A 57,671-nucleotide genomic window follows, 5' to 3' on the forward strand; every position below is an offset into this window, starting at 1 on the left:
TTGCAAGGTGGAACAATTGCTTGTTAAATCGGTTATCGGCGACATTAGGAATTTGGAACTGTTAAAAAAGGAAATGACAACCTTTCAACCGAGTATAGTAATTCATATGGCTGCGCAGCCTTTGGTGAGAGAATCGTATAAAAACCCGGCGGATACTTACTCCATTAATGTTATGGGGACAGTAAACTTGTTCGAAGCAGCAAGAAGCACCGAAAGTGTTAAAGCAATACTGAACGTTACTACAGATAAGTGTTACGAAAACAAGGAATGGGTATGGGGCTATAGAGAGAACGAGCCGATGGGGGGTTACGATCCATACTCCAGCAGCAAGGCTTGTTCTGAGTTGATTACTTCATCTTATCGAAATTCTTATTTTAATATTGCCGACTATGAAAAGCACGGGGTTGCCGTTGCCTCCGCAAGAGCCGGAAATGTCATTGGAGGGGGAGACTGGGCGGCTGATCGGTTAATACCGGACTGCCTTAAATCCCTATTGCAAAATGAACCCGTTGTTATCCGAAATCCTCATGCAATTAGACCGTGGCAGCATGTTTTGGAGCCGTTGAGCGGTTATTTGCTTCTTGCACAAAAGTTATATGAAGACGGCCCCCGGTTTGCGGAAGCGTGGAATTTCGGACCGCATAGTGAAGATGCGAAGCCGGTTGAATGGATAGTGCAAAATTTAATTAAACATTGGGGAAAAGATACGTCTTATGTCATTGATAAAACGGATCATCATCATGAAGCCAATTATTTAAAGCTCGATTGGTCCAAAGCTAGTATGAGATTGAACTGGCACCCAAAATGGAGTTTAGAGAATGCATTGTCAAAAATTATAGAATGGGTTCACTCTTATCAACGTCACGACAACGTAAGAAATGTTTGCCTAAGGCAAATAGAAGAATACAGTAATTCATAGATGATTCATACGAAGAAGGAATTTTGCATGAAGAAAGTTTTAGTAACCGGAGCCACCGGTTTTGTTGGCGGGGCGCTGACCAGAAAACTGGTCGAACTCGGGTATGAAGTTCACGTATTTACGCGGCAAAGCTCCAATAAATGGAGGATAGTGGATTTAAACCCTTATATAGTCGAACATGAGGTTGATTTAAGGGATATGGAGGGCTTGAAACGGATAGTTAAAATCATAAAGCCCGAAGTAGTATACCATTTGGCGACCCATGGCGGATATTATTTTCAAAGAAATACTTCGGAAATAATTGAATCGAATTTCATGGGGACCATAAACCTGCTGCTGGCATGCCAGGAAGTCGGGTTTGATTATTTTGTGAATACGGGGAGCTCCTCTGAATACGGCGTTAAAAATAAAGAAATGGCGGAAAATGATTTACTTGTACCATTGGGTGACTATGCGGTGTCAAAAGCAGCAGCCTCCCTATATTGCGAATCGGAGCGTTTACAGAAACAGCTTCCCATTGTAACGTTACGTCTGTTTTCGCCGTACGGCCCCTGGGATGCTCCGTCTCGGTTCATTCCATATGTCATTAAATCGTATTTAGAAGAAACTGCCCCGGAACTATCAACCCCTTTTTCAGTTCGAGATTACATCTATATTGATGACGTTGTCGACGTCTATTTGGAGTTTCTACGGATCGGCCGGTTGGATTGCGGCTTCCTTAATATAGGCTCGGGTAAACAAATCAGTTTGGGCGATGCCGCGGACGTCATTAAAAATACGACAAAAAAGAACATTTCCCCTAACTGGGGCGCTTTAGAGCAAAGAAAGAAAGAACCGGAAATTTGGAAGGCAGATATAACATTAGCCCAGGAAAAGTTAAAATGGAATCCTAAAGTAGCTTTTGAAAAAGGAATTGAGGCAACTGTAAATTGGTTAAATGAAAATATCCGCTATTACTAAAGGAAGGTTCTTAATGATGAAATTATCGGATTATGTCATTGATTTTTTAGTAAAGAAAGGTATCTCGCACGTTTTTGAAATGATAGGCGGGGGCATCACCCATTTATTAGACTCTATATATAACAGAGACGACATCGAAGCAATCTCCGTTCGCCACGAACAAGCCGGTGCTTTTGCTGCGGAAGCATACGCTAGATTGAACGGCAAGTTAGGAGTGGCGATGGCGACCAGCGGCCCGGGAGCTCTGAATTTAGTAACGGGGATCGGAAGCTGTTATTTTGACTCTGTTCCATGTTTGTTTATTACGGGGCAAGTAAATACCTATGAATATAAATTTGACAAGCCGGTCCGACAAATTGGGTTTCAGGAAACAGATATAGTAAGTGTGGCTAAACCGCTGACGAAGTATGCCGAAATGATAACCGAACCGGCAAAGATCAGATATTACTTGGAAAAGGCGGTTTATATCGCCCAAAATGGAAGACCAGGCCCGGTGCTGCTGGACATTCCTATGGATATTCAACGCGCACAAATAGATCCCGACAACCAAGAAAGTTTTTTTGACAGCCAAGAATATAATCATTTAGCTGTCAACGAATATATCGATCAACATCAGTTAAACGAAATCGTCGGCTTACTTAAACATGCAGAAAGACCTGTAATATTAGCGGGCGGCGGAGTAAGGTCAAGCCGAGCCGTAGATGAATTAAGAGAGTTAGTGGAAATTACCGGTATTCCTGTTGTATCTTCATTAATGGGACTTGATGCTTTTAGTCAAGATAGAGAAGAGTTTTTCGGTTTGATCGGATCATACGGGAACCGTTACAGCAATCTGGCTATCGCAAATAGCGATCTAATATTCATTTTAGGCTCAAGACTCGATTCGCGGCAAACAGGGACCCGTCCCGATACCTTTGCAAGAGCCGCGAAAAAAATTCATGTTGACATCGATTATCATGAGTTAAACGAAAAGGTAAAGGCAGATATTGCCGTGCATGCGGATTTAAAGTCGTTTTTAAATAAACTAAACGGAAAACTGAAAAAGGACGTAAACCGATTAGATTTATCACACTGGTATACCATTCTTAAAGATTATAAAGATCGGTATCCAACTTCTGTATTTAAGGACGACAGTATAGATCCTAATTGGTTTATGGAGCGGTTATCCTCCCATTTCAATAATGTTCATACGATTTGTTTGGATGTTGGCCAACACCAAATGTGGGCAAGCCAGTCCTTAAAGCTGAAAGGGAATCAAAGGCTGATAAACTCCGGTGGCATGGGAGCTATGGGATTTGCTCTTCCTGCGGCTATAGGGGCATATATGGCGAATCCCTACGGGGATGTAGCAGTCATTGCGGGGGACGGCGGCATTCAAGTTAACATTCAAGAGTTAGATACGGTTATTACAAACAACATACCTTTAAAAATTTTCATAATGAATAATCGAAGCTTGGGAATGGTGCGGCAGTTTCAGGACCTGTATTTTGAAAAGCGTCGTCAATCTACGGTTGTAAGCAGGATGAAATTCACTGAGGTGGCCGAGGCGTACGGATTAAAGTCATTCAAGATTGAAAAGGTCGAAGATGTTGATTCAGTCGTTAAAGAGGCATTACATCATCAAGGCCCAGTCTTGATCGAAGTCATGATAGATGAGGAGTCTGCAGTAAATCCAAAATTAGTTGTCAATAGACCTATTGAAGATATGTACCCGCATTTAGACAGGCATGAGCTCAAAGAAATTATGTTAATAGATCTGGCGGAAGAAATGGAAGTGCCGAAATAACCGTTCTACGCGGGCCCTCCGGCGGTTAGGGCGAGAAAGCTCCCGTCGGTTGGGCCCGCGTTTTAACGGACAATAGCTATTAAACTTGCTTTTTAAAATGCTCGTAATACTGGGTTATTATTTTCACATCATGTTCATAGCACTTTGAAAGGCTATTAACTTTCGTCTTATAACGTTGTTCGTCGGAACAAAATACATAAGCACGATGAAGCACGTCTAAAACATTGACATTCGTTTTTTTGTAGAACACATTTATTGAAAGTGCTACTAAGTACAAAGTTTTAAAACAGAGCTTAATATACATCTCCCGTAAAAGATCATTGTTTTCATTAGAGATTTCTAAATCCTTGAAGATACTCGAGAAACCTTCATGCTGCTCAAGTCTTCCTTCAACCGTCGCGTAATAAGGAATAACCATGTCGCCGTCTCCGATTTCGACCTTATCAACGTCCGTCTTTTCCGCTTTCCCTTCGGTTATTAAGATAAGATCCGTCCCCAGTACGTTTCCATATTGACATAACAGCAATTCCCAGTACATGTGAGGGTACCAGAAGCATACGCCGTTCTTATCAAGATTGTCTCTAACGTATTCAATACCTTTGGCTTGTTTAAGAAGCTTATTGTTTATAATGATCCCAGACATATAATTGGAGCTTAGCATAAAGGTAAGAAGCGCATCTCTTCCGCGACTTGCGTTCTTGACCGGCGGCTTGCTCTGGTAAGAACTTGTTGTTCTCACGATGGACAAGCTTTCTTTAGATTTATTCAAAATATCCATGATTTTACTTAGAACGTCAAAATTAATCGAGTCCTCGTCACTCAGCAATAAAATAAATTGTCCGCTGGCTAATTCGCAGGCCTTAGAACAATTTATAGCGAATCCTTGGTTTTCATCAAAAGCAAAATACTTCAACCTGGCGTCTTCCATGCTTCCAATTTTTTCGTAATATTGTTTTGTTTCATTTTGAGTCCCGTTATTACATAAAATCACTTCTAATTCTTCATCGTAAAAAGATTGTAATAGACGAGTGATGTTGTTAAAGGCGCGAATTCCTCTATTAAAGCTTGGAATACAAATACTAAGAAGGATACGATCGCCTTTTCTGTTTTGTTTCCGAATCCGGTAGTTGTGAATGTCTGAAATGATGCTGTGAATATTCTCGTTTTTCTCTGTAAGGTTAATAACATTTCTGGGGAGGTAGGCACTGGAACCTCTAAAATACTCTATCAAACCGTGCATGTTTTCAAATAGAAGTACATTAGACAAAACTATGCCGTTTAAGCGCGTCCCTTGCAGGCAGGAAAGGAATTTTCCTAGATGGCTTATGACAATGTAAGTTTTTTTGTCAGTTTTTTTTATAGAATCTAAATATGATAATATACGATTCAAATTCCAGTCTTCCAACAATAAATAATCGGCCAAGGCGTCGAACGTCGGCAGAGGATTCGAATTCCGAAACTCGCTTAATGATATTTTTTCATTAATTAGTTTTTGTTCTTTATCGTACATATAGTATTCATTAGCAGTTTCAGTTGGGAGCAGCCAAAACGGCAATGCTTGAAACGGTGCAAGATGATCAAAGGATAAATGACGGTTTGATGTCAAATATTCGATGTTTTCCTCATAAATGGTTTTGAATTCATCTAAATTGGGTTCAATAAAGGCTTCCCACAGCACATTATGTATTTCATCTCTTGAATATCCGAAGTCTTGTGCTTTTATCAGCATTTGAAAAAAAGATTCATATTCGGAAACTCCAAACAAAAAGTAGGCAAAGGATGCATAAAAATCTGCTTTTGTTTTAGGGTCGGTTTCCAATTGTTCATTTTCCATTGTGTCCGACAGTTCCACATACTTTTGATATGCAACGTCAATTAGGTCTTTTTTTATCAATTCATCTATTTCTAATAAAACATCATCTAAATGCTGGTTCGATGATTTATTCCCATTCCTCATTTGTAATTCATCACCTTTGAACATGTAAGTGTAAGAACCCAAAGTATAACAATAATTTTCATTCTATTATATACCGGAAGCGGGTATAGAAGATGAAGAAATCGGATTACGGCTTACCAATCAAGAGGGTAAAAATTTTTTTTGAATTTGCCCTTCAATTTTTTTATGAATCGTACGATATAAATAATAGGTCTACAAAAGCAGGGCGGCCGACCTGTACAAGTAGATAAGTTCCACAAGGACGTGGACTACGCTAACCTTCAAGGAGGAAGAAATTTCATGAGAATTAACCACAACATCGCATCGCTCAACACGTACCGTCAGTTGACGATGAACAACGGCAGCAGTGCTAAGAACATCGAGCGTCTGTCTTCCGGTCTTCGCATCAATCGTGCAGGCGACGACGCTGCAGGTCTTGCAATCTCCGAAAAAATGAGAGGCCAAATCCGCGGTTTGGAAATGGCGACTCGAAACGCACAAGACGGCATCTCCATGATCCAAACTGCAGAGGGTGCATTGAACGAAACTCACTCCATCCTCCAACGGATGCGTGAGCTTGCTGTTCAAGGCTCCAACGATACGCAAACGGACAAAGACCGTGCAGAGCTTCAGAAGGAAATTTCCCAGTTGAAGGACGAGATCGACCGGATCTCCAACACAACCGAGTTCAACACAAAGAAACTGTTGAACGGCGATCTTCAATCGGCGAAAGTTGCACAAGGTGACGTTCTTCAATCCGCTGACGTAAAAGCTGCCATTGTATCCTCTATGACTGGAAACCCGGTTGAAGGTTTCGCATGGGGCGGCGGCAACATTAAAGTTACATTGTCCGGCGGTGCAACTGCCACTGTTAACATTGCAGCTGGAAACTATACTGCATCCGGATTCGCTGCGGCACTTGACAGCGCATTAAGCGGTGCTGGTACGTCTTTCCAAGGGGGACGCGTTGCGGTTACTGCGAACGCATCCGGTAAGATAATTATTGACACAAGTGGTGTATCCATTAACTCCATCAGCGGTCTTTCCAGTGTTGGTATAGCCGAAGGTACAAGTGGAAACGCCGGCGTTGAGATCAGCGGTACGACTGCATTCGGTAAATTTACGATCGGAAGCGGCAACGATGAATTTAATGTTACGACTTCCAACGGAACGGTTATTAAATTGCAGCTTACCAGCGGACAATATGCTGACGAAGCAGCCCTTGTAGCGGAAATCAACGCTCAACTTGCCGCTCACGCGGCATCGGGTACGGCAGGACTAACTGCATCCGTAAGCGGCAATAACATCAAGTTTTCCGCAAGCGGAAGCTTTACAATCAGCGCTGAAGGCTCTGACAAGACGTTAGCTAAGCTTGGTGTGGCTGCAGGAACAATTTCCGATAAAGCTGTACTGGCGAACCTGCAGGACAACAATGGCGATCTCCTTGGGATTAAGTCCGGCGATACGATCAAAATTAATGCGAAGGTTAACGGCACTGCCGTTGCCGAGCTTACTTTGAACGTAGGAACGGCAACAACGATTGAAGACCTTACAAGCAAGATTGCTAGCGGTCTCGGTTTGTCGGGAAGCCAAGTTTCCTTCGTGAACGGTAAGATTCAAATTACTGGTAAGTCCGGTGAAGATAACGACATCCAAGACTTGAAGCTTTCCATCGCAGGAAACGACAAGTTTAACAACCACTTCAGCAACTTCGCTGAAATTCAAGATGCGCAAGATGCCGGCACGAACAACGCGTTGTCGTTCCAAATCGGCGCAAACCAAGATCAAACCATGCGCGTAGACATCTCCGAGATGTCTGTAGGCTCCTTGTCCTTGTCTTCTGTAGACATCAGCACTGAGCAAGGCGCACAAAACTCCATTACGGTAATCAACAATGCACTTGAGAAAGTTTCCGCAGAGCGCGCGAAACTCGGTGCATTCCAAAACCGCCTGGAGCACACAATCAACAACCTCGGCACATCCGCAGAGAACTTGACGGCTTCCGAGTCCCGCATTCGCGACGTCGACATGGCGAAAGAAATGATGGAGTTCACGAAGAACAACATCCTTACTCAAGCCGCTCAGTCGATGTTGGCGCAAGCGAACCAACAACCTCAAGGAGTTCTGCAATTGCTCCGATAATAAAAGCAGCCTAAAGAGGCCTGGCTTCGGCCAGACCTCTTTAGTTTCTTTTATAAGGGATTTGCAGGCGTATTTCCGTTAGAGGGAGGCGATCGCTTGAGAATCAATCATAATATCGCATCTATAAATACGTACCGCCAGCTATCTTCGAACAACTCCTCCAATTCCAAATCATTAGAGAAGCTTTCCTCAGGATTACGAATCAACCGTGCGGGCGACGACGCGGCCGGGTTGGCTATTTCCGAAAAAATGCGCGGACAAATACGCGGGTTAAGTATGGCGGCCCGTAATGCGCAGGATGGAATTTCGCTTATTCAAACGGCTGAAGGCGGATTGAATGAGGTTCATTCGCTTCTTCAACGAGGTCGGGAGCTTGCCGTTCAGGCTGCTAACGACTCGTTGACCGACAACGATCGGGAGGCGATTCAGGCGGAGGTAACGCAAATTAAGGATGAAATTGACAGAATCGCCAACACGACTGAGTTTAACACTATAAAACTGTTAAACAAGGGAAATTCATATTTTACGTCTACTGATAAAGAGAAAGTGCTTGAAACCTTAAAGCGATCTTTCTTGGAGCAAAGCGAAGCGCTGATTCGAAATTATTACGGAATTAGCGGCGATAATGTAGATTTAAAGATAGTTCTTGACGACACGATTGACGGCGTCGGCAACAAGCTGGCATATGTTAGCTACATGGTTGACGGAAGCGGCAAAGGGCAGAATCTCGAGCTTCATGTCGATATGCAGGACTTTGTCCCGGCTGCTTGGCCGAATGGAGGCAATGCGCCATACTATAACGATAGAATTATTGCGCACGAGATGGTCCACGCTGTAATGGCGCGCAATACGAACCAAACAGCCGGGGCGATTCCTACATGGTTTAATGAAGGTATTGCCGAATTTATCCATGGTGCCGATGAACGTTTAAGCGCTGATCTTGGAGCCGGAGTATCCAATGTTGTCGATTCCATCGTCGGTACGTGGTCGGGGTCTAGTTTGGAGTATTCAGGAGGCTACGCGGCTGTTCGTTATATGCACGAACAAATAAAAGCAAGCGGCGGTTCAGGCATTAAGGATATTATAGATGCACTAAAAACGGGGGTTACTCTCGATTCTGCATTGGCAAGTTCTTCTTCAGGAGCCTTTGCAGACCTGGCGGATTTTACGTCAAAGTTTCGAAGTCTGACTGGGGGCCAAGCCTTTATCAACAACCTCTTGTCATCCGGTAAATTGTCTAACGCTGACACCGGTGCGATTGGCGGTGCCGATGCCGACGGCGGAGCAGTGCGCACGGCGCAATCCGTTGTTGCCGATATGGATAATCTCACGGATGATCCGCTGCTCGGATTTATTGAAATTATCCTTTCGACAGCTCGGAATCAAGCACCCGGAAGAATAACGTTAGTCTGCAGATCGGCGCCAATCAGGATACAACACTTTTGGTCGATCTTGCCGACGTTAGATCAAGTGCCCTCGGTATCGGTAATGCGGACGTTGTGAATCAAGCGCAAACGGCGATCACCCGATTTGACAATGCTATTGCCAAGGTTTCCTCCGTACGCGCAAAACTGGGCGCTCTGCAAAACCGTCTTGAGCATACGATTAATAATATCGGTACTTCCGAAGAAAACTTGACCGCTTCGGAATCTCGAATTCGAGACGTGGATATGGCTAAAGAAATGATGGAGTATTCGAAGAGCAATATCCTCACTCAAGCGGCTCAATCCATGCTTGCTCAAGCAAATCAGCAGCCTCAAGGCGTACTTCAACTTCTTCGATAAGCTTAACGATAAACAGACCCCTAGGTTTTGATCTCCATAGGGGTCTGTTTTTTTTATTGAAGATTTAGGCAATAAACTTATTCGCCCTTTTAACCGATATAAAGTATATCTACACATGCACGAGCAGCTACTATAAGGAGGCCGCCAAATGACAGCTTCAATGGAAATAAACCGAGACGATGTATTGCTTGCCTTGGACGAATATTTAACTAGAGCCATACCTAATATCCATAAACTTTCCGATGAGTTTTATAGAGGCTCGACCCCGATTACATGGAATAGGTTCGATCAATTGATAGAAGCCGTCCAGTGGATTTCACAGACGCTTCCTTTATTCGCGGGATATACGAACGGTCCGGATTATGAAGCGGCATCGAAAAAAGTGGGCGCCAGCGTGACGGAATTGGCAAGCGCCGTTGAAAACAACGATACTGTATTGATTGCGGACTGCTTACATTATGAGATTCTACCGTTCTTGACGGAATTGGCCCAAACTGTAAAGAATACTATTCGGCAAGAGGTACAAGCTAATGATACTTACTGATAATATACTTGTGTTAAAACAGGACTATCCGGGGTTGTTAAAATGGATGGAAGCTTATCAACGGCCGCATGATTCTCCTTTCGCTGTAGAGGCGTCAAAATCAGGGGTGCCTACGCTAAGCTATACGGCAGGCGGCAGCAAAGTATATATTCACAGCAAATTCAACCCTGAAGAAGAAGCAGAGCGCCTTATTTCCAAATATCTCAATCAGGACAACGTTCAACATGTTTTGTTTTATGGAGTTGGGTTAGGGTATCATATTGAAAAGTTTGCCCAAGAAAAACCGGACGTCAAATTTTCAATATATGAGCCTAACCCAGAGGTCATTTATCGTTTGCTAAGTACACGTTCGATTGAAAAATTACAGAAGTCTTTAAAGCACATTTACGTAGAATTCAATCAGAACGATACGGTAAAACATATCCAGCACTTTCTTAATTACATTGATAAAGGAATCACCGTTATTACTTTGCCTGCTTACGAAAGATTGTTCCAAGAATCTTTGGGGCGGTTTACTGAACAATTTACCGAAATACTCAAAGAAAGTAAATCAAAACTGTATACAAACGCCGCATACGAAAAAAGATGGATCATCAACAGTGCAGCCAATTTGAGATATACGCTTTCTACGCCTAATATCATAGCGCAGAAAAAACAATATTTTGAGAACAAGCCTGCAATCATTGTAGGTGCGGGGCCTTCTTTATACGACGATATTGAACACCTAAAATATATTAGTGAAAACAAATTGGCTTATATTATTGCGACCGGATCGGGAATCAATGCACTTCTGTCGAATGGTGTCGTCCCAGATCTTTTTTGCAGCTACGATCCGTCGCATCTTAACAAAAAAGTCATTGAGAAGTTTGTGGAGTACGGAAACGATACGATCCCCTTCTTATTCGGCAGTACAATCGCTTATGATTCTTTGCCCTTGTACAAGGGCCCAAAACTTCATATGCTTATTAATCAAGATACCGTTACGCAGTACTATGTGAAGAGAGACGGAGAAACACTAGAAGTCTTTAATGATGCCCCTTCCATTGCAGTAGTTGTGCTGCAATTGCTTGCACGAATGGGCTGCAATCCGATTATTCTTTCGGGGATCAATTTGGCATATCGAGACAATCGTCTTTATGCACAGGGCATAATGTACGAGCACCGTACTTCCGAGGTAACCGAACGAGAAAAAGAGTCGGCTATCGCAGTTGAGGACGTATACGGAAATCAGACGTCGACAAACGACGGGATGAACCGCATGCGCCAGCAGATGGAAGCCTATATTCAGGTAATACGGCATATGGAGGTTATTAATACGACGAAAGGCGGCGCCAAAATTCAAGGCACGACCTTTGCAAATATTGAAGACTTAATTAGGAGTCGGTTAAGAGAGCCGGTCGTCACCGAAACGAATTGGTTCGAATCAACGGAACCGCCTTATGATTTACAGTATGTAAAATCACAGCACTTAGCCATGAGCAAGGAATATGAACAGTTCGGCGTATTAACCAGTCAGTTGGTACGAAATATGAACGAAATGCGTGGGCTTGTAACTGCAAGAAATACCCGCTCTCTTGAACAGGCTTATCAGAAATTCGATAAGACCGTTAAACAATGGCTAAAAAACAAACTATTTGAAGTGTTCTTCCAGCCAATGAATAGAGTTCAATTGGAAATACTTCAGCGCAACATTGAATCGATGCGATTTCAGAAAGACCCGAAAAAGAAAGTCGATCAAATTATCGAAAGCTTCGGGAAAGTAATCATGCAAATAGAACAGGATTTGAACATCGTAAAGCTGTTGCTTCAAAACATATACGGCCTTATCGAGGAAATGGAGCAAGAGCAAAAACAGCCGGTTGCGGAGTGATCGAAATGAACTTGTCCGGGAAAAAGATACTTGTAACGGGAGCCGACGGATTTATCGGCTCTCATCTTACAGAGGAGCTGGTTCGCAGAGGGTATGACGTGCGTGCATTCGTTCTGTATAATTCCTTCGGGTCTTGGGGGTGGCTCGATCGTTCTCCCAAGGATATTAAGGATCATCTTGACGTATTTCTTGGGGATGTGCGCGATCCTAACGGGGTTAGGACGGCAATGAAAGGATGTGATGTCGTTCTTCATCTTGCGGCGCTCATCGCTATTCCGTATTCATATCATTCCCCGGATACTTATGTGGACACGAATATTAAAGGAACGTTGAATATTGTCCAAGCTGCGAAGGATCTCGAAGTGGAGAAAGTGGTGCACACCTCAACAAGCGAGGTGTATGGAACGGCGCAGTTTGTTCCTATAACCGAGGAGCATCCTTTACAGGGCCAATCTCCGTATTCCGCTTCCAAGATCGGCGCAGACCAAATCGCAATGTCTTTTTACTCTTCGTTTAATACCCCTGTCAGTGTTATAAGACCGTTTAATACGTACGGCCCCAGACAGTCCGCGAGAGCCGTAATTCCGACCATCATTACGCAGATCGCAGCCGGACAACGGACTATAAAGCTGGGTTCGCTGCATCCGACGCGCGACTTTAACTATGTAACGGATACGGTCAACGGCTTTATTGCCGTGGCCGAATCGGATCGCTCCGTCGGAGAGGTCATTAATATCGGCAGCAATTTCGAAGTTTCGATCGGGGAAACGGCTGCGGTAATCGCGGAAGCGATGCGGGCGGAAATCGTCATTGAAGAAGATCAAGTTCGGCTGCGTCCGGAGAAAAGCGAAGTGGAAAGGCTTTGGGCCGATAACTCCAAGGCAAGCCGTCTGTTAGGATGGACGCCGGAATATGCCGGGAAAGACGGTTTTAGAAGAGGGATAAGGAACACGGTTGAATGGTTCACGCAGTCTGAAAATTTGGCAAACTATAAAGCAGGGATATATAACATATGAGCACCCAACCGATTGTAGAGCAGATTATACATGTTCTAAAAGAAACGCTGCCGGCAGAAGAATCGTTCATTCCGCTCCATGCGCCGTTGTTCGAAGGGAACGAGTGGAATTACGTGAAAGAATGCCTGGATACAGGATGGGTATCTTCCGTAGGGAAATATGTCGATTTATTCGAGAGGAAGCTGGAGGAATACACAGGGGCCAAACATGCTGTCGCAGTGGTTAACGGAACCGCCGCACTTCACGTTAGTTTACTGCTGGCGGGTGTACATCGGGATGACGAGGTTTTGATCCCGTCGTTAACGTTTATTGCGACGGCAAACGCGGTTTCTTATTGCGGCGCAGTGCCTCATTTTGTCGACGTGGAAGAAGAAGCGTTGGGCGTCGATGCCGAAAGACTAAAGGATTATTTGGGAGACATTGCCGCAGTAAAAGACGGAGTGTGTATCAATAAGACAACCGGCAGGACGATCAGAGCAATCGTTCCGATGCATACCTTCGGCCACCCCGTGAAACTGGAGCCGCTACTCGAGGTATGCGAACAGTTTCGTCTCGCAGTTATAGAGGATGCCGCTGAATCGCTGGGGTCTTTTTACAAAGGGGTTCATACCGGTAATTTCGGATTGATTTCCGCCCTCAGCTTTAACGGGAATAAAATCGTTACGACCGGAGGCGGCGGAGCGATCCTTACCAATGACGAAAGCTTGGCTAAACGCGCGAAGCATATTACCACAACAGCGAAAATTCCGCATCAATGGGAATATGTTCACGACCAGATCGCCTTTAACTACAGGCTTCCCAATATCAATGCCGCATTAGGCTGCGCGCAGCTGGAGAAGCTGCCGGAATACGTGCAAAGAAAAAGGGAGCTCGCTTCCGTTTATCGAAAAGCATTTAACAGCATTCCCGGAGTGCGGTTTTTTACGGAGGCCGAGTTTGTGGAAAGCAATTACTGGCTCAATGTGCTGATTCTTGAGAAAGAGCATTCGGAGGTACTCCCGGAGCTGCTCCGGAAGACGAATGATTTAGGCATTATGACGCGGCCGGCTTGGGCTCCTATTCATGTCTTAGATATGTACAAGGATTTTCCCCGGATGGATTTGGCCGTCACGGAAAGCCTCGTAAATCGGATCATTAATATACCAAGCAGCGTTTCGTTGGGAGGTATAGATGACAGAGCGTAAAATATGCGTCGTTACCGGATCGAGGGCGGAATACGGTCTGTTATTCTGGTTAATGAAAGAAATTCAATCCGACCCCGATTTGAAGCTGCAGCTCATTGTTACAGGCATGCATCTGTCTCCGGAATTCGGATTAACTTACAAAACCGTTGAGGCAGACGGTTTTCATATCGACGAAAAAGTGGAGATGCTTCTTTCAAGCGATACGCCGGTCGGCATTACGAAATCAATGGGACTTGCGACCATCGGCTTTGCCGATGCGCTGGACAGATTAAAGCCGGATATTGTCGTGCTGCTTGGAGACCGGTACGAAATTTTGTGCGCGGCCCAGGCGGCAATGATCGCAAAAATTCCGATCGCTCATTTGCATGGCGGGGAAGTTACGGAAGGTGCCGTCGACGAAGCGATTCGCCATGCGGTAACGAAAATGTCGCATCTTCATTTTGTAGCGGCCGATGTTTACCGGGAAAGAGTTATTAGAATGGGCGAACACCCGGATAAGGTATTCAACGTAGGTGCGCTCGGGCTGGAAAACATAAGAAGAATGACGTTGATGGACCGGAAGGAGTTTGAAACCTCCGTCGAATTTAGACTATGGGACAAAAACTTTTTAGTAACCTACCATCCGGTGACGCTTGCATCGCATGGTCCCGAACAGGCGATGCATGAGCTGTTGAGGGCGTTGGATCGTTTTCCCGATACGGCCGTTATTTTCACGAAACCGAACTCCGACACGGATGGGCGGGTTATTAGCCGGATGATAGACAGCTACGTGGAGCAAAACCCCGGGAGAGCGAAAGCTTACACTTCCTTGGGGCAGCTTCGTTATTTAAGCGCTATTAAGCATACGGATATGGTAATCGGGAATTCTTCAAGCGGGATTTACGAAGTGCCCGCATTTCGCAAACCGACCGTGAATATAGGCGACCGGCAAAAAGGCCGATTAAAAGGCGCGTCGGTCATCGACTGTAAGGAAGATGCGGAGTCGATTGTACAAGCTGTCCGACAGGCGTATTCCGATCAGTTCCAAAATCGATTGAAAACCGCCGATGTATGTATTTTCGGTGAAGGTGGGGCCTCCGAACAAATAAAGACTGTTCTTAAGGAAGCAGACCTTAGCGGCATAATTTATAAAAAATTTTTCGACGCGGATCTTACTTTAGGGATGTGAACCCTTTATGGACAATAAGGTGTACATCATTGCGGAAGCAGGCGTGAATCATAACGGTTCTTTGGAAATGGCTATGCAGCTCGTCGATGCGGCTGTTGCATCGGGTGCCGACGCAGTGAAATTCCAAACTTTCAAAGCCGAGAAGCTGGTTAGTTCAGACGCTCCGAAGGCTGAATATCAATTAGGAACGACGGAACAGACTGAGACGCAGCTGCAAATGTTAAAAAGATTAGAGTTGGACGAAAATGCTCATGCCGTGCTGATCGATTATTGCTGCAGGAAAAACATCCAATTTATTTCTACCCCTTTTGACTTGGAAAGCGCCGAGTTACTGACGAATAAATACCGACTGCCTGTGATCAAAATTCCTTCCGGAGAAGTTACGAATGCTCCTTTATTGTATAAAGTCGCCTCTACAGGAACGCCGATCATTTTATCTACAGGAATGTGTACATTAGCCGATATTGAGAATGCTCTTGCCGTAATAGCGTTCGGATATGTTGGAGACGGGGGAGGCGCCATTTCGCAAGCATCCTTTGAGGAAGCTTATTTTTCTGCCGCAGGGCAGGAAGCGTTAAGAAGTAAAGTTACGTTGCTTCACTGTACTACAGAGTATCCTGCTCCATTCGGCGATGTGAATTTAAGAGCGATGGATACGATGAGGGATGCCTTTGGATTGACGGTCGGTTTTTCCGATCATACTGCGGGCATCTCGGTGCCAATTGCTGCCGTAGCAAGAGGGGCCGTTGTTATTGAGAAGCATTTTACATTGAGCCGGGATTTGCCCGGTCCGGATCATAAGGCATCATTAGAACCCCAAGAGTTGAGCCAAATGGTAAGCTCCATAAGGGAAGTGGAGCTTGCTTTAGGAACGGCATATAAACTCCCTGCGCCCGTAGAATTAAAAAACAAACGGGTAGCGAGAAAAAGCATTGTAGCCTCCCGGGACATTCAAGAAGGAGAACGATTCTCGGAACAGAATCTGACGGTAAAGCGGCCGGGCGACGGCATATCTCCGATACATTATTGGAACGTACTCGGCAAGCAGGCCAAACGTTCGTTCCTAAAGGATGAAAGGATCGAGCTATGACACGTCCTCTTGTTCTTCTAGGGGGAGGGGGCCATGCCAAAGTCGTTGCAGAAACCGCACTAAGCCAGGGTAATACAATTATAGGTTATACCGATTTGGAACTTCGACCGGATATGACACGAATGTTCGGTCTTCGCTATTTGGGAACGGACGAAATTTTCGCTTGCGAAGGGGTTACCGATATCTACCTGCTGAACGGAATGGGGAGCGTAGGGAAATCTCTTATAAGAGCAGAGCTTTTTGTCGATTTTAATAGAAAGGGATATAAATTTGCGACGGTCGTTCATTCATCCGCGATTGTTTCACCTCGGAGCAATATATCGGAAGGCGTTCAAATCATGGCGGGAGCCGTTATTCAATCGGGAACCGTAATCGGACGGAATAGCATCGTTAATACGGGTTCTAAGGTTGATCACGACTGCCGTATAGGTGAGCATGTTCACATTGCCCCGGGCGTTACGATTTGCGGAAATGTGACTGTTGGAGACAGGGTCCACATTGGAGCGGGGTCAACCGTCATTCAAGGAATAACGATCGGGGAGAACAGTATTGTCGGAGCGGGGGCCGTTATACTTAACGATATTCCTCCAAATACATTAGTGGTCGGAGTACCCGGCAAGGAGGTTAAAAGATGGTAAAGTGGGAAAGGGCCTTAATCGATCATAACTCCTCCATTCGAGACGCCATTAAGAAAGTAGACGAAAGCGCTCTGCAAATCGGGTTAATTGTCGACGAGCAGAGGCATCTTGTTGGGGTGTTGACGGACGGCGACATCAGACGCGGCATTTTGCGAGCTGTTTCTTTGGACGAGCCCGTTCATACCATCATGAATCCGCGCCCAACCTTCGCATCCTCGTTCGACAGCCGGGAAGAGATCCTTGCGGTTATGAAGCAGAAACATCTTCGGCATATTCCCGTTCTGGACAACGCGAGGAAAATTATCGGGTTAGAAACCTTGGAGGAGCTGTTCCTGCCGAAGGAACGCGATAATTGGGTCGTCTTGATGGCAGGTGGATTAGGAACGAGACTTTATCCTCTGACTGAGGAGTGCCCGAAGCCGCTTTTGAAGGTAGGAGGAAAGCCTTTGTTGGAAAGTATTCTGGAGCATTTGATCAGCTTCGGCTTTTGCAAATTTTACATTTCCGTTAATTATAAAGCGGATATGGTAGAAGAGTATTTCGGCAGGGGAGAAAAGTGGGGAGTAGAAATACGCTACCTAAGGGAAAATAAAAGATTGGGGACGGCCGGGGCATTATCCCTTATTCCTGAAATCCCTGATGAACCGCTTTTGGTAATGAACGGGGATTTGCTGACCAAGGTAAACTTTAAGCAGTTGCTTGATTTCCATAAAGAGAATGCCTCTATGGCCACGATGTGCGTCCGGGATTATGAATATCAAATTCCGTACGGGGTTGTCGAGGTAGACAAACATAAGTTGATTGGCATTAAAGAAAAACCGGTGCATACCTACTTTGTGAATGCCGGCATCTACGTTTTGGAGCCCAATGCTCTTAAGAGTATTCCGAAAGACAGTTATTTCGATATGCCCGGCTTGTTTGAAATGTTAATGAAAAACAAGCAACAAACCTCCGCCTTCCCTGTCAGGGAGTATTGGCTTGATATCGGACAAATGGATGACTATAAGAGGGCGAATATAGAGTTTATGGAGGTTTTCGGTTAAACGATGATCAAAGGGAAAAAGGTGCTTGCCGTTATTCCGGCCCGTGGCGGTTCGAAGGGCATTGCTCGTAAAAATATTAGAAATGTCGCCGGCAAACCGCTTTTAGCCTGGACGGTTGAAGAGGCCCGAAAATCTCAATATATCGACAGGCTTGTCCTCTCTTCCGAAGATGAAGAGATCATTGAAACAGCGAAAGGATTGGGGTGCGAGGTCCCCTTTGTAAGGCCGTTCGAATTGGCTCGTGACGATACTCCCGGAGTTGCGCCAATACTTCATGCGGTAGACTGCATTCAAGGTTATGACATCGTGGTCATGCTTCAGGTGACATCGCCTCTAAGGACCGTTTACGATATAGATCGTTGTATTAATCTCCTTTTTGAGAAAGAAGCGAATGCGCTTGTATCCGTTACATCACCTGATAAGAGTCCTTATTGGATGTACACTGTAGATCATCAAAGCAATCGAATGACTCCGCTGTTGAATTTGGAAAGTCTTCCTCTTCGCAGGCAGGATTTAAAACCCGCCTACGCTCTGAATGGAGCTGTCTACGTTGCTAAAATTGATTGGTTTCGGGAACATAAAAGCTTTTTGACAGAAGAAACGATAGCCTACATAATGCCAAAGGACAGATCATTCGATATCGATACTGAAATGGATTTGTCGATTTGTGATTTTTTGTTAAAACAGAGAGCGTAATTATTTCCAAAAAGCTATAAACCTTCTTCAATTGGCATCCGATATTAATAATAACGAATGCAGCTAATTGAGGAGGGACGCAGGATGTCTGGCATATCCATAGGCGGAGTGGATCGATCGTATCCGGAGCGGAATCCCGTCGCAGATGTACAAAAGACGGAGCCGGTTCAATCAGGCCAAAGGCATATTACTACTTCAAAAGAATTGAAACAAGCCGCTGTGCAAGGGGAACCGCTTTCGATCGCCGAGGAGCAGCTGGTAAAGGTGATCGAAAAGGCGAACAAAGCGCTGAGCGGCACGTATACGACTTTCGAATTTTCGATTCACGACAAAACGAAGGAAATCATGGTTAAGGTGCTCGATAAAGAAACCGGCAAAGTCATCCGCGAAATTCCGAACGAGAAAATCCTCGATATGGTAGCGAAATTATGGGAGCTTGCCGGCATATTTATTGACGAGAAGCGATAAATTGGGAGGTTGGCCCTTGTGGTATTGCGTGTAGGAGGCCTTGCCTCAGGAATCGATACGGATAGCGTCATTAAGGAGTTAATGAAAGCGCGGCGGATTCCTCTCCAGAAGCTTCAAAATAAGAACAAACTGCTGGAGTGGAAGCGGGAAGATTATCTAGACATGAACTCCAAAATTCTGGATTACCGGAACAATAAGGTGTTTAAATTTACCCTTGAAGGGGTTCTTTCCAATAAGAAGGCGGATATTAAAGGCTCGACCGACGGCGTGTCGGTAAAGACTTCCGCAAACTCCCAGAACGGAACGATCGTGGTCGATTCCGTCACATTGGCGAAAGCGGCGAGCAATTACAGCGCATCAAATATTGCCAACGGTTCGTTTAAGTCCAACCAGAGCTTGCAATCCCAAAGAGGAAATCTTTCGGGAGTCGTACCTGCAGACGAAACGGTCTATAAATTCAAAATTAACGGTAAAGAAGTTACTGTAAACACGGCGGAAGAAAGCCTGGACGCCGTCATCCGAAAAATCAATGCAACGACGGGCGTTACGGCATATTATGATGCGAATGCTCAGCGAGTATCATTCGTAGCCAAAGAAACCGGATTGGTAAACGGAACTAACGGCGGCGAGGCGAATATTAAGTTTGAAGATACGCAAGGTAACTTTTTGACGGACGTGCTAAAAGTAACTACCGGGGCCGGCGCTCCATACGAAACAGCTGCGACGAATGCGACCGTTAAAATTAACGGACTCACAACAACGCGAACGAGCAACACATTTACAGTAAACGGCGTCGAAATTACACTGCAAAAAACGGGAACCCAATCCACCATTACGGTTTCGAACGATGTGGATGCAACGGTTACCGCCGTTAAGGATTTTATTAAGGATTACAATGAAATACTGGAAACGCTCTATTCTGAAGTTAATGAAAAGAAATATCGCGGATTCGATCCCTTGACGGAAGAACAGCGGAAGGATATGAGCGAGTCGGACATTAAATTGTGGGAAGAAAAGGCCCGCAGCGGGCTTCTTCGGAACGATTCGTACATTTCCGGCGCGATTTTCGGCATGCGGACCGCGATTGTCAGTCCAGTCAATACAGGAAGCAGCAAATATAAGACGCTAAGCTCGATCGGGATCGAGACAGGCGAATATTTCGAGAACGGAAAGTTGTATCTGAAAGACGAAGAGGAATTTAAGAAAGCGCTGCAGGAAGATCCCGAAGCCGTCGTAAAGCTGTTTTCCCTTGGCGGTGCGGGCGACGGTTCGGAATCCGGTGATGTGGGGATTGCCCAGAAGATATATAATCTTCTCGATAAGACGTTGGATCAAATTAAAGAAACCGCCGGAACGTCCGCTACGCTTAAGGATGAAAGCGTGCTCGGGAAGGAATGGGACAAGCTGCAAAAACAAATCAAGGACTACGAGCGGCGAGTGAGTCAAGTCGAAGAGCGGTATTACCGTCAATTCACCGCAATGGAACGAGCCATTAGCATGTACAATTCCCAGTCGGCATATTTGGCGAACGCATTCGGAAACGGACAACGATAATAACCGGGGGGAATCAGGATGATACAGCAGCAACCGAATAAATATTTGGAAACAGCGGTGCAAACGGCATCTCCGCAGCAGCTGTTAATTATGCTGTATGACGGAGGGATTCGGTTTTGCAGGGCAGGGGCCGAAGCGATTCGTCAAAAGCGCTATGAAGATGCCAACAAAAGTTTATGCCGGGTTCAGGATATTATTAACGAGTTCATTATTACACTTGACCGAAATGCTCCTGTTGCAAAGGGATTGCTTGCTCTTTACGAATATATGAATCATCAATTGATTCAAGCCAACATCAAAAAGGATGAGGAGATCGTTCAAGAGGTGTTGGGTTATTTGCAGGAATTGAAAGAGACATGGGTTCAAGCTGCAAAGTCCGCCGCAGGGGCCGGTCCGAAACATGGGTAATGCCGTTGAACAACTGGAGCAGCTCACGCAAACGATCATCAGCCGGTTACATGAGATTGATTTTGAGGAAATGGCTGAATTTGTTGAACGAAGAGAGCAGCTCATGAAAGAGATTCAAGCGGAATTCACCATAACGGAAACGCAAGTATTTAGGGACAGAGTGCGAAAGCTGCTGGAGCGGGATACTGAAATTTTGAAGAAGATGGAACAGCTGAAGGAAGAAGCAAGACAAGGCATGAATCAAATGCATGCCGCCAAAATCCGAAGAAGCGCGTATGACGGCAATTACTTAGCCGACAGCGTTTTTTTTGATAAAAAGAAATAGACGATTAACCGGCCGGACGTACGCGTAATGTACGTTGCGGCCTTTTTATTTATGAAGCTTTATCCACACCATTCTACCAACAAGCCTGTGGATAATGTGTATAACTTTGTGCATAACTAATGAAAACAAGCTTTCATCCACGCCTTTTCCCGTTAATATTCTGTTTGTAATGGAATTTTCGGAACATTTGAAATTGTCACGAATGTGTAGAAATTACCGCTTGACCTGATTGACGAAAACGGCATGTGGTGGTATATTCGTCTTGTGGTGTATCTTTCGTCCACGCACTTGAATATGAAGGGATTGTGTCACATGCAAGGTAAAGTGAAATGGTTCAATGCAGAGAAGGGCTACGGCTTCATCGAAACTGAGCAAGGTGGAGACGTATTCGTACACTTCTCCGCGATCCAACAAGAAGGCTTCAAAACTCTTGAAGAAGGCCAAGCGGTTGAATTCGACATCGTCGAAGGCGCTCGCGGTCCTCAAGCAGCTAACGTAACCAAATTGTAATCATCGCGGCGGAATTGCCGCCGTACCAATAGATGGTTCATATGGATCGTAGCAATTCACAACACCTCGGACATCCGAGGTGTTTTTTTGCGCATTTTTTGTAAGCGGTAACTTGTCAGAAAATTTTGAATTTTGTTAGGCGTTATGTTAAGATGTGATTAAGGCTTAACCAAAGGAGGATTTCACCATGAAATTCCAAATTCGCGGAAAGAACGTCGAAATCACCAATCCTTTAAGGGAGTATGCTGAGAGAAAGGTAGGGCGATTGGAAAAATATTTTGAAGCCCCGCTCACATCCGAAGTGCTGATCACCTTAAGCGTATTAAAAAGCAAACATACGGTTGAGGTTGTTATTCCTGTGAACGGCGCGATGCTTCGCGCGGAAGAACGTTCGCACGATATGTACGCCTCGATTGACATGGTTATAGATAAACTGGAAAGGCAAATTCGCAAGCTGAAGACGAAAATTAACCGAAAGGTTCGCCAGGAAGGGACGCAAAGAAGCGTCTTCAAGGAAGCGTTCGAACAGGCGGCGCCGGCCAGAGCGCATGAGGAAGACGATCCGTTCGAGGTCGTACGGACGAAGCGCTTCAACCTGAAGCCGATGGATGTGGAGGAAGCCGTTCTGCAGATGAACCTCCTCGGTCACGATTTTTACGTGTTCTCCAACTCGAGCACATCGGCCGTGAATGTCGTATACAGAAGGGAAGACGGCAAATACGGCTTGATTGAACCGGCCGTCTAATCCAGGTAAATAATGCAAATCGGAAAGCCCGTCCGCAACGGATCGGGCTTTCTTTACGTATATAATTGGGTATGCAAAGTTGATACACTACCTGCAAACTGTTACAATATTTGCTGAAAGTTCAACCTGGAAAGGGGAACACCAAGTGCTCGGACTTGTTAAGAAAATATTTGGAGATATGAACGATCGGGAAATCAAGCGGATGCTCCGGACCGTTGAGGTGATCAACGGATTGGAGTCGACGATCGCCGCGTTAAGCGACGATCAGCTGCGCGGCAAAACCGCAGAGTTCAAAGATAGATTGGCGAACGGCGAAACGCTGGACGATTTGCTCCCTGAAGCGTTCGCGGTTGTACGGGAAACCTCCAAGAGAGTTCTCGGCAAGCGACATTACGATGTACAGCTGATCGGCGGCATGGTCCTTCATGAAGGGCGAGTCGCAGAGATGCGTACGGGGGAAGGAAAAACGCTGGTCGCTACCCTCCCGACCTACCTGAATGCGCTGGAAGGCAAGGGCGTGCACGTCGTTACGGTTAACGAATATTTGGCGCAGCGCGACAGCGGCGAGATGGGGCAAGTCCACGAGTTTCTCGGACTTTCTGTCGGACTTAACCTGAACGCCTTAACGCACGAACAAAAGCAACAAGCTTACGCATGCGACATTACGTACGGAACGAACAATGAATTCGGCTTCGACTATTTGCGCGACAACATGGTGCTGTACAAAGAGCAAATCGTGCAGCGTCCGCTTAACTATGCAATCATCGACGAGGTCGACTCGATTCTGATTGACGAGGCGCGGACCCCGCTCATTATTTCGGGACAAGCCGCAAAGTCGACGGAGCTGTACTATGCGGCCGACCGTTTCGTGAAAAAGCTGGAGGAAGGCGAAGATTACACGATCGACATTAAGGTACGGTCGGTGGCGCTTACCGAGGCAGGGGTCGCCAAGACGGAGCGCGCCTTCGGCATCGACAACTTGTACGATCACAACAACATTTTGATTAACCACCACGTCACGCAAGCGTTGAAGGCGAACGCCATTATGCGCCTTGACGTAGATTACGTTGTTCAGGAAGAGGAAATCGTCATCGTCGACGAGTTTACGGGACGGCTCATGCACGGACGCCGCTACAGCGACGGACTGCATCAGGCGATCGAGGCGAAGGAAGGCCTCGAGGTGCAGAACGAGAGCATGACGCTGGCGACGATTACGCTTCAGAACTACTTCCGAATGTACCAGAAGCTTTCCGGCATGACCGGTACGGCGAAGACGGAAGAAGAAGAATTCAAGAAAATTTACGGCCTTGACGTTGTAACCATTCCTACGAATAAACCGATGATCCGCGTCGACAAGCCGGACGTCGTGTATAAGTCGATCGCGAGCAAATATCGCGCGGCGGTGGAAGAGATCGTCGAGAAGCATAAGAAGGGTCAACCGGTGCTTGTCGGTACGGCGTCCATCGAGGCTTCCGAATATTTGTCGGAGCTGCTGAAGAAGCGCGGCATCCCGCACAAGGTGCTTAATGCGAAATATCACGCCGAAGAGGCGGAAATCGTAGCCAAGGCCGGTCAACGCGGAGCCGTGACGATCGCCACGAACATGGCGGGCCGCGGTACGGACATAGTGCTCGGCGAAGGCGTCGCAGAACTCGGAGGCTTGCATATTATAGGTACGGAGCGTCACGAGAGCCGCCGGATCGACAACCAGCTGCGCGGACGCGCCGGCCGTCAAGGCGATCCGGGCTCGACGCAATTTTACCTGTCGATGCAGGATGAGCTGATGCGCCGCTTCGGCGCCGACAACGTGATGGGCATGATGGAGAAGCTGGGCTTCGAGGAAGACCAGCCGATCGAAAGCCGTCTCATCACCAAGTCGGTCGAATCGGCCCAGAAGCGGGTGGAAGGCAACAACTTCGATATCCGTAAGGTCGTTCTCCAGTATGACGACGTCATGAACCAGCAGCGCGAAATCATCTATAAGCAGCGCCGCGAGGTGCTGTACTCGGACAATATTCGCGATATCGTGCTCGGCATGATCGATTCGGTCATCGAGCGCATTGTGAACGCGCATTGCCAAGACGACGATGTGCCTGAGGATTGGGATTTGGACGCAATCATCGAGTACGGCAACGGCAACTTCCTTCACGAAGGCCAAGTTACCAGAGAACAGCTGGAAGGCAAAGAGAAGGATGAGATCGTACAGTTCTTAAAGGGTATGGTTCGTATAACATACCATCAACGTGAATCCCAGCTCCCTGAAGAATTCATGCGCGAGTTCGAGAAGGTCATCGTGCTCCGCGCGGTCGACAGCAAGTGGATGGACCACATCGACGCGATGGATCAGCTTCGTCAGGGCATCCATCTCCGGGCATACGGCGGCACCGATCCGCTTCGCGAATATCAATTCGAAGGCTTCGCAATGTTCGAGGAGATGATCGCTGCGATTCAAGAAGAAGTAGCGAAGTACATTACGAAAGCCCAAGTCGAAGCGAACCTGAAGCGCCAAGAGGTGGCCAAAGGCCAGGCCGTCAACTCGAAGGAGCCGCAGGTAAAGCGTCCGGTGAAGGCGGAGAACCAAATCGGCCGCAACGATTTGTGCCCATGCGGCAGCGGGAAGAAATATAAGAATTGCCACGGCGCGTAAAGCGTCTTTCCGCCCGGCTTCGGCCGGGCATTATCTGTTATTTGAAGGAGCGTAATTTTCATGATGTTGGAACCGGAACTCAGACACCGTCTCGACGAAGCGGCGGAAAAACTCGAAGCGCTTAGGGGGTCTCTTTGACTTAGACCTTAAGCTGGAACAGATCGACGATTTCGAACAAAAAATGTCCGCACCGGACTTTTGGGACGATAACGAACGCGCCCAAAAAATGATCGGCGAGCTGAACGCGATCAAATCGGTGGTGGAGAAATATCAGAAGCTGCAAGGCGAGTGCGAAGACCTGCAGCTGCTTAAGCAATTAATAGAAGAAGAAGGGGAAGAAAGCCTTGCCAAGGAGTGGGAGGAAGGCGTAAATAAGCTGTACTCCGATCTCGAGCAATTCGAGCTGACGCTCCTGCTTAGCTCCCCTTACGATAAATACAATGCGATTCTGGAGCTCCATCCGGGTGCGGGAGGCACGGAGTCGCAGGATTGGGCTTCGATGCTGTACCGGATGTATACGCGATGGGCGGAGAAGAGCGGCTATAAGGTGGAAGTTTTGGACTATTTACCGGGGGACGAGGCCGGCATTAAGAGCGTGACGATTCTCGTTCAAGGCTACAATGCATACGGCTACCTGAAGGCTGAGAAGGGCGTCCATCGCCTTGTGCGCATTTCGCCGTTCGACGCTTCGGGCAGAAGGCATACGTCCTTCGTATCCTGCGACGTCATTCCGGAAATCGAAGACGACAACACGGAGATCGAAATTCGTCCTGAGGATCTCAAGGTGGACACGTATCGTTCGAGCGGCGCGGGCGGTCAGCATATCAATAAGACGGAATCGGCCGTCCGGATCACGCACTTGCCGACAGGCATCGTGGTGGCATGCCAATCCGAGCGTTCGCAAATTTCGAACCGGGACCGGGCGATGCAGATGCTGCGCTCGAAGCTGTTTGAGAGACGTCTTGAGGAGCAGCAGAAGGAAATCGCGGCCATCCGAGGCGAGCAAAGCGATATCGCTTGGGGCAGCCAGATCCGTTCTTACGTATTCCATCCGTACAGCATGGTGAAGGATCACCGTACGGGCGAAGAAACCGGCAATGTCGGAGCCGTGATGGACGGGGAGCTCGATCCGTTCATCAATGCGTATTTGCGAAATCAAATTCAGAAATCCGAGTAGCGTATGATCAAAAATCGTTCAAGAGTCGTTAAACCGCGTTATCCGATCGGGTCGCCGATGCATACGGCGATGGAATATGCGCTGCTGCTGATCGGGTCTTTTCTGATTGCGGTAAGCTTTAACCTGTTCCTGGCGCCGAACGAGATTGCCTCCGGCGGCGTATCGGGCATATCGATCATCGTTCGGGCGGTGCTGGACATCGAACCGGCGATCACGCAGTGGGCGCTGAACATTCCGCTGTTTATCGCCGGAGCTTTGCTGCTCGGGGGCAAGTTCGGGCTGAAGACGGCTGTAGGTACGGCCGTGTCTCCTTTATTCGTTCTCCTTACGTCTTCCTGGGCGCCTCTTACCGACAATCCGCTGCTCGCTTCGATTTTCGGCGGGCTGGGAGTCGGCGCAGGGCTCGGAATCGTATTTCGGGGGCGCGGGTCCTCCGGCGGGCTGGACGTGGCCGCGCAAATATTGCACAAGTTTACCGGGCTCAGCCTCGGGGTTTCCGTCGCGCTCCTTGACGGGACCGTCATAACGGTGGCGGGCTTTGTGTTTTCGGCGGAGCAGGCGCTCTATGCGCTCATCGGGCTGTTCGTCACGACGAAGACGATCGATGTGGTGCAGCTCGGCTTCGCCACCTCGAAGGTTGCGTACATTATCAGCAACGATGAGGAAACGATCGCCAAAGCGATCCTGCACGACCTGGACCGGGGGCTCACCCGGTTGACCGCGCACGGCGGATACACGGGTCAGGAGCGGACGGTGCTGATGGTCGTCGTTTCCAAGACGGAGGTCACGAAGCTGAAGGCGGTCGTGCAGAAGGCCGATCCGCAGGCGTTCGTCATTATTACCGGCGCTACGGAAGTGCTTGGAGAAGGCTTTAAAGTTCAATAGAGATTTTATGGGTCCGTCCTGAATGGGGCGGGCTTTTTTGTGCTTCGGCCGTTTGGTTTGGGCGAGGATATTTCGGAGAGCAGAGAAAGTTGGAAATGGGGCGTGGGGAATAACGGATTTTGAGGTACTTATATGTGGGAGAGAAGGAGCAATACAACGAAGTGTGTGGAAATAACGGATTGCGAATCAATTATTTGCGAAAGGTATACGGGGATTGCGAGGAATAGCGGATTCTGAGGTACTTAATTTCATGTGTTTTGATGCAGCAGGCAATGGCATTGATCGGTTTGTCAGCGAGATTGTCTTATTTGTCAGCGAGCGTTGACTATTTTGTCAGTATCACTGACTACCGCCCCCAATAGTCAATTAAGTTGACTATTTTGTCACTCAGCACTGACTAAATTGTCAATATGTCTGACAACCGCCCGTATCCACAAATTGCATGAAAGTCTACATATATTTTTCACAAAAAAACGTTGTATCAATATTCATGTGCATGTATAATAATTCATATCTTATATCACATCGAGCGGCTTAGCGTGAGAGAGGGGCCTGCAAGACTATTATGAAACCAATACGTGTGGCAATCGTGGGTTCGACGGGGTATGGCGGCGTCGAGCTCATTCGTTTCTTGCTTCAACATCCGAATGTAGAAATTACGTCGATCGTGTCCTCCTCGAATGCGGGAGAAGAGTTTACGGACGCATATCCGCACCTGCAGGGACTGCTTCCCGTGACGACGCTGGATGCGGTGGAGCCGGAGCTGCTTGCCAAGAAAGCGGATGTCGTGTTCGCTGCGACGCCGTCCGGCGTAAGCGGCAAGCTCGTGCCGAGTCTGCTCAAGGCGGGGCTCAAGGTCATCGACTTATCCGGCGATTTCCGGCTGCAATCCCGCGAGGAATACGAGCGCTGGTATAAACACGAGGCGCCGGAAGAGGCGACTCTCAAAACCGCCGTATACGGCCTTGCAGAAGTATACGGAGACAAGGTGAGAGGGGCGCAGCTCATCTCCAACCCGGGCTGCTATGCAACGACGGCGCTGCTCGGCTTAATCCCGGCGGTAGAAGCCGGCGCGATCGATCCGGCGACGATCATTATCGACGCGAAGTCGGGCGTTTCCGGTGCAGGCCGAGGTTTGAGCCTCAATGTCCACTACTCCGAGATCAATGAAAACTTTAAAGCCTACAAAGTAAACCGGCATCAGCACATCCCCGAGATCGAGTCGGTGCTCGCCGATCGGGCGGGACGGGCGATGACGACGACGTTTACGACGCATTTGACGCCGATGACGCGCGGAATCATGTGCACCATGTATGCGAGCGTGAGCGGAGATCAATACCGGACCGAGGATGCGTGGATCTCCATGTACCGGCAGTATTACGAAGGCCGAAGGTTCGTAAGAATCCGCGACAAGGGCAAATGGCCCGCGACGAAAGAGGTTTGGGGCTCCAACAATTGCGATATAGGGTTTGCATATGACGAGCGGACGGGGCGGATTACGATCATATCGGTGTCCGACAACCTCGTGAAAGGCGCAGCGGGGCAAGCGATACAAAATTTAAATCTGTCTTACGGATGGGACGAAGGCTTGGGGCTGAGCGCAGCTCCGGTATATCCGTAGGCGGCGGAGGAGGAGAGCGGCATGATCGCGCAAGGACGGCAGCAAGGGTTTACGGTGGATCCGGAAGGGACGGTAACGACGCCGAAAGGATTTCGTGCGGGCGGCGTGTACAGCGGGATTAAGAAGGTACAGAAGAATGACTTAGGCGCGATCGTGTGCGACGTGCCGGCCTTGGCCGCAGCAGTGTACACGACGAACCTGGTGCAGGCGGCGCCGCTCGGCGTGACGCGCGAGTCGATCGCGCAAGAGGGGCGGCTGCGCGCGATGCTCGTCAACAGCGGCAACGCCAACGCGTGTACGGGCGCACAGGGCGAGGCCGACGCCCGCGAGATGCGGTCGGCGTTCGCAGCCGCCCTGGGGGTTCCGGATCACCATGTCGGGGTGACGTCGACGGGCGTCATCGGCGTGAACATGCCGATGGATAACGTGCGCGCCGGCATCGGCGCGCTGGCAAAGGCATTGTCGCCGGAAGGCGGCGACGCGTTCTGCCAGGCGATCATGACGACCGACCTCGTGCAGAAGTCGATCTGCGTCCGCTTGGAGGTGGACGGCGTGCCCGTGACGGTTGCGGGCGCGGCCAAAGGTTCGGGCATGATTCACCCGAACATGGCGACGATGCTCGGCTTCATTACGACGGACGCGGCGATGAACGAAGGCGTCCTCCAGTCGCTGCTCAGCGCGACGACGGACGTGACGTTCAATATGATCACCGTCGACGGCGACACGAGCACGAACGATATGGTAGTGGCCATGTCGAGCGGTCTCGCAGGCAATCAGCCGCTGCACGAAGGCCACCCGGACTACGAAGCGTTCGCCGCGGCGTTCCGCTGCGTCGCCGAGACGCTGGCGAAGGACATCGCCCGCGACGGCGAAGGCGCGACGAAGCTCATCGAGGTGAACGTTACGGGCGCCCGCTCGGAGCAGGACGCACGCGCAATCGCCAAGACGATCGTCGGCTCAAGCCTCGTGAAATCGGCCGTATACGGCTCCGACGCGAACTGGGGCCGCATCATCGCGGCGGCAGGACGCGCGGGAGTGCCGCTCGACCCGAACACGGTGGATATTCGCCTAGGGGACATCCCGGTCTTGAAACAATCGGTGCCTCTCCCGTTCGACGAGGACGCGGCGAAGCAATATTTGGACGACAATAAGGAAATAGCGATTTTCGTGGACCTTCACGTCGGAGACGGCAAAGCGACCGCGTGGGGCTGCGATTTGACATACGACTATGTAAAAATTAACGCTTCGTACCGCTCGTAAGAGAAATAAAAGGGTGAGGGAGAGACTTTCGATGAACGGAAACGGAAATGGAAACGGAAAGGGAAACACGTTTGTCATTAAATGCGGAGGCAGCACGCTTGCTGCGCTTCCGAACGGATTTTTCGCCGAGCTGGCGGCTTTCCAGCGGGAAGGCATGCAGCCGGTGATCGTACACGGCGGAGGTCCTGCGATTTCTCAAGTGCTCGGCAAATTAGGCATTCATACGGAGTTTGTCGACGGCTTGCGCCGCACGACGGCCGAGGTGCTCGACGTCGTGGAGATGGTGCTCGCAGGCAAGATCAACAAAGAAATCGTCCGCCGCATGTCTCAGAACGGCGCCAAGGCGGTCGGCTTATCCGGAACGGACGGACGGCTGCTCACTGCTCAGCCGGTTGCCAATGCGGATAAACTCGGCTATGTAGGCGAGGTTACCGAGGTGAACACGGAGCTGCTGACGAGCTTGCTTTCCGTAGGCTACATCCCGGTCGTCGCTCCGGTCGGCCTCGGCACGGACAATCAGCGTTACAACATTAACGCCGATACGGCGGCGGGAGCGGTCGCTTCCGCCCTCGGCGCGAGCCCGTTCATCGTCGTCACCGACGTGCCCGGCATCGCCGGAACCGTAAACGGCGTCAAGCAAGTATTGCCTAGCGTAACGCCGAGCCAAATTCAGGCGATGATCGACAGCGGCGAAATCTACGGGGGCATGATCCCGAAGGTGCAAGCCGCGCTGAAATGCCTTGGCGGCAGCGTGAACGAGGTAGTGATCGTGAACGGCTCCGAGCCGGGAGTGCTCGGCAAAGTGTTGCGCGGCGAAAAGATCGGCACGAAAATTATCGCCGAGCAAACTGCGGCTTCATTGTAACGAAGAAGCCGATTAACGGACGGAGGGATACGAATGAGCGGACGCGAAGCGCTGTTTCCCAACTACGGCTCCTTCTTCACGGCACGGCCGGTGAAGGGCAAAGGAAGCAAGCTCTGGGACGAAAACGGCAAGGAATATCTCGATTTGATGAGCGGCATCGCCGTACTCGGTCTCGGGCATGCGCCGGATGCGGTGTCGGAGGCGTTGAAAAACCAAATCGATCAACTATGGCACGTATCGAATTTGTTTGAAATCCCGGGCCAGGAAAAGCTGTCGAAAATGCTGACGGAAGTCAGCTGCGCGGACTTGGCGTTCTTCTGCAACAGCGGCGCCGAGGCGAACGAGGCGGCGATCAAGCTGGCGCGCCGGTACAACCGGAAAGTGCTCGGCAACGACCGGTACGAAATCATCACCTTCAAGGGATCGTTCCACGGCCGTACGCTCGCGACGCTCACGGCGACGGGCCAGGATAAAGTGAAGGACGGCTTCGATCCGCTCCCCTCCGGCTTCGTGCACGTGGAGTACAACAATATCGAGGCGCTTCGCGCTGCAATCAACGGTAAAACGTGCGCCGTCATGATGGAGTTCGTGCAAGGCGAAGGCGGAGTGAATCCGGCCGACAAAACGTTCGTACAGGGCGTGAAGCAGCTGTGCAAGGAATATAATCTGCTGCTCATCGCGGACGAAATCCAAACGGGCATAGGACGTACGGGCAAAATGTTCGGCTACCAAAACTACGACATCGAACCCGACATTATTACATTGGCCAAAGGAATTGCGAGCGGATTCCCGATGGGCGCAATGCTCGGCAAAGCGTTCCTGCGCGACGGCCTTTCCGCCGGAAGCCACGGTTCCACGTTCGGCGGCACGCCGATCGCCTGCGCGGCCGCGATTGCGACGCTGGAGGAGATGCTCTCGAAGAAGGTCCCCGAAAGAGCGGCACGGCTCGGAGCGGCGGGTTTGCAAAAGCTGCGGGAGTCGCTGAAGGATCATCCGGCGCTCGTAACGATTCGCGGCTTGGGGCTGATCATGGGCATCGAGCTGAAGCATTCGGTCATCGAGATCGTGAAGGCCGCGGAGCGGGAAGGGTTGCTCGTCATTACGGCCGGACCGAACGTCATCCGTCTGCTGCCGGCGCTCACCATCAGCGAAGAAGAGTGGCTCGGCGGTTTGGAGAAGCTTGCGGGAATCATTTTGAAATCGGAACATAAGGTTGTTGTGTAAATAGAAGCGACTTACGGAAAGGGGAGAGGCGAAATGACGGAGGCCGCTGTGCGGATTCCCGCCCAAGAGAACGAAACGGTGCTTACGGGCAGGGACTTTCTAACACTCGCTGATTATACGCCGGAGGAGATCATGTACTTGATCGGGCTGGCGATCGATTTGAAGCAAAAGCAAAAATCCGGGGAAACGTACCATCCGTTAAAGGGCAAGACGCTCGGGATGATTTTTGAGAAATCCTCAACCCGTACGCGCGTGTCGTTCGAGGTGGGAGTTACGCAGCTGGGCGGTTCCGCGCTGTTTCTCTCCAAGAACGATATCCAAATGGGACGCGGAGAACCGATCTCCGACACGGCCCGCGTGCTGTCACGGTATGTGGACGGCATTATGATCCGGACGTATGCGCACCGCAACGTAGTGGAGCTGGCACGGTATTCGACGGTGCCGGTCATCAACGGGTTGACGGATTTGTCCCATCCTTGCCAGGCTCTCGCGGATTACATGACTGTGTTAGAATATAAAGGCAAGCTGGCCGGTTTGAAGGTCGCTTATATCGGCGACGGCAACAATATGGCGCATTCGCTCATGATGGGTGCGGCAAAGCTGGGCATGCACATGGCGGTCGCTTCTCCGGAAGGCTATGAGCCGGATGCGGAAGTGACGCGCGCGACGAACGAAGCTGCGGCGCTTACCGGCGGAAGCTACACGTTCTATCGGGACCCGAAGGAAGCGATCGTGGATGCGGATGTCGTGTACACGGACGTATGGGCGAGCATGGGCTTTGAGCAGGAGCAGCAGGAAAGAGAGAAGGCGTTCGCGGATTATCAAGTGAACTCGAATTTGGTCCGGTATGCGAAACCCGATTACTTGTTCATGCACTGCCTCCCGGCGCATCGCGGCGAAGAAGTGAGCGCGGATGTGATCGACGGAGACAACTCGATTATTTTCGACCAAGCCGAAAACCGTTTGCATGCGCAGAAGGCGATTATGGCCGCGTTGATGGGATAACCGGAAATACCGGATTAGCCGGAATAACCGGGGATATAATGATCGGAACGGGAAAGGGAACATTTTACTAGGAGGAAATGCAGCAATGTCGAAGCAAAAAATTGTTCTTGCGTATTCCGGAGGGCTCGATACTTCGGTAATACTCGCGTGGCTGAAGGAAACGTTCGACGCGGAAATCATTACGTTCACGGCGGACATCGGTCAGGCGGACGAATTGGACGGCTTGGAGGAAAAGGCGTACAAGACCGGAGCTTCCAAAGTATATATCGAAGATTTGCGCGCGGAATTTGCGAAGGACTTCATCTACCCGATGTTCCAAGCGGGCGCGTTGTATGAAGGGCAATATTTGCTCGGGACGTCGATTGCGCGCCCATTGATCGCGAAGCGGATGGTAGAAATTGCGCGCGCGGAAGGCGCGTTCGCGATCGCTCACGGCGCAACGGGCAAAGGCAACGACCAAGTTCGCTTCGAGCTGACGGCGGCGGCGCTCGCTCCGGAGCTCGAAGTCGTGGCGCCGTGGCGGATCGAAGAGTTCCGCGAGCAGTTCCCGGGCCGCGCGGAGATGATCGCGTATGCCGAGAAGCACGGCATTCCGGTGAAAGCGTCGGCGGCGAAGCCGTATTCGACGGACCGCAACCTGCTGCACATTTCGTTCGAGAGCGGCATGCTGGAGGACCCATGGTTCGACTCCACGGCCGAAGACGTGCGCGACATGTACGTAATGAGCGTAGATCCGGAGCTTGCGCCGGACACGCCGGAATATGTCGAGCTCGAGTTCGAGAAGGGCGACTGCGTTGCCGTGAACGGGAAGAAGCTTTCCCCGCTTGAAGTAATGGAGCTGCTGAACGAGCTCGGCGGCAAGCACGGGGTCGGGCGGATCGATATGGTGGAAAACCGGTTCGTCGGCATGAAGAGCCGCGGCGTGTACGAAACTCCGGGCGGGACGATTTTGTTCAAGGCGCACCGCGTCATGGAATCGATCACGATGGACCGCGACGTCATGCACCTGCGCGATATGCTCATTCCGAAATACGCTACTCTCGTATATAACGGCTTCTGGTTCGCTCCGGAGCGTTTGGCGCTGCAGGCGCTCGTTACGGAAAGCCAGAAAAACATTACGGGTACGGTTCGCCTGAAGCTGTACAAGGGTAACGTGATGGCGGCCGGCGTGCAAAGCCCGGTCAGCCTGTACAACCCGAACATCGCTACGATGGAGGCGGATCCGACGCAGGCGTACAACCAAGGCGACGCGACCGGCTTTATCCGGTTGAACGCGCTTCGCCTGCGGGTATCGTCCAGCGTGCACGGCTCCGAGGGCGTCGGCGTCAGCGTCGGCAACGCCAAGACGGAAGAGCCGGCTGCGGCGGGAAAGCAGTAATAAAGCGCACATGTTGGGGTCGGCAATCCTCATTGTCGGCCCTTTTTTTGTTCGTCCGTGATATAATGGTGGACAAGCGTTTCGTTATTTTTTGGCTGAGTTAGTTAACAGGCGGCGCCCAGTACCAATAATTGGTGCTAAAGCGGGAGTTGACCGTCCGACGTGGCGAGTTAGCGCCAAAAGTAGGTGCTAACGACAAACCGGGTAACATTTCATACACATACACAAGATCGATCAGGAGGTTGGAGCATGGCAGAGAAGCTGTGGGGCGGCCGGTTCACGAAGGCGACCGACGCGCTGGTGGAGGAGTATACCGCCTCTGTCTTTTTTGATAAGGAGCTGTACGAAGAGGATATTCAGGGCAGTATCGCGCATGTGACGATGCTGGGGCGGTGCGGCGTGCTGCCGATGGAGGACGTCGAAACGATTATCGGCGGACTGCAAAGAGTTCTCGGCAAGCTGCAGCGCGGCGAAGTCGAGTTTACCGCGTCGAGCGAAGATATTCATATGACCGTGGAGAAGCTGCTGATCGAGGACATCGGTCCGGTCGGCGGGAAGCTGCATACGGGCCGCAGCCGCAACGACCAAGTCGCGACCGATATGCATCTGTACTTGCGCAAGCGCATCGTGGAATTTGTGGAGCTGCTCGCAGCCCTTCAAGAGTCGCTGATCGAGCAGGCGAAGGCGAACGTGGATACGGTCGTGCCTGGATATACGCATCTGCAGCGGGCGCAGCCGATTTCGTTCGCGCACCACCTGCTCGCGTATGTGGCGATGTTCGGGCGCGATGCGGAGCGGTTTATGGATTCGTATAAGCGCGCGGACATGCTTCCGCTTGGAGCGGGAGCGCTGGCGGGCACGACGTTCGCGATCGACCGCTTTATTACGAAAGAGCTGCTCGGCTTTGGGCGGATATACGATAACTCGCTGGATGCGGTGAGCGACCGGGACTTCATCGTGGAGTTTCTTTCCAACGCTTCGCTGCTGATGACGCACTTGTCGCGGCTGTGCGAGGAGCTCGTGCTCTGGTCGAGCACGGAGTTCGGCTTCGTCGAGCTCGACGACGCGTTCTGCACCGGCAGCTCCATTATGCCGCAGAAGAAAAATCCGGACGTCGCGGAGCTCGTCCGCGGCAAAACCGGACGAGTATACGGCAATCTCGTCGGGCTGCTTACCGTGCTGAAATCCCTTCCGCTCGCCTACAACAAGGATATGCAGGAGGATAAGGAAGGGATGTTCGACACGGTGAAGACAGTAGGCGGCGCGCTGCGCTTGATGGCGCCGATGATCGCGAGCATGCAGGTCCGGAAGGACCGCATGCGGAAAGCCGTCGATCGCGATTTCTCGAACGCGACCGACATCGCCGATTATCTCGTGCACAAGGGCATCCCGTTCCGCCAGGCGCACGAGATCATCGGCAAGCTCGTGCTCTATTGCATCGAGCGCGGGCAAGTGCTGCTGGAACTCTCGCTCGAAGAGTTCCAAAGCTTCGCTCCCGAGTTCGGGAGCGACATCTTCGACGTGCTCCAGCCGGAGCACGTGGTGAACGCGCGCGCCGTGTACGGCGGCACCGCGTTCGCGCAGGTGCGGGACGGCGCAGCGCGCGCGGAAGCTTCCGCGGCGGCGGTGCGCGCCTGGGCGGCGGAGCATGCGCGGCTCGCGGGCCTCGCGGAATAACTGCATACGACGCTGCACGCCGTTCGACCGCTGGAAACAGCGGATCGGGCGGCGTTTTTTTTGTTGATGAAGAGCGAGAACTCCTTTACAAAAAAACGTTATATGTTAATTTAAGTTTAGGATAATATTGGAAGAGGGGCTGTATGATCTTGGCAAGCTTGTTTATTACCGCGCTGCTTCAGGTGTTTATCCTTGCATTGATCCCATTTCTTTATTATTTAATCCGACAGCGAAGAACAGGCGGCTTTTTCAAGTATGTAGGACTTTACTTGCCGGAACGCAGACCGGCAATGATAGCCGTAACCTTCTCTTTGCTTGTTTTATTGCTGAACTTAGGAATCATTATGTCGTTCGGACTCGGATATTTGTTGACGGCGGAAGGAACCGTAGGCGGCAATATCAGGAAGCTGGATTCCGTAACGGCGCAAGTCGTTTCCATCCTTGTTATCGCGCTGGTCCAAACGTCGCTGTCCGAAGAAATATGGTTTAGGGGCTTTATCGGAAAAGGGCTGATCCGCAAGCTCGGGTTCGTCAAAGGCAGCGCCATTCAAGCGGTCTTGTTCGGTCTTTTGCATGGTTTTTTATTTTACGCCATTACGCAAAATCTATGGCTGCTCCTTGCAATAACCGTCGCTTCATCCGTCGTCGGGTTTTCCATAGCGGCCATTAATGAGCGCATCGGGAACGGAAGCATTATCCCCGGCTGGCTGTCTCACGGATTAGGAAATGTATTCGCTTATAGTATCGCGGTGTTTTATTTATGAAACCCGTGCCGCAAGGCCGGCTTACGGCGGGGTCGATATTGTCAGCGACAATGACACATTAGTCAGCAAGCACTGACTAAGTTGTCAATCTCACTGACAACAGCTGCTGCTTGTCAATCAAACTGACAAGTTTGTCACTCCTCGCTGACTATTTTGTCGATGAGATTGACAAATCTCGGCTTTGTTGCGTTTACATGGTATACATGCATCCCATTGGAATGTTGGATCTGGACGGGAGGAGAAATTTCGATGCTGCCACCGGGCAATCCCGAGGAAGGAAGCTACCGGAATTCCCATCCCTTTATGCCGTGGCTTGGGATCGGCTTAACGTCCGTCGGAATCGGGCTTGCAGGAGTTTCTTTAAGCGATCTGAATCGCCGAAATTATGCACAAAAAAGGAGCGGGAACGATGGAGCATTATATTTTTACGCATCTGGCCTTTGTAAGAGGGCAGACCTTGAAGCAGCTGGAAGGGGTTACGGAAGAAACGGCGGACCGGATTCCGGAACCGTTCAATAATTCGATCCGCTGGAATGCAGGTCATATTTACGTCGTTTTGGAGCGCTATGCGTTTCAGTATTTAGGGCTTCCGCAGCATTTGCCGGCCGGGTTTAAGGAGCGGTTCGAATTCGGCACTTCGCCGTCAAACCATCAAGCTGCAGATCCGGCGCCGACCTTAGAAGAGCTGAAGGCGCTGCTGCAAGAGCAGCCGGCGCGGATTCGCGCGGCGTTGGAGCACCGTCTGCAGGAAGAGGTTCCGCAGCCATACACGACGTCTTCAGGAATTACGCTCCGGACGCCCGAACAGTTTTTGGCTTTCAACTTATTCCATGAAGGAATGCATGTGAGCGTCATTAAGCATTATAAGAAGCTGTTATCGTAAAAAAGGAGAGATAGCAATGGCAGCCCTGAACCGGGAACCGGTCGTAAAAGCGGAAATGCTGATTCGAAAACCGGCGGAAGAAGTGTTTGAAGCGTTTGTCGACCCAACGGTTACGACAAAATTTTGGTTTACGAAAAGCAGCGGGAGATTGGAGGCGGGAAAGCGCGTCCGGTGGGATTGGGAAATGTACGGCGTCTTTGACGACGTTTATGTTGAGGCAATCGAGCCGAACAAGCGGATCGCGGTTACATCGTCGGACGGCACGAAAGTCGAGTGGGATTTTTCTCCGCGAACGGCCCATGAAACCTTCGTCACGATTACCAACTCCGGTTTTTCGGGGAGCGGGGACGACATCGTGAATCATGCTATCGACTCCATGGGCGGATACACGATGGTGCTTTGCGGGTGTAAGGCGCTGCTGGAGCACAACGTCGCGTTGAATCTTGTAGCCGACAAGGCTCCTGACGCCCACGTGTAGATGCCGGCGGACATCGGTTCCGATTGGTCAATCGAAAACCGGAGCCATGACGCCGTCCTCGATAATTTGCTCGTTATTGCCGCCGCTCGGTGACGGAGCATCCTTGCCGCCCGCGTTCGACGCGTACAAGTAAGGCTGCGCCTTGTACGTGTCGCGGGAAATTTTCTCGCGGGAGACAACCTTGCCGTCGACCTTCTTATATCGGTACGTCTCCACGATATACCCGGGCTTGCCCCGCTGCAGCAGCGAGACGGTCCCTTTGGCAAGACTCGTATTTTTCACGTATTTGACCGGCGGCTCGATCGTTTTCAACGTTACGGAACGAATTTCGTACGTAACGTTCTTCGGCATGGAGCCGAACAGCTTCACGGTCAACACGCCCCCTCGCGTCTCCGTACGGATCAACAGATGCTTCCCCGTCGAGTTTCGCCATTTGAAATTAATATTGCCGTTAGAGAACGTCGCGTCCTGACCGACCGGGACGTAGCCGATCGGCAGCGAATGGTTGCGGCGCTCGACAATCTCGAGTCCGGCCCGCAGCACCGCGTTGTAAATCGTTGTCGATACTTGACAGATGCCGCCGCCGATGCCGGGAACAAGCTTCCCGTTCAGAATGACGGGAGCCTCGCGGTAGCCGTATTGCTTCTCCGTTTCGGCAATGACCTTCGCGTAGTCGAATACGTCCCCCGGAGGCAGCACCGTATCGTTCACTACGGAGGCTGTGGACGTTACATTATGCTTGCGGCCTGCCGCACTCGAAGCGAAGGAGGTGCTGAAGCTTGCGATGACGCGCTCGATGCCTTCCGCCTTCAGCGACTCTACGGTCACCTTCGGCTCCTCCTCATACATCGGCATCACAAAGCCGAAACCGCCGCCCGCCTCCGGCATAAGCCCGCCTTCCGCGCGAAGCAGCTTCGGCGCCTCCAAAGATTCCGGTAAGGCGCCTCCGGGAACCGGCGGCAAGCCTGCCGCTTCCCCGACCGCCAACGATACCGTCTGCCGCAGCGTCTTCGTGTCGATCCGAACGACGCTTTTACCCGGAACGTATTGGATCTGATCCGAAGCCGTGATCACGCGTTTGGCGTCTACGGGCCGCGCCGCATACAGCTCCGGCCATACCGATTTCACTTTTGCCGCGAACAAACGCTCATTTATAGAGACTCTAAGCGGAATGTTTTTCCCGTGCCATTCCCACCGCTGAACGGCCCGCTCCCAGATGCTCCCCTCTAAGATCGAGACGACCTGCTCCCGCACGGCGTCCGCGTTCATTTGCAGCCCGAGCTCCCCAAGAGAGACCGCCCTTTCTATGTCGCCCTTCCCCGGAACCGCCCCCTTCAGCGTCACCTTCGCGCCGATTACCGCGCTTACTTTTTGCTTATAGCTCCTTTCAAATTCGGCCGCGGTCATTCCGCCGACATGCCATCCGGAAACCGTTAAGCCTCTTGGCAACGTTTCGTTCATGCCCCAGAAGGCGATCGTCCCGATGGCCGCAAGAACGGTTAGCAGAAAAAATAGGGTTATGCGAACAAGCCAATATTTCATCGCCGCACCTCATTGTTGAAATGATCTACTACATATATATGAGGCTTATCCCAAATTTTACATGAGAATTTATGCCGGACTTTGACCAAATTCGCACAAAAGTAATGTTACAATGTTACTTATTGATGAAAACCGCAAATTGGTGGAGGAATTTCGTGCCTTTTGTCGAAATGTTCTTTTTATGTGCAAACAGGAGTGATTCTTTTGATAGAACTGCATGACGTTTGGAAGACGTATCCGAACGGCGGCCAAGCGCTTAAAGGCGTGTCCGTTCGTATCGATAGTAATGAATTCGTCTATATCGTAGGTCCCTCAGGAGCGGGCAAATCTACGTTTATGAAATTGATTTATAGAGAAGAGAGACCTACCAAAGGTTCGATTTTCGTGAACGGCTTTAACCTCGAAAAGCTGAAGCAGCGGAAAATACCGTTCGTCCGGCGCAATATCGGCGTTATTTTTCAGGATTTCAAACTTCTCCCCCAAATGACCGCATACGAAAACATCGCCTTCGCCATGGAGGTAATCGAAGCTCCGTCAAGGATCATCAAGAAGCGTACGCAAGAGGTGCTTGAGCTTGTAAAGCTGAAGGATAAGGGAAACGCCTATCCTGCGCAGCTCTCCGGCGGCGAACAGCAGCGGGTCGCCATTGCCCGCGCCATAGTGAACAATCCGGCCGTTATCGTAGCGGATGAGCCTACCGGAAACCTCGATCCGGAAACCTCTTGGGGCATTATGCGGCTGCTCGAGGAAATCAATTTCCGCGGAGCGACGATTGTAATGGCAACCCACAACAGGGACATCGTGAACAACATGAGAAAAAGGGTTCTAGCGATCGAAGGCGGACAGATCGTGCGCGACCAGGCGAGAGGGGAATACGGCTATGAGGATTAGTACGCTTGGCCGGCATTTCCGGGAAGGCTTTCGAAGCATATGGCGCAACGGCTGGATGTCGTTCGCTTCGATCAGCGCCATATCGATTTCGCTGTTTATTCTCGGCGTATTTATGATCGTAGCGATGAACGTGAACCAGCTGACGAAGGATATCGAGAGCGAGGTTGAAATTCGGGTTTATCTCGATACGACCGTGCAAAGATCCGAAGTGCCGCAGCTGCAGAACGATATCGCCAAAATTAAAATCGGCGGCAAGGATGTCATAAAGAAGATTGATTTCGTGTCCAAGGAAGACGGACTCGAATTTCTCAAAGAACGGCTCGGCGATGACGGGCGGGAGCTGCTGGAGGGTCAGGAAGGCGATAACAATCCGCTCCCGGATTCTTTTACGGTCGAGGTGTACGACCCGAGAATGATTGAGGCGGTCGCGCAAAGCATTCTTACGCTGAACGAAGGAAAGGATCCCGCCCCGATTTGGGAAGTGAATTACGGGGCCGATACGGTTCGCACGCTGTTTAAAGTAACCGACATCGTCCGGAACGTCGGATTGATTCTCGTAGGCGGTTTGGCGCTCATGTCGATGTTTCTGATCGCGAACACGATTAAAATCACGATTGTTGCCAGACGCCGCGAAATTTCGATCATGAAGCTGGTCGGCGCAACGAACAGCTTTATCCGCTGGCCGTTCTTCGTGGAAGGCGCGCTGCTCGGCATTATCGGCTCCGCGATTCCGCTTATTATTTTGTACGTGTTGTACCATCAATTGATTTCTTTAACCAAGATGGAGCTTGGACTGCTGCAAATCGCGCTGCTGCCGTTATCCGAGATCGCTTCCGTGACGGCGGTCCTGTTGCTCGGAATCGGCTTTGTCATCGGCGTATGGGGAAGCTTGCTGTCCGTCCGAAAGTTCCTGAAGGTGTAGCAGCTGTAACGACGAATTGAACCGATAACAGACGAGGGGTTGATCGAGTGAAACGGTACATATTGCCGTTAGCAGTGGCAGTGTCGGTGGCGGTGACGTCCGTCGGCATTCCAGGAACACCCGCAAAGGCCGTCTCGGAGCTGGAAAAAATCAACCAAGAATTAGACAGAGTCAAGCGCGAGATTAAGAGTGCCCAAGACGCGGAAAAAAATGCGAAAGCAGAAATTAAAAGAATCCGCGAGCAGAAGGAAGAATATTCGGCTCAGGTCGCCGAGCTTCAGAAGGAGATCGACTCGACGAGCAAAAAGCTGCAAAATTTGAACAAACAAATCGACGATGTGGAATCGAATTTGGAATTTACGACGCAGGAGCTGAAGGATGCGGAGCAGCGGGTCGTCGATCGCGACGCATTGCTGAAATCGAGACTGCAGCTGCTTTATATGAACGGCTTCGTCAAATATCTTGACGTATTGCTAAGCTCTACCAGTTTCGTAGATTTCTTGGACCGCATGACGGCGCTGCAATCGATCGTAGAGAAGGATAAAGAGATTTTAGAGTTGAATATCGCGGATAAGCAAACCGTGGAGATGAAAAAGAAAGACGTGGAGGCGCAGCTGGACTACGTGAGCCAGCTGCTTGCTCAGACCGTAGAGCTGAAGAGGACGCTGGAGAAAAAGCAGGCAAACCGCCAGGTCGCGATCGCGTCTCTTGAATCGAAGGAAGATAATTTGGAAGAATTGTCGGCGGAGCAGGAGCAGCAGCTGCTGAAGCTCGCCGATACGCAAGCGAAGCTTGTGAAGAAGCAGCAAGAGATCAAAAATAAAAATAAAAAGAAGTCTACGGTGAAGAAATATACCGGCGGGCAATTAACGTGGCCGGTGCCGTCCAGCGAACGTATCACCTCCGAGTGGGGCACGCGGATACACCCGATCACGAAGAAGAAGCATACGCATTCCGGCATTGATATCGGCGCTCCGAACGGTACGACGATCGTTGCCGCGGCATCGGGTACGGTCATCCTCGCTCAGTGGTACGGCGGTTACGGAAACTGCATTATTATCGAACATAAAGAAGGCTTCCGGACGCTGTACGGGCATATTCGCTCCGGCGGAATCAAAGTGAAGGTCGGCGACGAGGTGTCGGCCGGACAAAAAATCGCCGAGGTCGGCTCGACAGGAAACTCCACAGGCAACCACTTGCACTTCGGCGTTTACGTGAACAATGAATCGGTGGACCCGCTGCCTTATTTAAAATAATTTCATAAGTAGTACAGGCCTTGCATATACTAATCTAGTATGTGAAACGAATTTCGCCAGCAGGACGATTAAGGTGGTGGAGAAGCGTGTTGTTTAAAGGCCGTACAGTTGTTGCGTTCGTGCTGCTGGCTTGCTTTGCCGGCAGCATTTTGACGCTTACGATTACGGGCTCGCTAGATGCTCGAATGTTGCCCCGCGAAGTGAGGCAAGCGATGGCGGTAACGGGTGGAGCCGACCCCGTCGGCGGCAGCACGGAAGAAAGCGCCGCCCATGGTCAAGCCGGCGGCTTGACCGAGAAGGAGCTCGAGAAAATCTCGACCGTGTTCGAGCTGGTGAACAGCCGGTATTTCGAAAACGTTGATCGGCAAGCGCTTGCCGACGGCGCGCTGGAGGGGCTGGTAGCGGCATTAGGAGACCCTTATTCCGAGTATCTCGACAAAGAAGAAATCGAGGCGTTTTCGGAACATATTCATTCCTCGTTCTCCGGCATCGGAGCGGAGGTCACGCTGCAGGACGGCAACGTCGTCGTTGTCACGCCCCAGCGGAATACTCCGGCGGAACGGGCGGGCATATTGCCCGGCGACATTATTTTGTCGGTGAACGGCGAAGCGCTGCAAGGCTTGGACCTGCACGACGCGGTGGAAAAAATACGCGGCCCGAAGGGAACGCAGGCGAAGCTGAGAGTGCTGCGCAAAGGCTCGGCCGAGCCGATCGACATTATCGTCGTGCGGGACGAAATCCAGAAGGAAACCGTGGAAGCGGAGATGCTCGACAATACGCAGAAAATCGGGAAAATCATCATCAGTCAATTCGCCGTCAATACCGCCGAACGGTTTGCTGCAGAGCTGGAGCAGCTGGAAGCCAAGGGAATGAAGGGATTGATCATCGACGTCCGGAACAACCCCGGAGGCGTCGTCTCCGCCGTTCAAGACATTGCCGAGCAATTCGTTCCGAAGGGCAAGACGATTATGCACATGGAATATAAGAACGGCAAACGGGAAAAGACGGAGTCCAAGGGGACGGGGAAGAAATACCCCGTTGTCGTACTCATTAACAAAGGCTCGGCCAGCGCTTCGGAAATTTTGGGCGCGGCGATTCAGGAATCGGCCGGAGGCGTGCTGGTCGGCGAGACGACGTTCGGCAAGGGGCTTGTCCAGACGACGGTGCAAATGAAGGACAACACCGGCGTTAAGCTGACCATCGCCAAGTGGCTTACGCCTGACGGGGATACGATCAATAAACAGGGCATTACGCCGGATATCGTTGTCGAGCAGAATGTATTGTTCGAGACCGTATCGATTCCGAAGGATCACGCGCTGAAGTACGATATGGCCGGCGACGAAGTGAAGAACCTTCAAGGAATCTTGAAGGGAATCGGGTACGCGCCGGGCCGGACGGACGGTTATTTCGACCGGTCGACGGAGCAGGCGGTTCGCTCGTTCCAGAAGAACGAAGGCTTGAGCGCAACGGGCATTGTCGATGAAGCGACAGCGGCGCGGCTGGAGCAAGAGGTCATTAAGAAGCTGCTGGATCCGAAGAACGACAATCAATTGAAGGCGGCCGTGCAGCAAATCCAAAAAATGCTATAAGCATTAGAAGGAAAGCCAAGCGAAAATGTCGAATACGTTGAGGAAGGTCGGGATTCCGGCCTTCCTTTTTCTACGGTTTCGGTAACATAAGGACGGCAAGGCAAGGCAGGGTATCCTTGAGTTTGAATACGGGGAGTAAGGAACTATGGACTTATTCATCAGTATGGGGCGCGCTTTCGGGGCTTTATGGCTGTCTCCCTTTTATTATTTGTCGATTCTGTTCGTCGTTTGGCAGGTACGCAAGCAGATTGTAACGGAACGAAGGCTGTACTCGGTGCGGCTTCATTCGATATGGAGCGAGACGTGGCGGACGGTCGTTTGGGGCGCCGCCGCGGGACTGGCGGGCACGATCGCATTCGCATTCGTCGGCGCCGTCCTGAGTCCGTTTACGCTGTACGCATTGTGGATTTTAGCGCTGCTGCTTTCGGTGCTGCGCATCCGCTATTTATGCTTCGCTTACGCTTCCGGCGCGCTGGGGCTGCTGCACGCCGCTGCGAGCTACGTTCCCGAGGATTTCCTCGGAGGAGGGGCGGCGCCGTTCGTGCGCGAGCTCGCCGCCGTGGATATGCCGTCGGTGCTCGCGTTGGTCGCGCTGCTGCACTTAGCCGAGGCGGCGCTTGTGCTGCGGCTCGGCAAGCGACTGGCGACTCCGCTGTTTTTCGAGGGCAAGCGCGGGAAGCTGATCGGCGGCTATCGCCTGCAAGGCTTTTGGCCGGCGCCGATGCTGCTGCTCGTCCCGGCGGCTGGCGGCGGCGGGTCGCTGCCATGGGAGCCGCTGCTGGGCGGCTCGGTGTGGGACGGCGGCTGGACCGTGCTCGCCTTCCCGGTCGTCATCGGCTTCGGCACGATGACGACGAAGCTGCTCCCGGCGGCGGCCGCGCGCCGGGGGGGACGGCGGCTCGCCCTGTACGGGCCGGCCGCCGCGGTTCTCGCCGCGCTGTCGGCGCTGGCGCCGGTTCCGGCGGTCGCTGCGCTCGCCGCCGTGCTTGTGGCAGGGCTGCATGAGCTCGTCTATGCGGCGGGCCGCATAGACGAAGCGCAGGGCAGCCCGTATTACGTGCACGACGAGCGCGGCCTCAAGGTGCTGGCGGTGCTGCCGCATTCTCCGGCGGCGGACCTCGGCATTGAGGCGGGCGATATCGTGCATAAGGTGAACGGCCTGCGCGTGAACAGCAAGGCCGAGCTGCACGCCGCGCTCCGCGTGAACGCGGCGTTCACGAAGCTGGAGGTGCTCAATCTCGAGGGGCAGAGCAAGTTTTTGCAGCGGGCCCTGTTTGCGAACGAGCACCACCAGCTGGGCATCATCCTGTGCCCGGATGACGATGCGCTGTATTACGCCGAGGCGCGAAGCGGCGGTTTGTTCACGTTCCTGAGATCGCGCCGGACGAAATCGTCTTCGGCCCCGGCTTCGGCTTCGGTATTGGCCCTGGAGGCGCCGCGCGGGGGTCAAGGCGAACCGAAGCCGCCGGCAACGATGTAGAAGAGATGGAGATTTGCGAATGATTGGTTTGACGATGCAAGAAGCGTTGCAGACGCTGAAAAATATATACGGCTATAACGAGTTTCGGCCCGGCCAAGGGCGGATTGTCGAGGATGTGCTGAGCGGCAGGGACACATTAGGCATTATGCCGACCGGCGGCGGGAAATCGATCTGCTATCAGGTGCCGGCTCTGTTGTTCGAGGGAATTACGCTCGTTATTTCGCCTTTGATATCGCTGATGAAGGACCAGGTGGACGCGCTGCGGGAGCTTGGCGCCGCGGCGGAGTTTATCAACAGCTCCCTGTCGTGGAAGCAGACGCAGCTCGTGATGGAGCGGGCGCGCCGGGGAGAGTTAAAACTATTGTATGTCGCGCCGGAGAGGCTGGAATCGGAGCATTTTGCCCCGATGCTCGCCTCTCTTCCGATTGCGCTCATCGCGGTGGACGAGGCGCATTGCGTCTCGCAGTGGGGGCACGATTTCCGCACTAGCTACCTGCAAATCGCTCCGTTCATTGCGCGCATGGAGCCGCGGCCGCGCATCGCCGCCTTTACCGCTACGGCGACGGAGGAAGTGCGGAGCGACATTGTCCGCTTGCTTCAGCTGCGGGAGCCCGCCGTTCATGTGACGGGCTTCGACCGTCCGAATTTGACGTTCGACGTCGTGCGGGGCGCGGACCGGGAGCAATTCGTCCGGCAGTACATTTCCAGCCACATCGATCAGGCCGGCATTATTTACGCGGCTACCCGCAAGGATGTGGACAAGCTCCAGAAGCTGCTCGCGTCTTGGGGAGTGCCGGCGGGCAAATATCATGCAGGCATGAGCGATAAGGAGCGGGCGGAGTCGCAGATGATGTTCCTGCAGGATGATCTTCGCGTTATGGTCGCGACGAATGCGTTCGGCATGGGCATCGACAAATCGAATGTCAGATACGTCATTCACTGGAATATGCCGAAAAACATCGAAGCGTATTACCAGGAAGCGGGGCGAGCCGGAAGAGACGGCGAGCCGGGGGAATGCATCCTGCTGTATCAGACGCAGGATATTATGACGCAGAAGTTTCTGATCGAGCAGTCCGTGGAGTCGCCGGACCGGAGGGCGGCGGAGCTGCTTCGGCTGAGACGCATGTCCGATTACTGCCAGACGCGGCTTTGTTTGCGTACGTTTCTGTTGAAGTATTTCGGCGACGAAGTGGAAGGCGGCGCCGGCTGCGGCCGCTGCGGCAATTGCAACGACGACAGCGTTCTCGAGGATATTACGGAGGAAGCGCGGATGATCTGCTCCTGCATCCGCCGGATGAACGAGCGGTTCGGGATGACGATGGTGGCGCAGGTGCTGAAGGGCTCGAGCAACCGGAAGGTGCTCGACTTCGGGTTGGACAAGCTGTCCACGTACGGACTGCTGCGGCAGCGCAGCGAGAAGGAGATCATGGACATGATCCAGGTGCTGCTGGCCGACGGTTACCTCGGGCTCAGCGACGGCAAGTTCCCGATTGTGAAGCTGCTGCCGCCTTCGGTCGCGCTCCTGAAGGGAGAGACAAAGGTGCACCGCCGGTCCCGAAAGACGGAGCGCAAGGCGCAGGCGGGCGACGAGCTGTTCAACCGGCTGCGCGCGCTCCGCAAGCAAATCGCCGACCGCGAGCGGGTGCCGCCGTACGTCGTCTTCTCCGACAGCACGCTGCGCGAGATGGCCGTCACGCAGCCGAAGTCGCCGCTCGAGCTGCTGGGCGTCAAAGGCGTCGGCCACGCGAAGATGGACAAGTACGGCGAAGCGTTCTTGGCGCTGCTGGCGGGGGAAGGGTAGCGGCGTTGCTTTAGCAACGGACAGGAAATAGACCGATCCGTACCACGGAGCGGTCTATTTCCGTTCATTAGAACCTCGAATACGGACATTGGCATCGACCGATCCCTTCACCCGGCAATTGCCCCTAACTAACGGAACCCGAATGTCCGTTAAAATGGGCAAGTTTACATAATTCGGCGATTTAACGGAATGCGGTGACCGCTAACATCGATTTTTATCACTATTTTTTGACTTTACAACAAATTAGCGGACATCGTGCTCCGTTAATCCGCGGGATCCCGCCGTCTGCCGAGAATTAGCGGACATTGCGTTCCGCTAAGTTCGCTCGATTTGTGTTTCGGTGCATTGCAAATCTACCGCCAATCGCTTCCCGACGATCATTTCCACTCGCCATGGAAGAGGCCTTTTTACATGCAAGTTTGTATGCCCGGGAAATGTCCCGAATATATATGAACGCCCTTAATCTTTCCTTTCGGAAAGACCAAGGGCTTCTAAGTCGTCAATCAATCTGTTCGACCGGCTCGTCGAGCACCTTGCGCTGCAGCTCCGCCAGCTCCTGCTTCAATTGCGAAATAATGTCCGCATACGAAGGATCCGCGTATACATTCTTCATCTCGTAAGGGTCTTTTCTCAGATCGAACAGCTCCCATTCCGGAGGCCGCCGCTCATCCAAGGAGCCTGCCGTTCCGAGCGCTTCGGCATAATAATAGATCAGTTTATAATCATGGGTACGGATCCCGTAGTGGGAATAAACATTATGGTGCACGTCCAAGTGCATCCAATACCGGTAATACATCGAAGTTCTCCAGCCCTCGGGCGTCTCGTTGCGGAACAGCGGACGCAGGCTGTGTCCCTGCATGTCCTCCGGTGCCGGTATATCCGCATAATCGAGGAAAGTCTGGGCAAAGTCGACGTTAAGAGCCATGGCATCCGTTGCCGAACCGGCCGGAATTTCCCTCGGGTATCGGACGACGAAAGGCATTCGTAACGACTCTTCATACATAAACCGCTTATCGAACCATCCGTGATCGCCCAGGAAAAAGCCTTGATCCGACGTATAGATCACAATCGTATCCTCGGCAAGCCCCTCGGCATCCAGGTAATCCAACAGCCGGCCGACATTATCGTCAATCGACGCCACGCAGCGCAAATAATCCTTCATATACCTTTGGTACTTCCATCTCTTGACTTCAATATCCGACAAGCCTTCCGGCGGGGCGCCTTTCGTATCCCGTTCAATCATGTTTTCGATGCGCATGTTGGCGTTAACGGCCGCTTGCGCGCGGGATTCATAGTCATCGTAGAACGTTTCCGGCTCGGGAATGTCCTCATCTTCATATAGATGCTTGTGCTTCTCATCGGGGTCCCATGGGCGGTGCGGCGCTTTATGATGGCACATGAGCAGAAACGGCCGGGTCCGATCTCTCTGTTCTAACCACTGCAGCGAAAAATCGGTGATCAAATCGGTTACATAGCCGGAATATGTTCGAAGCTCGCCCATTTCGTAAAATTCCGGTTCGTGATAGTCGCCTTGACCGTTGATCACATTCCAATAATCGAAGCCGGTCGGGTCCGCATTCCCGCCGTGCCCAAGGTGCCACTTGCCGATCATCGCGGTTTGATAACCGTCTGCCTGCAGCAGCTTTGGAAACGTGGTTTGCGTGCCGTCGAAATGCTCGTCGATTGCTTTTACGCCGTTCAGGTGATTGTATTTTCCCGTAAGGATGGCCGCCCTGCTTGGCGAACAAATCGAGTTCGTACAAAAACAATTATCGAAACGAATGCCTTCGCTGGCGATCCGGTCGATATTCGGCGTAACATTGACTTTGCTGCCATAACAGCTCATCGCGTGGGAAGCGTGGTCGTCCGACATAATAAATACAATGTTCGGCCGTTTCGTATGATTCATCTTCATTCCTCCATTTTTCGTTACTTTCGTTGTGGGATGTAAGCGGATTCATTCTGCTAAATGTGTTAGCCGGATCTTCGAATACACGTCGCCCCGGAACCGAATCTTAATCCGTCATGTCCGCAAGTATCCGTACTCAACACCCCTACACCGTCACCGGCGCGGCGGACTTGCGTATGCACAGCTTCGGCGGAAGAATCACCTTGCGCCATTCGCCGGACGCGGTCCCTTCGATCCGCTCGACGAGCATCTGCATGCCGATGGCGCCGAAGTCGTAGGCAGGCTGCGCCGCTACCGTTAGGTAAGGATCAACTACGTATCCGGCCTCCAGCTCGTCGAAGCAGACAACGGATATATCCTCCGGCACGCGGATTCCCCGCTGCAGCAGCGATCGAATCGCCCCCAGCGCCAGAAAGTTGTTCGCGGCAAATATAGCCGTCGGCGCCTCCCCGGCAGCGAACAGCCGGTTGACGATCGTTTCCCACTGCGCGTTCGTCCCTTGCGCCGTATAGCCCACTTCGATAAGATACTCTTTCTTCGATTCCAGCCCATGGAGACGGAGCGCTTCTTCATAGCCCGCTTTCCTCAGCCTCGCGGTAGACACGTCCGGCAAGCCGTTGAGCAGAGCGATGCGCCGATGTCCGAGAGAGATCAAATATTCCACCAGCTCGCGCGCTCCGGCCTTGCTGTCGCCCATCACCGCATCCGATTCGATTCCGGGGATATCCCGGTCCAACAAGACGAACGGAATGTCGTGCTGCTTCAGCTTGGCAAGATTGGCGGCCGAGCTGTCACCCGCCGGAGCGAAAAGCACGCCGTCGACTTTGGCGGATAAAATCGTATCGATATAATCCTTCTCTTTCTTCACATCCTCATCGCTGTTGCCGAGCAAAAGCCGATACCCGAGCCTGCGCGCCGCATCCTCCGCTCCCCGCACCAACGTGGTGTAGAACGGATTGCCGATATCGGTAATCAACAAAGACAATAGATTGCTCTTTTGCAGTACGAGGCTTCTGGCCATCTGGTTCGGCACATACTGCAGCTCTTTCATAATGGAGAGCACGCGTTGTCTCGTCTCTTCCCCGACCCGGCCTGAGTTATTGATAACCCGGGAGACGGTCATGGCGGAGCAATTCGCCCGCTTGGCAATGTCATAAATCGTTACCATATCTAGCTCCTTAGTTCTTAAAGCATCGAGTCTATCGTAATTATGTAGTATTTTATCGAGAAAATGTATTGACAGCAACGAATATCTTCGATAGTTTTGGGTTATCGATAACCCAATACAAATATAACATAGGAGTGATTGCGAATGGCAGGAGAGATCGGGACCGGGGCGGATGCGCTCACGGTAGACCCGAAGGATCATGTCGCCACCGCGCTGCGCGAGCTGAAGGCGGGACAAACCGTAACGTACAGGCTTTCGGAAGAGGTAAAAAGCATCGTGCTGGCTGACGACATTCCGTTCGGGCATAAGCTGGCGATTACGGATATTCCGCAAGGCGAGCAGATCCGCAAATACGGAGAAGTGATCGGCCGGGCAACGGCTTCGATCAAGGCGGGACAGCATGTGCACGTTCACAATGTGGAGGGCATTCGGGGCAGAGGAGACCAGGCGGCGCAAGGAGGACAAGGCGCATGAATAAATTTATGGGGTATGCCAGACCGAACGGGGAGTACGGCATTCGCAATCATTTGCTGATCATTCCTACGGTGATTTGCGCGAATCAGGTGTGCAGCCGAATTATGCAGTTAGTGCCTGAAAGCGTTGCCATTCCGCATCAGCACGGCTGCAGCCAGATCGGCGCGGACCGGGAGCGGACGTTTGAGACGCTGGCCGGAACCGGCAAAAATCCGAACGTCGGCGCAGTGTTGATCGTCAGTCTCGGCTGCGAGGTGGTCAATCCGTACGAGCTTGCGGATGCCATTCGCCCGGCCGGCAAGCGCGTGGAAGTGATCGACATCCAAGAAGTCGGCGGTTCGGTAAAGGCGATTCAAGCGGGAGCCGAGCTGGCGAAGGAGATGCGGCGGGAGCTGGATGCGCAGGACAAGGTTCCGGTGCCGTTCAGCGAGCTTCGCATCGGCGTCAAATGCGGCGGTTCCGACGCGACCTCGGGGATGGCGTCCAACCCTGCATTAGGTGCGGCTTCGGACATCCTGATCGACCGTGGCGGCACGGTAGTCATCAGCGAAACGACGGAAATTATCGGCGCGGAGCACGTGCTCGCCGCCCGGTGCGCGACTCCTGACGTCGCTCGGAAGCTGTACTCCTATGTGGAGCGGTTCGAGAAGGAAGTCGCCCGGATGGGCGCGGACATGCGCGGAGGCAACCCGAGCCCGGGCAATATTGCGGGCGGCCTGACGACGATCGAGGAGAAGTCGCTCGGCTGCATCAGCAAGTGCGGCACTTCTCCGTTAGTCGGCGCCTTCGAGTACGCGGAGCCGATTCCCGGCAAAGGCTTGTACTTCATGGATTCGCCGGGGAACGACATTGAATGTGTATCCGGTATGGCCGCAAGCGGCGTGCATCTCGTCTGCTTTACGACAGGACGGGGCACACCGACAGGATCCGCCGTCGTGCCGGTAATCAAAATTACCGGAAACAAGATGATGTTCCAGCGCATGGAGGATAACATGGACGTCGACGTCAGCGATATTCTCGACGGAACGGCCGGAGTCGGCGAGGCGGGCGCGCGCATCTGGAAAGAAATCGCCGCCGTGGCGGACGGAAAGCTTACGAAAGCGGAAATTTTAGGCCATCAGGAGTTCAGTATTAATCGGATCGGGCCGAGTCTATAAGGGGTGCTGAAAATTATGGGAAAGCTTGACGGGAAAATTGCATTGGTAACCGGCGGCAGCAGAGGAATCGGCGAAGCGATCGTTATGAGGCTGGCCGAGGAAGGGGCGCACGTCGCCATCAATTTCACCTCCGATCGGAGCAAGGCGCTTGCCGAGGAGGTCGCGGCGCGGGTGAAGGCGCTCGGCCGCAGCGCCATGACGGTGCAGGCCGATGTCGGCGTGAAGGAGCAAGTGCTGCGCATGTTCGATGAAGTGGAGGCCGGGCTCGGTCCGGTCGATATTTTGGTCAATAACGCGGGCATCGCCCCGTTCGAGCCGTTCCTCAAGGTTACGGAAGAAACTTGGGACCGCACCTACAACACGAACGTGAAATCGATCTTCCTATGCGCCCAAAGAGCGGCGGAGGGCATGATTCAGCGCAGATACGGGAAAATCGTCAACGTACTGTCCACCGCGAGCTTGGTCGTAACGAGCCCGATCATTCCGCATTACCAATCCTCGAAGGCGGCGGCGCACATGCTGACGAAAGGGATGGCGATCGAGCTGGGCAAGTTCAACATTAACGTCAATGCCGTCGGACCGAGCACGGTCGATACCGACATGTGCACCGATTATTTGGCCGACCCGGAAATTCGCCGCAAAGAAGTCGAGGCGAATCCGATGAAACGGCTCGGTACGGCCAAGCAAATCGGGGATGCGGTCGTATTTCTGGCGTCGGAGGACGCCATGCAGGTGAACGGCCACCTGCTGATGGTGGACGGCGGATTGACCGTGAAGGCGGCGCAGCCTGACGACCATATGGAGCGATAGAACAACGCGAATTTCGGACTGATAACTTTATTGAGCGGATAAGGAGTGAATAAGGCTATGCGGTTAAAAGGAAAGGTTGCGCTTATTACCGGGTCCGGCTCGGGAATCGGGAGAAGCTCGGCGCTCTTGTTCGCAAGAGAAGGAGCAAGCGTTATTGTGAACGACGTGTCGGAGGAGAAGGGTCAAGAAACGGTCGCGGCCATTCAGGAGGAAGGCGGGCAAGCGGCCTTCATCGGGGCGGACGTTACGGATCCGGTATCTGTGGATGCGATGGTAAAGCGCGCGATCGAGCGGTTCGGCGTCATCGACGTGCTGTTCAACAACGCGGGGATCAGCGGGGTCGGCGCGCTGCACGAGGTGGAGCCGGACGCGTGGGACCGGGTTATGAACGTCAATATCCGGGGCGTCTATTTGCCCAGCAAATATGTGCTTCCTCATATGATGGAGCGGAAATCCGGCACCATTATCAACATGTCGTCCTGCATCGCCGAAATCGGCCTTGCCCGAAGGGCGTCTTACGCGGCGACAAAGGGTGCGGTCTTGGCATTGACGAAGTCGATGCAGGTAGATTACGCTCCTTATAACATTCGCGTGAACGCGCTGCTGCCGGGCACGATTTTAACGCCGTTCGTCGAGAACTATCTCAGAACCTCGTATGACGATCCGGAGGCCGCCATTGAAGGGATCAAGAAGCGTCAGTTAAGCGGTGACCTCGGCCGCCCGGAGGATGTAGCCAAGGCTGCGCTGTTCCTCGCTTCCGACGAATCTTCCTTTATGATGGGCTCTCCGCTTTATATCGACGGCGGAGTTGTGTTCGGGAAGAACGCGTAATTTTTGATAGGAGGGTTAATCTGCCATGAAGCTTGTTACGCTGGAACAAGAGGGACAATACCGTTTAGGGGTCAAAACGGACCGCGGAATCGTCGATATCGCCTCCGCCCTGCAGGCTCATCCTGCAAACGGGGCGGTATACAGCGATGTCATGCAGGTGATTGAGGAAGGCGAGGCTGCGGTTGCGGCGTTGGAGTCGTATGTGTCGGCGCTGCCGCTGGAAGGCGGTCCTGCTTATTTGCTGGACGAGGAGCAAGTGCAGTGGGGACCGTGCGTAACCCGCCCGAATAAAATCATTTGCGTCGGCTTGAACTACCGAAAGCATGCGGAGGAGACGAACGCGCCGATCCCGCAGTATCCGATTTTGTTCAACAAATTCAACAATACGTTGACCGGCCATCGGAAGGACGTTGCCGTTCCGTCGGTGACGGAAAAGCTCGACTATGAAGCGGAGCTTGTCATCGTCATCGGCAAGAAGGCGAAGAACGTTTCGAAAGAGAGCGCGCTGGATTACGTATTCGGCTATTGCGCGGTGAACGATCTGTCCGCCAGAGATTTGCAGATGCGCACGAATCAGTGGCTGCTCGGCAAAACGTGCGACGATTTCAGCCCGCTCGGCCCTTACTTGGTGACGGCCGACGAGGTCGGAGACCCGAATAAGCTGTCGATTAAAGCAGTCGTGAACGGAGAGGTGCGGCAAAACTCCAACACCTCCGACATGATCTTCTACTGCGACGAAATCGTAAGCTATATTTCCCGGCACATGACGCTCGTTCCCGGAGACATTATTTTGACCGGAACGCCGGAGGGAGTCGTACTCGGATATCCGCCGGAGAAGCAGGTATACCTGAAGCCGGGCGACGAAGTGACGATCGAAATCGAGAAGCTGGGGTCGCTTACGAACCGTTTTGTAGCCGATCGAGATTAATGGAGGTGCGGCTGCATGCGAATCGATGCGCACCAGCATTATTGGAAGATAGGCCGCGGCGATTACGGGTGGCTGACGCCGTCGGCCGGCATTCTTCACAGGGATTACATGCCTGCCGATTTGGCGCCTGAGCTTAAGGCCAACGGTATTGAGAAAACCGTCGCGGTTCAGGCCGCGCCGACCGTTGCGGAGACGGAGTTTCTTCTGGAGCTGTGCGAACGGGAAAACAGCCTGGCCGGCGTGGTCGGCTGGCTCGACCTTGAGGGCGGCGGCTTCGAGGAGCAGCTGCTGCGGTTGAAGCGTAATCCGTATTTTCTGGGGATTCGGCCGATGCTGCAGGATCTTGAGGACGATGCTTATATTTTGCGTCCGAAGGTGCTCGAATCGCTTCGGCTGCTGGCGGAGCATCAGGTGCGGTTCGACGTGCTCGTCTTTCCGCGCCACCTGCCGCATATCGTTACGCTGCTGGAGCGGGTTCCGGGCTTGAAAGCCGTGGTGGACCATCTGGCAAAGCCGTCGATTGCCGAAGGCATTACGGAGCCGTGGGGTTCCTTGATGCGGGACATTGCGTCGTATCCGAACGTATATTGCAAGCTTTCCGGCATGGTGACGGAGGCTCTGCACCAGGCTTGGAAGCAAGAAGATTTCGTGCCGTATGTACACCATGTAATCGATGCATTCGGAACGTCGCGCGTTATGTTCGGCAGCGACTGGCCGGTGTGCCTGCTGTCGGCGTCGGATTACGGCGAGGTAGTCGCCGTGCTGGAGCGGGCGCTGCCGGACGGCATGTCGGAGCGGGAGAAGGAGCGTCTGTTCGGCCTGAACGCGGCGGAGTTTTACGGACTGGATCCGGCGACGGGCGTCCGGAACTGGTAACTCGGCCCCGTTTGTCGATCGCTGGTGTCGATATTTCCGAGGAAATGGATGTTTCCTCTCGTTTATTGTCGCAAAAGCAACTCGTACCGAACAAAACAAAGGGCTGCAGCCGGGGATCAACCTCGGAGCAGCCCTTTATGCATTGCGTTAGTGCACTCGTTGTACGCACTCGTTTACGCGCTGAATGACCTCGTCCTCGGTCATGCCTTGCGCGTTGATGACGGATGCCTGCGTCGCGCGGTCGGTCATGCCCATCATGTTTTTGTCCTCGCCGGAGATGACGCAGCAATCGCACGCCTCCAGGTTGCCGGACATGTCCATAACTTCGTAGCCGCTGTTGTGCAGCGCGTCTTTAATATTGCCCAAGCTGTTCTCTACGGCAACTTTTGCCATGTTCGTTCGTCACTCCCGTGAATAGGTAATGTTTGGTTCACGGGATATTGTGGCTTGAACGGCCTTGTCTTATGCATCGCGTTTGGGAGTGGCCGACGCATGGCCGTCCGCAGCCGCGCATAAGCGCCAGGCGTCGGCGGCATCGGCACCCGCATGCCGAAGCTTCTTCGAAGCGATTTCCGGGAGCCGTTCCGAGACGGCAATCTCCTGCGCTGTACGCACATATTGTTCCGCCATCCCGGCTGCGGTCAACCGTTTCGCGCGGCGACTTGCTTCGGTTGCTGCTGTCTGTACCGTTTCTGCGGAATCCTTTTGAAAGTCTAAGATGCATTGAATCATGGAATCCGTATCATACGGATCGAATTGATACCGGTACTGCTCCCCGACAATTTCTTTCATCCCCCCGCGGCTGCCGATGATCGGCGGAACGCCCGCACGCAGTGCTTCAAGGACAACATAACCGAACGGCTCCCAGCGCGAAGGCACGAGCAGCGCGTCGATGTCAGCAAAAAACGCGGCCTTCCCGGCCTCATCCAGACGATCGAGCCATCGAACCCGGCTGTCCAAACCGAACCGCCTCGCATCGAGCTCCGCTTCGATCCGATATGCCGCGTCCTCCGCGCCGCATGCAATCCACAGCTCGCCTTCGACGAATCGGAACGCGGCGAGCGCTTCGCGCAGCCCTTTGCGGTAATCGCAGCGGCCGAGAAACCCGAACCGAGTTCGATGTCCGGCGGGAGCGGCCTTCGGCTCTGCGAACGATCCGGCAATTCCGTTATAAATAACGCGCGCCTTCGGCTCCAAATCCGGATACAACAGCAGCAGCTTGCCGCGCTCCGCCTCGGACACGCAGACGATCCGGTCGGCCCGGTCGCACATCCGCTCGAAACGGCCTGCAACGGCATCATTGCCCCCATAAGGGTCAAGCAGGCTCCAAGGCTCGGTCGTCGGCACGGAGTGGACGGCGAAAATCATGCTTCGGCCGCGCAGCACG

General features: G+C 52.0%; 52 protein-coding genes (2 of these 52 cut by a window edge). 46 read left to right on the forward strand and 6 right to left on the reverse strand.

Annotation, left to right across the window (positions count from 1 at the left end):
* The 3 genes in view from rfbG to PT964_RS06450 are tightly spaced (at most 27 nt apart) and all read left to right on the forward strand, a layout consistent with a single transcriptional unit that may run on beyond the window.
* Positions 1–919: the 3' portion of a CDP-glucose 4,6-dehydratase gene (gene rfbG / locus PT964_RS06440; protein WP_274362511.1), read on the forward strand. Its footprint begins 149 nt before the window's first position; the window shows 919 of its 1,068 coding nt (coding positions 150–1,068); its start codon lies beyond the left edge, outside the window; its stop codon occupies positions 917–919.
* A gap of 27 nt (positions 920–946) precedes the next feature.
* Complete coding sequence (locus PT964_RS06445; RefSeq protein WP_274362512.1) at positions 947–1,879, forward strand: NAD-dependent epimerase/dehydratase family protein; 933 nt, start codon at positions 947–949, stop codon at positions 1,877–1,879.
* A 13-nt stretch (positions 1,880–1,892) separates the two neighbouring features.
* Positions 1,893–3,665, forward strand: a complete 1,773-nt coding sequence (locus PT964_RS06450; protein ID WP_274362513.1) for a thiamine pyrophosphate-binding protein — start codon at positions 1,893–1,895, stop codon at positions 3,663–3,665.
* Positions 3,666–3,744: 79 nt separating this feature from the next.
* On the opposite strand, the gene PT964_RS06455 is transcribed toward PT964_RS06450, so the two are convergent.
* Positions 3,745–5,646: a glycosyltransferase gene (locus tag PT964_RS06455; RefSeq protein ID WP_274362514.1), complete on the reverse strand. Its 1,902-nt coding sequence runs from the start codon at positions 5,644–5,646 to the stop codon at positions 3,745–3,747.
* 255 nt (positions 5,647–5,901) lie between these two features.
* Here PT964_RS06455 and PT964_RS06460 point away from each other — a divergent pair, with 255 nt between their 5' ends.
* From PT964_RS06460 to PT964_RS06610, 31 genes are all read left to right on the forward strand, one after another.
* Positions 5,902–7,743, forward strand: coding sequence for a flagellin N-terminal helical domain-containing protein (locus PT964_RS06460; protein ID WP_274362515.1), 1,842 nt, complete (start codon positions 5,902–5,904; stop codon positions 7,741–7,743).
* A 96-nt stretch (positions 7,744–7,839) separates the two neighbouring features.
* Positions 7,840–9,246 (forward strand): flagellinolysin, encoded by a 1,407-nt coding sequence (locus PT964_RS06465; RefSeq protein WP_274362516.1) that lies wholly within the window; start codon positions 7,840–7,842, stop codon positions 9,244–9,246.
* Entirely contained in the window at positions 9,243–9,527 is a 285-nt protein-coding gene (locus PT964_RS06470) for a flagellin (RefSeq protein ID WP_337995010.1), read from the forward strand. The genes PT964_RS06465 and PT964_RS06470 overlap by 4 nt, the downstream gene beginning before the upstream one ends.
* Positions 9,528–9,675: 148 nt before the next feature.
* On the forward strand, positions 9,676–10,071 hold the full coding sequence (locus tag PT964_RS06475; protein ID WP_274362517.1) for a DUF8042 domain-containing protein: 396 nt from the start codon (positions 9,676–9,678) through the stop codon (positions 10,069–10,071).
* Positions 10,058–11,941 carry a motility associated factor glycosyltransferase family protein gene (locus PT964_RS06480; protein ID WP_274362518.1) on the forward strand — a complete coding sequence of 628 codons (1,884 nt, stop codon included), beginning with the start codon at positions 10,058–10,060 and terminating at the stop codon, positions 11,939–11,941. Before PT964_RS06475 ends, PT964_RS06480 begins: the two co-directional genes overlap by 14 nt.
* 5 nt (positions 11,942–11,946) lie before the next feature.
* Positions 11,947–12,957, forward strand: coding sequence for an NAD-dependent 4,6-dehydratase LegB (locus tag PT964_RS06485; protein ID WP_274362519.1), 1,011 nt, complete (start codon positions 11,947–11,949; stop codon positions 12,955–12,957).
* The gene (locus tag PT964_RS06490; RefSeq protein ID WP_274362520.1) at positions 12,954–14,141 is read left to right on the forward strand and encodes a LegC family aminotransferase; all 1,188 of its coding nucleotides are present in this window, start codon (positions 12,954–12,956) and stop codon (positions 14,139–14,141) included. The genes PT964_RS06485 and PT964_RS06490 overlap by 4 nt, the downstream gene beginning before the upstream one ends.
* Entirely contained in the window at positions 14,128–15,309 is a 1,182-nt protein-coding gene (neuC, locus tag PT964_RS06495) for a UDP-N-acetylglucosamine 2-epimerase (RefSeq protein WP_274362521.1), read from the forward strand. The genes PT964_RS06490 and neuC overlap by 14 nt, the downstream gene beginning before the upstream one ends.
* Positions 15,310–15,316: 7 nt before the next feature.
* Positions 15,317–16,399, forward strand: a complete 1,083-nt coding sequence (neuB, locus tag PT964_RS06500; RefSeq protein WP_274362522.1) for an N-acetylneuraminate synthase — start codon at positions 15,317–15,319, stop codon at positions 16,397–16,399.
* Positions 16,396–17,037, forward strand: a complete 642-nt coding sequence (locus tag PT964_RS06505; protein ID WP_274362523.1) for an acetyltransferase — start codon at positions 16,396–16,398, stop codon at positions 17,035–17,037. The genes neuB and PT964_RS06505 overlap by 4 nt, the downstream gene beginning before the upstream one ends.
* A complete protein-coding gene (locus tag PT964_RS06510; RefSeq protein WP_274362524.1) occupies positions 17,031–18,080 on the forward strand; it encodes a nucleotidyltransferase family protein in 1,050 nt (349 codons plus the stop codon). Before PT964_RS06505 ends, PT964_RS06510 begins: the two co-directional genes overlap by 7 nt.
* A 3-nt stretch (positions 18,081–18,083) precedes the next feature.
* Complete coding sequence (locus tag PT964_RS06515) at positions 18,084–18,776, forward strand: acylneuraminate cytidylyltransferase family protein (RefSeq protein WP_274362525.1); 693 nt, start codon at positions 18,084–18,086, stop codon at positions 18,774–18,776.
* Positions 18,777–18,860: 84 nt separating this feature from the next.
* The gene (locus PT964_RS06520) at positions 18,861–19,244 is read left to right on the forward strand and encodes a flagellar protein FlaG (RefSeq protein WP_274362526.1); all 384 of its coding nucleotides are present in this window, start codon (positions 18,861–18,863) and stop codon (positions 19,242–19,244) included.
* Between the two features lie 18 nt (positions 19,245–19,262).
* Entirely contained in the window at positions 19,263–20,798 is a 1,536-nt protein-coding gene (gene fliD, locus PT964_RS06525; RefSeq protein ID WP_274362527.1) for a flagellar filament capping protein FliD, read from the forward strand.
* 18 nt (positions 20,799–20,816) lie between these two features.
* Entirely contained in the window at positions 20,817–21,206 is a 390-nt protein-coding gene (gene fliS, locus PT964_RS06530) for a flagellar export chaperone FliS (RefSeq protein ID WP_274362528.1), read from the forward strand.
* On the forward strand, positions 21,199–21,531 hold the full coding sequence (locus tag PT964_RS06535; RefSeq protein ID WP_274362529.1) for a flagellar protein FliT: 333 nt from the start codon (positions 21,199–21,201) through the stop codon (positions 21,529–21,531). The genes fliS and PT964_RS06535 overlap by 8 nt, the downstream gene beginning before the upstream one ends.
* Positions 21,532–21,843: 312 nt before the next feature.
* Complete coding sequence (locus PT964_RS06540; RefSeq protein WP_274362530.1) at positions 21,844–22,041, forward strand: cold-shock protein; 198 nt, start codon at positions 21,844–21,846, stop codon at positions 22,039–22,041.
* A gap of 187 nt (positions 22,042–22,228) precedes the next feature.
* A complete protein-coding gene (hpf, locus tag PT964_RS06545) occupies positions 22,229–22,786 on the forward strand; it encodes a ribosome hibernation-promoting factor, HPF/YfiA family (RefSeq protein ID WP_274362531.1) in 558 nt (185 codons plus the stop codon).
* Positions 22,787–22,931: 145 nt separating this feature from the next.
* Positions 22,932–25,433, forward strand: coding sequence for a preprotein translocase subunit SecA (secA, locus tag PT964_RS06550; RefSeq protein WP_274362532.1), 2,502 nt, complete (start codon positions 22,932–22,934; stop codon positions 25,431–25,433).
* Positions 25,434–25,496: 63 nt separating this feature from the next.
* A protein-coding gene (gene prfB, locus PT964_RS06555; RefSeq protein ID WP_274362590.1) for a peptide chain release factor 2 occupies positions 25,497–26,610 on the forward strand; the annotation gives its coding sequence in 2 pieces (ribosomal slippage) (positions 25,497–25,568 and positions 25,570–26,610; 1,113 coding nt in all).
* Between the two features lie 3 nt (positions 26,611–26,613).
* Positions 26,614–27,495, forward strand: coding sequence for a YitT family protein (locus tag PT964_RS06560; protein ID WP_425262682.1), 882 nt, complete (start codon positions 26,614–26,616; stop codon positions 27,493–27,495).
* A 565-nt stretch (positions 27,496–28,060) separates the two neighbouring features.
* On the forward strand, positions 28,061–29,116 hold the full coding sequence (gene argC / locus PT964_RS06565; RefSeq protein ID WP_274362533.1) for an N-acetyl-gamma-glutamyl-phosphate reductase: 1,056 nt from the start codon (positions 28,061–28,063) through the stop codon (positions 29,114–29,116).
* A gap of 21 nt (positions 29,117–29,137) precedes the next feature.
* A complete protein-coding gene (gene argJ, locus PT964_RS06570) occupies positions 29,138–30,376 on the forward strand; it encodes a bifunctional glutamate N-acetyltransferase/amino-acid acetyltransferase ArgJ (RefSeq protein WP_274362534.1) in 1,239 nt (412 codons plus the stop codon).
* 31 nt (positions 30,377–30,407) lie between these two features.
* Positions 30,408–31,241: an acetylglutamate kinase gene (gene argB, locus PT964_RS06575; protein ID WP_274362535.1), complete on the forward strand. Its 834-nt coding sequence runs from the start codon at positions 30,408–30,410 to the stop codon at positions 31,239–31,241.
* 33 nt (positions 31,242–31,274) lie between these two features.
* Positions 31,275–32,465: an aspartate aminotransferase family protein gene (locus PT964_RS06580; protein ID WP_274362536.1), complete on the forward strand. Its 1,191-nt coding sequence runs from the start codon at positions 31,275–31,277 to the stop codon at positions 32,463–32,465.
* A gap of 33 nt (positions 32,466–32,498) precedes the next feature.
* Positions 32,499–33,470 (forward strand): ornithine carbamoyltransferase, encoded by a 972-nt coding sequence (argF, locus tag PT964_RS06585; RefSeq protein ID WP_274362537.1) that lies wholly within the window; start codon positions 32,499–32,501, stop codon positions 33,468–33,470.
* Between the two features lie 85 nt (positions 33,471–33,555).
* Positions 33,556–34,848: an argininosuccinate synthase gene (locus PT964_RS06590; protein ID WP_274362538.1), complete on the forward strand. Its 1,293-nt coding sequence runs from the start codon at positions 33,556–33,558 to the stop codon at positions 34,846–34,848.
* A 249-nt stretch (positions 34,849–35,097) separates the two neighbouring features.
* Positions 35,098–36,525: an argininosuccinate lyase gene (gene argH / locus PT964_RS06595; RefSeq protein ID WP_274362539.1), complete on the forward strand. Its 1,428-nt coding sequence runs from the start codon at positions 35,098–35,100 to the stop codon at positions 36,523–36,525.
* A gap of 143 nt (positions 36,526–36,668) precedes the next feature.
* Positions 36,669–37,289 (forward strand): CPBP family intramembrane glutamic endopeptidase, encoded by a 621-nt coding sequence (locus PT964_RS06600; protein WP_274362540.1) that lies wholly within the window; start codon positions 36,669–36,671, stop codon positions 37,287–37,289.
* Positions 37,290–37,698: 409 nt separating this feature from the next.
* Positions 37,699–38,172, forward strand: a complete 474-nt coding sequence (locus PT964_RS06605; protein ID WP_274362541.1) for a DinB family protein — start codon at positions 37,699–37,701, stop codon at positions 38,170–38,172.
* Positions 38,173–38,188: 16 nt separating this feature from the next.
* Complete coding sequence (locus PT964_RS06610) at positions 38,189–38,650, forward strand: SRPBCC family protein (RefSeq protein ID WP_274362542.1); 462 nt, start codon at positions 38,189–38,191, stop codon at positions 38,648–38,650.
* A gap of 27 nt (positions 38,651–38,677) precedes the next feature.
* On the opposite strand, the gene PT964_RS06615 is transcribed toward PT964_RS06610, so the two are convergent.
* Positions 38,678–40,192: a VanW family protein gene (locus PT964_RS06615; protein WP_274362543.1), complete on the reverse strand. Its 1,515-nt coding sequence runs from the start codon at positions 40,190–40,192 to the stop codon at positions 38,678–38,680.
* A 204-nt stretch (positions 40,193–40,396) separates the two neighbouring features.
* Between PT964_RS06615 and ftsE the strand changes: the two genes are divergently transcribed.
* The 6 genes from ftsE to recQ all read left to right on the forward strand — a co-directional run bounded on the left by ftsE (position 40,397) and on the right by recQ (position 48,131).
* Positions 40,397–41,083: a cell division ATP-binding protein FtsE gene (ftsE, locus tag PT964_RS06620; RefSeq protein ID WP_274362544.1), complete on the forward strand. Its 687-nt coding sequence runs from the start codon at positions 40,397–40,399 to the stop codon at positions 41,081–41,083.
* The gene (gene ftsX / locus PT964_RS06625) at positions 41,073–42,005 is read left to right on the forward strand and encodes a permease-like cell division protein FtsX (RefSeq protein ID WP_274362545.1); all 933 of its coding nucleotides are present in this window, start codon (positions 41,073–41,075) and stop codon (positions 42,003–42,005) included. Before ftsE ends, ftsX begins: the two co-directional genes overlap by 11 nt.
* 47 nt (positions 42,006–42,052) lie before the next feature.
* Positions 42,053–43,261, forward strand: coding sequence for a murein hydrolase activator EnvC family protein (locus tag PT964_RS06630; RefSeq protein ID WP_274362546.1), 1,209 nt, complete (start codon positions 42,053–42,055; stop codon positions 43,259–43,261).
* An 89-nt stretch (positions 43,262–43,350) separates the two neighbouring features.
* Positions 43,351–44,850: a S41 family peptidase gene (locus PT964_RS06635; RefSeq protein WP_425262683.1), complete on the forward strand. Its 1,500-nt coding sequence runs from the start codon at positions 43,351–43,353 to the stop codon at positions 44,848–44,850.
* Positions 44,851–44,995: 145 nt separating this feature from the next.
* A complete protein-coding gene (locus PT964_RS06640) occupies positions 44,996–46,330 on the forward strand; it encodes a PDZ domain-containing protein (protein WP_274362548.1) in 1,335 nt (444 codons plus the stop codon).
* Between the two features lie 19 nt (positions 46,331–46,349).
* Positions 46,350–48,131 carry a DNA helicase RecQ gene (recQ, locus tag PT964_RS06645; RefSeq protein WP_274362549.1) on the forward strand — a complete coding sequence of 594 codons (1,782 nt, stop codon included), beginning with the start codon at positions 46,350–46,352 and terminating at the stop codon, positions 48,129–48,131.
* 499 nt (positions 48,132–48,630) lie between these two features.
* On the opposite strand, the gene PT964_RS06650 is transcribed toward recQ, so the two are convergent.
* Complete coding sequence (locus tag PT964_RS06650) at positions 48,631–50,040, reverse strand: sulfatase family protein (RefSeq protein WP_274362550.1); 1,410 nt, start codon at positions 50,038–50,040, stop codon at positions 48,631–48,633.
* Positions 50,041–50,185: 145 nt separating this feature from the next.
* The gene (locus PT964_RS06655; RefSeq protein WP_274362551.1) at positions 50,186–51,208 is read right to left on the reverse strand and encodes a LacI family DNA-binding transcriptional regulator; all 1,023 of its coding nucleotides are present in this window, start codon (positions 51,206–51,208) and stop codon (positions 50,186–50,188) included.
* 144 nt (positions 51,209–51,352) lie between these two features.
* Between PT964_RS06655 and PT964_RS06660 the strand changes: the two genes are divergently transcribed.
* From PT964_RS06660 to PT964_RS06685, 6 genes are read left to right on the forward strand one after another with little or no spacing between them, the layout of a single operon-like run.
* Complete coding sequence (locus PT964_RS06660) at positions 51,353–51,682, forward strand: UxaA family hydrolase (RefSeq protein WP_274362552.1); 330 nt, start codon at positions 51,353–51,355, stop codon at positions 51,680–51,682.
* On the forward strand, positions 51,679–52,839 hold the full coding sequence (locus PT964_RS06665) for a UxaA family hydrolase (protein WP_274362553.1): 1,161 nt from the start codon (positions 51,679–51,681) through the stop codon (positions 52,837–52,839). Before PT964_RS06660 ends, PT964_RS06665 begins: the two co-directional genes overlap by 4 nt.
* Before the next feature lie 15 nt (positions 52,840–52,854).
* Positions 52,855–53,649 carry an SDR family NAD(P)-dependent oxidoreductase gene (locus PT964_RS06670; protein WP_274362554.1) on the forward strand — a complete coding sequence of 265 codons (795 nt, stop codon included), beginning with the start codon at positions 52,855–52,857 and terminating at the stop codon, positions 53,647–53,649.
* 57 nt (positions 53,650–53,706) lie between these two features.
* Complete coding sequence (locus PT964_RS06675) at positions 53,707–54,480, forward strand: SDR family NAD(P)-dependent oxidoreductase (RefSeq protein ID WP_274362555.1); 774 nt, start codon at positions 53,707–53,709, stop codon at positions 54,478–54,480.
* 25 nt (positions 54,481–54,505) lie between these two features.
* Positions 54,506–55,408 carry a fumarylacetoacetate hydrolase family protein gene (locus tag PT964_RS06680; RefSeq protein ID WP_274362556.1) on the forward strand — a complete coding sequence of 301 codons (903 nt, stop codon included), beginning with the start codon at positions 54,506–54,508 and terminating at the stop codon, positions 55,406–55,408.
* Between the two features lie 15 nt (positions 55,409–55,423).
* The gene (locus PT964_RS06685) at positions 55,424–56,284 is read left to right on the forward strand and encodes an amidohydrolase family protein (RefSeq protein ID WP_274362557.1); all 861 of its coding nucleotides are present in this window, start codon (positions 55,424–55,426) and stop codon (positions 56,282–56,284) included.
* A gap of 147 nt (positions 56,285–56,431) precedes the next feature.
* Here the strand turns inward: PT964_RS06685 and PT964_RS06690 are convergent, their stop codons facing one another.
* Together PT964_RS06690 and PT964_RS06695 are read right to left on the reverse strand one after the other, a co-directional pair.
* The gene (locus tag PT964_RS06690; protein WP_274362558.1) at positions 56,432–56,677 is read right to left on the reverse strand and encodes a YkuS family protein; all 246 of its coding nucleotides are present in this window, start codon (positions 56,675–56,677) and stop codon (positions 56,432–56,434) included.
* Positions 56,678–56,746: 69 nt separating this feature from the next.
* Positions 56,747–57,671, reverse strand: the 3' portion of a protein-coding gene (locus PT964_RS06695) for a glycosyltransferase family 4 protein (protein WP_274362559.1). Its footprint extends 254 nt past the window's final position; the window shows 925 of its 1,179 coding nt (coding positions 255–1,179); the start codon falls outside the window, past its right edge; the stop codon is at positions 56,747–56,749.

The sequence above is a fragment of the Paenibacillus thermotolerans genome (genome assembly GCF_028745515.1).
Taxonomy (GTDB): Bacteria; Bacillota; Bacilli; order Paenibacillales; family YIM-B00363; genus Paenibacillus_AE; species Paenibacillus_AE thermotolerans.

Bases quoted from the DNA above. Each gene is read 5' to 3' on its own strand.
- PT964_RS06445 (WP_274362512.1), top strand. From the start codon at position 947: ATGAAGAAAGTTTTAGTAACCGGAGCCACCGGTTTTGTTGGCGGGGCG.
- PT964_RS06450 (WP_274362513.1), top strand. From the start codon at position 1,893: ATGATGAAATTATCGGATTATGTCATTGATTTTTTAGTAAAGAAAGGT.
- PT964_RS06455 (WP_274362514.1), bottom strand. From the start codon at position 5,646: ATGTTCAAAGGTGATGAATTACAAATGAGGAATGGGAATAAATCATCG.
- PT964_RS06460 (WP_274362515.1), top strand. From the start codon at position 5,902: ATGAGAATTAACCACAACATCGCATCGCTCAACACGTACCGTCAGTTG.
- PT964_RS06475 (WP_274362517.1), top strand. From the start codon at position 9,676: ATGACAGCTTCAATGGAAATAAACCGAGACGATGTATTGCTTGCCTTG.
- PT964_RS06480 (WP_274362518.1), top strand. From the start codon at position 10,058: ATGATACTTACTGATAATATACTTGTGTTAAAACAGGACTATCCGGGG.
- PT964_RS06485 (WP_274362519.1), top strand. From the start codon at position 11,947: ATGAACTTGTCCGGGAAAAAGATACTTGTAACGGGAGCCGACGGATTT.
- PT964_RS06490 (WP_274362520.1), top strand. From the start codon at position 12,954: ATGAGCACCCAACCGATTGTAGAGCAGATTATACATGTTCTAAAAGAA.
- neuC (WP_274362521.1), top strand. From the start codon at position 14,128: ATGACAGAGCGTAAAATATGCGTCGTTACCGGATCGAGGGCGGAATAC.
- neuB (WP_274362522.1), top strand. From the start codon at position 15,317: ATGGACAATAAGGTGTACATCATTGCGGAAGCAGGCGTGAATCATAAC.
- PT964_RS06505 (WP_274362523.1), top strand. From the start codon at position 16,396: ATGACACGTCCTCTTGTTCTTCTAGGGGGAGGGGGCCATGCCAAAGTC.
- PT964_RS06510 (WP_274362524.1), top strand. From the start codon at position 17,031: ATGGTAAAGTGGGAAAGGGCCTTAATCGATCATAACTCCTCCATTCGA.
- PT964_RS06515 (WP_274362525.1), top strand. From the start codon at position 18,084: ATGATCAAAGGGAAAAAGGTGCTTGCCGTTATTCCGGCCCGTGGCGGT.
- PT964_RS06520 (WP_274362526.1), top strand. From the start codon at position 18,861: ATGTCTGGCATATCCATAGGCGGAGTGGATCGATCGTATCCGGAGCGG.
- fliS (WP_274362528.1), top strand. From the start codon at position 20,817: ATGATACAGCAGCAACCGAATAAATATTTGGAAACAGCGGTGCAAACG.
- PT964_RS06535 (WP_274362529.1), top strand. From the start codon at position 21,199: ATGGGTAATGCCGTTGAACAACTGGAGCAGCTCACGCAAACGATCATC.
- PT964_RS06540 (WP_274362530.1), top strand. From the start codon at position 21,844: ATGCAAGGTAAAGTGAAATGGTTCAATGCAGAGAAGGGCTACGGCTTC.
- hpf (WP_274362531.1), top strand. From the start codon at position 22,229: ATGAAATTCCAAATTCGCGGAAAGAACGTCGAAATCACCAATCCTTTA.
- PT964_RS06560 (WP_425262682.1), top strand. From the start codon at position 26,614: ATGATCAAAAATCGTTCAAGAGTCGTTAAACCGCGTTATCCGATCGGG.
- argC (WP_274362533.1), top strand. From the start codon at position 28,061: ATGAAACCAATACGTGTGGCAATCGTGGGTTCGACGGGGTATGGCGGC.
- argJ (WP_274362534.1), top strand. From the start codon at position 29,138: ATGATCGCGCAAGGACGGCAGCAAGGGTTTACGGTGGATCCGGAAGGG.
- argB (WP_274362535.1), top strand. From the start codon at position 30,408: ATGAACGGAAACGGAAATGGAAACGGAAAGGGAAACACGTTTGTCATT.
- PT964_RS06580 (WP_274362536.1), top strand. From the start codon at position 31,275: ATGAGCGGACGCGAAGCGCTGTTTCCCAACTACGGCTCCTTCTTCACG.
- argF (WP_274362537.1), top strand. From the start codon at position 32,499: ATGACGGAGGCCGCTGTGCGGATTCCCGCCCAAGAGAACGAAACGGTG.
- PT964_RS06590 (WP_274362538.1), top strand. From the start codon at position 33,556: ATGTCGAAGCAAAAAATTGTTCTTGCGTATTCCGGAGGGCTCGATACT.
- argH (WP_274362539.1), top strand. From the start codon at position 35,098: ATGGCAGAGAAGCTGTGGGGCGGCCGGTTCACGAAGGCGACCGACGCG.
- PT964_RS06600 (WP_274362540.1), top strand. From the start codon at position 36,669: ATGATCTTGGCAAGCTTGTTTATTACCGCGCTGCTTCAGGTGTTTATC.
- PT964_RS06605 (WP_274362541.1), top strand. From the start codon at position 37,699: ATGGAGCATTATATTTTTACGCATCTGGCCTTTGTAAGAGGGCAGACC.
- PT964_RS06610 (WP_274362542.1), top strand. From the start codon at position 38,189: ATGGCAGCCCTGAACCGGGAACCGGTCGTAAAAGCGGAAATGCTGATT.
- PT964_RS06615 (WP_274362543.1), bottom strand. From the start codon at position 40,192: ATGAAATATTGGCTTGTTCGCATAACCCTATTTTTTCTGCTAACCGTT.
- ftsX (WP_274362545.1), top strand. From the start codon at position 41,073: ATGAGGATTAGTACGCTTGGCCGGCATTTCCGGGAAGGCTTTCGAAGC.
- PT964_RS06640 (WP_274362548.1), top strand. From the start codon at position 44,996: ATGGACTTATTCATCAGTATGGGGCGCGCTTTCGGGGCTTTATGGCTG.
- recQ (WP_274362549.1), top strand. From the start codon at position 46,350: ATGATTGGTTTGACGATGCAAGAAGCGTTGCAGACGCTGAAAAATATA.
- PT964_RS06650 (WP_274362550.1), bottom strand. From the start codon at position 50,040: ATGAATCATACGAAACGGCCGAACATTGTATTTATTATGTCGGACGAC.
- PT964_RS06655 (WP_274362551.1), bottom strand. From the start codon at position 51,208: ATGGTAACGATTTATGACATTGCCAAGCGGGCGAATTGCTCCGCCATG.
- PT964_RS06660 (WP_274362552.1), top strand. From the start codon at position 51,353: ATGGCAGGAGAGATCGGGACCGGGGCGGATGCGCTCACGGTAGACCCG.
- PT964_RS06665 (WP_274362553.1), top strand. From the start codon at position 51,679: ATGAATAAATTTATGGGGTATGCCAGACCGAACGGGGAGTACGGCATT.
- PT964_RS06670 (WP_274362554.1), top strand. From the start codon at position 52,855: ATGGGAAAGCTTGACGGGAAAATTGCATTGGTAACCGGCGGCAGCAGA.
- PT964_RS06675 (WP_274362555.1), top strand. From the start codon at position 53,707: ATGCGGTTAAAAGGAAAGGTTGCGCTTATTACCGGGTCCGGCTCGGGA.
- PT964_RS06680 (WP_274362556.1), top strand. From the start codon at position 54,506: ATGAAGCTTGTTACGCTGGAACAAGAGGGACAATACCGTTTAGGGGTC.
- PT964_RS06685 (WP_274362557.1), top strand. From the start codon at position 55,424: ATGCGAATCGATGCGCACCAGCATTATTGGAAGATAGGCCGCGGCGAT.
- PT964_RS06690 (WP_274362558.1), bottom strand. From the start codon at position 56,677: ATGGCAAAAGTTGCCGTAGAGAACAGCTTGGGCAATATTAAAGACGCG.